Below are 57,671 nucleotides of genomic sequence, written 5' to 3'. Positions count from 1 at the left end.
TGTCGTGACGGCAAAAACGTGTTGGTAGCATTCGCGAGCCTGTTCGGCTGAATCCCATAGTGCAGGGCGGTAGTTGGAGTCGAAAAGTATTTCGACTCCATCTTTTGCCAGTTGGCCTAGTAGCTCGACCAGTTGCTGGCGGTCTTGCTGTGGCAAAATAGCAAGGCTTATTCCGCTTAGGTAAATCATGTCCATCTGGGCGAGTTGCTGGGCAACCTTGTTAAACTCTGGATGCTGCATGACATAGCGGGCTGCAGATTGGTTACGCCAGTACAAGAAAGTACGCTCGCCTTTGTCGTCTAACTGGATCAGGTACAACCCCGGTTGACGAGAGGCATCTCGTAATACTAACTCTGTGCCTACACCTTCATCTCTCCAGCGTTGAAGCATGCCTTCGCTTATTGCATCGCTACCAAGGGCAGAGACATACTCAATTTGCGCAGTTTGGCCTGCTGTGCGAGCCAGATAGACGGCGGTATTGAGCGAGTCGCCGCCGTATGTCTGGTGCATATCACCAAACGGTGCACCATTGAGTTCGATCATGCACTCACCGATAAGGGCTACGCGCTTCATGCTTGCTCTCCAGGTAGGGTGAAGTAGCGTTTGGCGTTGCTGAAGCAAATATCCTGCACCATCTTACCGAGCATGTTGATGTCGTTAGGTACCTCTCCGTTCTCCACCCATTGGCCAATCATGTTGCAAAGGATGCGGCGGAAATACTCATGGCGGGTATACGAAAGGAAGCTGCGTGAGTCGGTCAGCATGCCAACGAACTGGCTTAGTAGGCCAAGTTGCGATAATTGCTCCATTTGGCGTTGCATACCGTCTTTCTGGTCGTTGAACCACCAACCTGAACCGAACTGTACCTTGCCGGCGATGCCACCGCCCTGGAAGTTACCGATCATGGTTGCCATCATTTCATTGTCGCGCGGGTTCAGGCAGTAAATAATCGTTTTTGGTAGCTCGTTGCTAAAGTCCATGTCATCCAGCAGCGAAGCTAGCTGGAAAGCAAATGGGCGGTCACCAATGGAGTCAAAACCGGCATCAGCGCCTAGTAGTTTGAACATGCGGGTGCTGTTGTTACGCTGGGCTCCGATATGTAGTTGCATAACCCAACCGCGTTTGGCGTATTGTTTACCAAGCCAGACTTGTACCGCTGTACTGAACTGATCGACTTCTTCTTCGGTTAGCGCTTCACCGGCCAAGCGGCGAGTGAGCATAGTGTTCAGTGCCGATTCTGATGGAACTTTACCGTAGCGTACAATTTCGATGCCATGGTCAGCTGCACGACAACCGTGTGCCGCAAAGTGGTCAAGGCGGCGATCAAGGGCGGTGAGCAAATCAGCAAAAGAGGAAATTTCAATATCAGCAACCTCACCAAGAAGCTGCATGTATTCTGCAAAGCCGTCTAGCTCGATTTTAAAGGCGCGGTCAGGTCGCCAGCTTGGAGCAACTTCGATATCACAGCTTTCGTCTTCGGCAATGGCTTTATGGTGTTCTAGTGAATGGATAGGGTCATCGGTTGTGCCTGCCATGACCACATTCATCTGCTTCATGATCCCGCGGGCAGAAAATTCAGGGCTCGCGAGTTTTTCATTGCATTCGTGCCAGATGTCTTCTGCGGTATCAGGACCGAACAATTTACCCGTTATGCCAAATGGACGGCGAAGCTCAAGATGCGTCCAGTGGTAAAGCGGGTTGCCCAGTGTTTGAGGGACGGTTTTAGCCCACGCCATGTACTTATCAAAATCAGAGGTGTCTTTACCTGTGATAAGCGCTTCGGGAATACCGGCAGAACGCATGCCGCGCCACTTGTAGTGATCGCCCTCCAGCCACATTTGGCCGATATTATCGAAACGGCGGTTCTCAGCAACTTCTTGAGGGTTCAGGTGACAATGGTAGTCATAAATTGGCATGTCCTTGGCGTAATCATGATAGAGCACACGCGCAATTTCATTTGATAGGAGGAAGTCATCGCAAAGGAAGTTTTTCATTATTGGCTCCGAAGAAGCATTGGGCGAACATGTCGCCCAATATTGAAATAGTTATAGAGAAGCGACGGCGGCACGAGCACCTTTGGTAATGATCAGTTGGTAAGCTTTAGTCACAGCTTCAACAAAATCATTGTTTTGAATTAAATCTGTGCCGAATATTGCCTCGATACCTAACACTGCTTTGACGACCGAGGTATTAATGCCGTGTTCTTGGTAGATAGCTTTAAATCGGTCAACCATAGGGTCGCGAACATCAATAGGGTTGGCTTTTTCGTCTACACCACTGATGTAAGTCATCCAGCCTGCGATGCCCATTGCCAGCCACTTGTAATCGGTGCCTGCTGCTAGGTGGTGACGTAGTGAGCCGCCCATGCGCTGAGGAATTTTTTGGCTACCGTCCATCGCAATTTGCCATGTTTGGTGCTTTAGGCTTGGGTTGGTAAAACGCTCGATAAGCAGCTTGGCATAAGCTTCAAGATCTGTGCCTTCTGGCATGGTTAGGGTAGGAGCCTGTGCCTGCATCATCATGTCAAACGCCGCTTTACGGTAGCTTTCGTTGGTCATGGTGTCAGAAATGTGCTGGTAGCCACCAAGGTAGCCTAGGTAAGCAAGGAATGAATGGCTGCCGTTTAGCATACGCAGTTTCATTTCTTCAAAAGGCACAACATCAGCAACAAACTCTGCGCCAGCAACATCCCACTCCGGACGGCCATTAACGAAGTTATCTTCGATTACCCACTGGCGGAACGGTTCACAGGCAATACCACATGGGTCAGCCACACCAACGAGCTCGGTGATTTCGGCCAGTGTTTCAGCTGTGGCAGCCGGAACAATGCGGTCGACCATCGTACATGGGAAGGTGACATTGGCTTCGATCCAACCCGCCAATTCTTGGTCTACCAAATTGGCAAAGTCCAGTACAGCTGCACGGGCTACATGGCCATTTTCTTGTACGTTATCGCATGACATCACGGTAAATGGCTTAAGGCCAAGTTCACGACGGATACGCAATGCTTCCACGATGTAACCAATTGCAGAGTTTGGTTCACGAGGATTTTCCACATCGGCTTTGATCAGGCCATTATTCTTATCCAAGCGGCCAGTAGCTGGGTCGGCACAGTAGCCTTTTTCGGTAATCGTCATTGAAACGATGGCAACTTGCTCTTCTGCCATTTTTTCAAGTACCGCTCGCTGCCCTTCGAAATTTGGGTGCAATGACTCAGTGACCGAGCCGATCATTTTGACAACTGTTTCATTCGCTCCTTTTTCTGCCACGGTATACAGATGGTCTTGTTCACGGAGTTGAGTAATTAACTCTTCGCCGCCAAAGAGGTTAATTTCACAGATCCCCCAGTTGCTGCCGGTTTTCTCTAGCATTTCATTGGTAAATAATGCTTGGTGGGCTCGGTGGAAAGCACCAAAGCCAAGGTGAACGATGCGACTTTTCAGGGTTGAGCGGTCGTAGTTAGGGCGAATGACCTGTGTGTTTACGTTGCTGTTAGCGATATTGTCCATTGTCTTGTCCTTGATTCCGCCAGCGATGCTGACGGAATTTTAAATTAGGGAAGTGAGGTGCTTGATTAGTAACCTAAAACTAGACCTGGTAGGAACAGGCTCAGCTGAGGAATAAAGGTTACAGCCAGTAGCGCAACAATCAGTGCGGCGTAAAATGGCAGTAGCGGTTTGATAATCTTATCGATGGATACTTTAGCTACCGAGCAACCGATAAACAGTGCGCTACCTACCGGCGGTGTACAGATACCAATCGCTAAGTTAAAGGTCATCATGATACCGAAGTGAACCGGGTCGATACCTAGGTCTAGTGCGATCGGTAGGAAAATCGGCGTAAAGATAAGAACGGCTGGCGTCATATCCATGAAGATACCCACAATCAACAGGATCAGGTTGATGATTAGCAGGATAACAAGTGGATTTTCTGAAACCGCAAGCAGTGCATCAGCAATCATGTATGGGATATCGGCATTGGCCATCGCCCAAGACATCCCCATGGATGCACCTACCAACAGTAATACAATTGAGGTTGTTACCGCTGATTCAAGAATGATTTTCGGTAAATCTTTAAATTTCACTTCACGGTAAATCAATACAGCGAGTATGAAGGTATAGACAACGGCAATGGCAGAAGCTTCTGTTGCTGTGAAGATACCACCAATAATACCGCCCATAATAATGACAATAAGCATCAGTGAAGGCAGGGCTTTAATCAGTGTGTCCCACACTTCAGCCAAGGTCGGCTTAGGTGCTAGTGGGTAGCCACGACGCTTTGCGATGAAACCAGCGACACACATCAAGCTAAGGCCCATGATAATACCTGGAATATAGCCACCCAAGAACAAAGCCGCAATCGATGTGCCGCCAGAAACTAATGAGAATACAATTAACGTATTACTTGGCGGGATCAACAGACCCGTAGGGCAAGAGGTAATGTTGACCGCTGCCGAGAAATGCTCATCGTAACCGTCTTTCTTTTGTAGTGGTGACATGGTGCCACCAACCGCAGCGGCAGACGCTACAGCTGAGCCAGAAATAGAGCCAAACATCATGTTTGCCATCACGTTAACGTGAGCAAGAGAACCCGGTAGTCGGCCGCCTAATACTTTGGCAAAGTTAATCAGACGGATAGCGATACCGCCTTGGTTCATGATGTTACCAGCAAGAATGAAGAACGGGATAGCTAATAACGCAAAGTTGTCCAAGCCGGCGGCCATACGCTGTGCCACAACCGCAATGGCAGGCTCGAGCGGTAGGCTCATCATGATTGTTGCAAGCGATGATAAACCGATAGCGAAAGAAACAGGGATCCCCAGAGTGAGGAGAACTGCAAAGCTACCAAAAAGTGTAAGAATGACTTGCCATTCCATAGTGGTAATCCTTTATTTAATTAATTCTGTTGAGTTTCAGCAGCAGGTGCTTGATTCGAAAGCAATTGCTTGAATTTTTCTAAACCGAAAACGGCTGAGTAAAAAATCATAAGTGCGCCACTAATTGGTAAGCAGAAATAGATGTATCCCATTTCAATCCCTAAAGCTGGTGTTACCTGTCCTGTCGCCAGTGTTTTCAGCGCAAGGTTGGTGCCACCGTAGACCAGAACGATGAAGGCAAAAGCCGCAATTGCAAATTGAATGAAGATTTCGTTGATCAGTTTTCGTTTACCACTCAATTTCATCGTAAGTAGGTCGATAGCAAGGTGGCGTTTCTGGCCAGTGGTGTAGGCTGCGCCAATTAAGGCAACCCACATAAAGAGATAGCGAGCTAGTTCGTCAGTAATTGTGCTTGGTTTACCAATGACATAGCGTGAAATCACCTGCCAAATTACACAGAAAACCAAGAAAGAAGACAGCGATACAGTAAACATCGCCAACCCTCTATTTATATAACCAACCAGTTTATTCATCTTAAGTTCCTTTCAATGGGGATACGTGCCTTATGGTTTGGTTAACCAATGTAAGAGGGTATTAATAAACCCTTTATGCAGGCACGGTCATTTCTGGCTGAAATTATAGGGAAGGGTGATAAAAAGTCATGTGAGGAGCATCACACTTGTATTGGTTGACCAATTTTAGGGTGTTTATTGTGATTTGGGTCAACCAATTGGGGTTTTAGGTTTGACGGTTAGACTATTTGGCGACAATATTGGCCCCGTAAGCAAACATACCCTACACAAATGGATTACCAATCTCACGGAGATAACAATAATGATGACACGCAAGAATGTGTTAACAGCAGTAATTGGCGCAGCATTAACTTTCGGCGCAACAGCTTCTGCTTATGCAGCAACAACACTAAAGCTAAGCCATAACCACCCACGTGACCATGCGGTACACCAAGCAATGGACGCGATGGCAAAAGAAGTGCGTTCTCTTACAGATGGTGAGGTTCGCATTCGTATCTACCCTGATGCACAGCTTGGTACCCAGCGTGAGTCTATGGAGCTAATGCAAAATGGTGCTCTAGAAATGGTGAAGACTAATGCTGCTGAGCTAGAAGCATTCGCACCAGCATACGCCGCCTTTAACCTTCCATACCTTTTCCGTGATAAAACACACTATTACAATGTTAAGGAAGGTGAAGTTGGTGAAGAAATCCTTGCTTCTTCACGCGATAGCGGTTTTGTTGGTGTGACTTACTATGATGCCGGTGCACGTAGTTTTTATACTTCTAAGCCAATCAATACACCTGAAGATCTGAAAGGTTTGAAGATCCGTGTTCAGCCGAGCCCATCGGCAATTGCAATGGTGAATGCATTGGGTGGTAGCCCAACTCCACTAGCATACGGTGAACTATATACTGCATTGCAGCAGGGTGTTGTTGATGCAGCAGAAAACAACATTCCATCATTCAGCCTGAGCCGTCACGGTGAAGTATCTAAGTATTTCAGCCTAGATGAGCACACTATGGTTCCTGATGTGTTGGTTATTTCGACCAAAGCGTATGACGCTCTTTCTGAAGAGCACCGTGAAGCGTTGAAAACAGCGTCAATGAACTCAATGGAGCTAATGAAGAAGCTTTGGGCTGAATCAGAAGCTGAAGAGCGTGCAAATGCAGAAAAACTGGGCGTAACATTTGTTAAGCCGAATAAAGCTGCCTTCGTTGAGGCTGTACAGCCTATGTACGATGCACTAGAAACATCTAACCCAGAATTGAATGAAATCGTTGAGCGAATTCAAGCGGTTCAATAAGGGTAAAAAGTAAGCGAAAGAAAAGTAATAACAAGGTGTTGCCACACTTTTAGATATAGAGGTTGACCAATTTTATTTGGTCATTATGATGGCGTAATAGTGCAATGGAAAATAGTGACAATATCATCATGATGCCTTTTGAACCGAAAAGACCTTACCAAGAGTTAGGGTTGGTACTGAGACAAGAGTTAATTGACGGCCATTACCAGGTGGGTGATCGGCTACCTCCAGAACGTGATATAGCAGAAAGGCTTGATGTCAGCCGTACCGTGGTACGTGAAGCTATTATTATGCTCGAGCTGGAAAACTTAGTTGAAGTGAAGAAAGGTTCTGGGGTGTATGTTCTTAATATCCCTAATCTGGCTAATAGCCGAGAGAATGTAATTAGCGATGATGCGGGGCCATTTGAAATGCTACAGGCAAGGCAGTTGCTGGAAAGTAATATTGCTGAGTTTGCTGCTATTCAAGTGACGCCTAATGATATTGTAAAAATGCGCGCAGCACTCGAATTAGAACGCAATGAAATTGCAAGTGGTTCTGAAAACTGCACGGGTGATGAACAATTTCACTTATGCATAGCTGAAGCAACGCAAAATTCCGTGTTGGTCGATATGCTTAAGCATTCGTGGGAACGACGTGAACAAAGCCCTATGTGGAAAAAGCTCCATACTCATATTAATGATATGGCTTACCGCGAAGAGTGGCTCGAAGATCACGCACGTATCCTTGCAGCAATGCAGCGCAAAGATCCTATTGCAGCTAAAAACGCCATGTGGCAACACCTTGAAAATGTAAAACAACGCTTACTCGAACTTTCTGATATTGATGATCCGAATTTTGATGGCTACTTATTTAGCTCGAATCCGGTAGTTCTTCTTGGTGGTGAGAAATAATACCACTCTGGATAAGCAAGATTGATAAAGTGTTTATTTAGGTTGGTATCAACCGCCGAAAAATTAAATTAGGCCAATTAATTGTTGGCCTCTTTATAAGCAGTTATTTTACGTAATTGTATATTCTAAATTGTAAAGTACTTAACTCAGAGACTTTGAGCGGGTTAAGTGTGTCTATAAAAGGTGATTGTCATGGAACAAACCTGGCGCTGGTATGGCCCTAATGACCCTGTATCTCTTGATGATATTCGTCAAGCAGGAGCTACGGGAATTGTAAACGCATTGCATCATATTCCAAATGGTGAAGTGTGGACAAAAGAAGAAATCCTAAAGCGCAAAGCGATAATAGAAGAAAAAGGATTAACTTGGTCTGTTGTTGAAAGTGTGCCTGTTCATGAAGAAATAAAAACGCAAACAGGTAATTATCAGCTGTGGATCGATAATTATAAGCAAACTCTTCGCAATTTAGCAGAGTGCGGAATTGATACGGTTTGTTATAACTTTATGCCGGTATTAGATTGGACCCGTACCGATCTCGAGTTTGAAATGCCTGATGGCTCTAAAGCCTTGCGCTTTGATCAAATTGCCTTCGCTGCATTCGAACTTCATATTTTGAAACGACCTGGTGCTGAAAACGATTATTCAGACGAAGAGCAAAGCCAAGCCTATGATTACTTTAATGCTATGTCTGAGGCTGAAATTGCTAAATTGACCGCAAATATTATTGCGGGTCTGCCTGGGGCAGAAGAAGGCTATACGCTAGAAGAGTTCCAAGCTCAACTGGACCGTTATGCAGGTATTGATAAAGATAAACTACGCCAGCATATGAAGCATTTCCTGAGTGAGTTGATGCCGGTCTGTGATGCCAGTGGTCTTAAAATGGCTGTTCATCCCGATGATCCACCACGCCCAATTCTTGGTCTGCCACGTATTGTTTCGACGATTGAAGATATTGATTGGCTGACAGCTGAAGTACCGAGCAAAAATAACGGTATTACTATGTGTACTGGCTCTTACGGTGTGCGTGGCGATAATGATTTGGTAAATATGATCAAGCAGCATGGCAGTCGTGTTTACTTTACCCATTTGCGTTCGACTCAGCGAGAGGAGAACCAACTAAGCTTCCATGAAGCTGCCCACCTTGATGGTGATGTCGACATGTACAATGTCGTCATGGCAATTCTAGAAGAAGAGCAACGACGTGAAAAAGAGGGTGATACACGCTTAATTCCAATGCGTCCTGACCACGGCCACCAAATGCTGGACGACTTAAAGAAGAAGACAAATCCTGGCTACTCTGCGATTGGTCGTCTAAAAGGTCTAGCCGAGGTTCGTGGTTTGGAACTAGCGCTAAAGCGTGCTTTTTTCAAAAAATAACATAACCTAACCCGATTTAATTAAAGGCCCATCCAATGGGCCTTTTTTCGTGTTTCTCGATCACATCGACATTTATTTTGTGGCTCTCCATGTAAGGTGTTTCTTACCCATGTGCCATGGGTATATTTTTTTGTATTCAACACTTGCCACAACAGGGACAACATATGGCAAATAAACTATCGTTTAAAGTAAAAATTATTACCACTTTGATAGCTATATTAATAGCTACAGTGATTACCTCATTCTTTAGCGTCAATTATTATCTTAGCCGTTATATTTTTGACAGTGATGCTCAAAGTATCAATGCACAAATTAGCTTGGTGAAAGATAAGCTGTATGATGATATTAGAAATAAGGTGTTGATTTCTGAAAATATTAGTTTGGATATAACAAGTATCCAAGAAGTGACCGAGCGTGCTGGGTTTTACTCTGCGGCTAAGGTCATTGCCGATTTTGTTATCACAGATAAAGGGCGTATTGATGATGAAACAAAAGCAAGCCAATACATTGAGTTGGTGAAAAGGGCAAATGGCACAACAGTCAGTGATATTTTCTATCAAAATGATATTCCCTTAATATCAATTACCGTACCCAGTAGTAATGGTGGTGATATCTTCTATCTCGACTTGAGAAATACCCAACAATTACTTTCTCAGTCTTCAGTAGAAGGAAGTTACTTCGATCTAAAAGATAATAAGGGAACATTGCTATTCAGTAATCGGGTTGATGGCGATCTGATCCCCTACACAAACCAGTTTGCGGTAGGCAACAGTGAGTGGACGCTGACCGGTTATATCGATAGGGGATATATACAGCAAAACACCAATGCGCTGAGCGGCAACATAACCTTGGCCTTAGTGCTAGTGGCATTGATTTCAATCCCTTTGAGTATTCTGTTTATCAATACCATCTTCAAGCATCTGAGTGCGTTGAGAAGTATCATTGTCGGCTTGTCCCGGGGAGATGCCGACTTAACAAGGCGACTAGATGTGTACAGTAATGATGATCTAGGAAAGATTGCCTCGGGTATCAATCAATTTATTGAAAACTTGCAGAAAATGATGCTGGAAGTCTCGCAGTCGAGCCAAGAAATCCAGCATGAGGTAACAGCGTTAAAGGCGAAGGCTGATTCAAATAAGTCTCTTCTTATCCGCCATACCCAAGAAACGGAAAAGGTCGTTACCGCGATCAATGAAATGAGTGCAACAGCAGAATCTGTAGCCCATAGTGGTAAAAGTGCGGCTGAGTTTACCTATGAAACCAATGCCGAGGCAGAGAAATCAAAAGATGTCGTTAAAGTTGCCTCATCATCAGTTAATCAGCTATCGACTGAAGTTGAAAGTATGTCTGATTCTATTCAGACCATGAGTAAGGATTTTGAAAAAATTGATGCGGTATTGCACGTGATCGGCGAAATTGCAGAGCAAACCAATTTGCTTGCTTTGAATGCGGCGATTGAAGCCGCCCGAGCAGGCGAGCAGGGACGAGGCTTTGCCGTGGTAGCCGATGAGGTTAGAGCCCTAGCGGCAAGGACGCAGCAAAGTACGTCAGAAATTGACACCATGTTATCAGATCTACGCAAAGCGACATCCGTGGTTGTCCAGTCGATGGATGTGACCAGAGGAAGTTGCGCGCAAACTGTAGAGCACACGGCAAATGTCATGGCGTCATTGGAATCGATGACGGGATCAATCAGCCAAATCAACGATCTCACCACGCAAATTGCTACGTCGGCCAATGAACAGAGTGTGGTGACGGAAGAGGTGAACAAAAATATGATTGCCATCCACGATATGATCAACGAGCTGAATCGTAATGCTGATGATTCTGTTGTCAGTACCGAGCAATTAGCTGTTACTAATAGCCAGTTAAATGCCATGGTGGCAAACTTTAAGTTGAAGTAACTTAAATATTTAAGTGATAATAAGTACTATTATCACTTTATTTATGTGGAGAGTTACATGGCCCAGGCGATGAGTCCAAAGATGCTATCAGTTGAGGGAAAAGAGTATGTTACCCCCAATATGATCCGTTTGACGCTTGGCGGTGAAGGGAGCTACCACTTTTCTCAAGAGAGCATTGGGCAATATGTGAAGTTCCTTTTTACGGCTAACGGCAGTACTGACATCAGTGCGTTACCTGAAGGGCAGAGGCCGATGATGCGAACCTTTACGGTGTCGGGTTATCAGGCTGCAACCAGTACGATTACCATTGACATCGCCAAGCATGAACTAGCTGCGGTAGAGGGAGAGGTTACGCCTGATATTGGTGGTTATGCGTCTCGCTGGGCATTTGCGGCACAAGTAGGCGATAGTATCTCTGTCGTGGGCCCGCGCCCTATACAGGCAATGCCGGTTGATGCTGAGCGTTTCCTGCTGGTGGCAGATATGACCGCGCAAACCGCGTTACAAGCCAAATTAGTACTATTACCTGACTCTGCAACTGGTTATGTGGTGCTGGATGTGCCGAGCAAAGAAGACGTACAGCCACTGGAACTCCCTAATGGTATGGAGTTGGTTGTGAATATCAGCGGTGACACACCGCTATCGGACTGCATACAAGCCCTGCCTTGGAGTTGCAATGAAAGTATTGCGGTATGGTGTGCCTGTGAATTCAGTGAAATGCGTACGATTCGAAGCTATATCACCTGCGATAAAGGTATTGATCGGAAGATGTGTTATTTCAGTAGCTACTGGAAGCAGGGTGTGACTGAAGATGGCCATAAAGTACTGAAGCGTGAAGATAGTGCTGCGCTAGAGCAAGGCAAGTAGTAACCGTTTGTACTATTGAGAAAAAGAACCCCGCGGTATGCGAATACCGTGGGGTTCTTTTTTATCTTGTCAGCGATTTACTGGCTAAATAGCTGAGAAAGGGAATAGCTACTCTGTCCTTTTAAATGTGATAGTACGTACCGTTCCTTTTAACTCGATTACAAATAGGTGCTATTAAATATATGCCTTAAATGTATTTCTCGTAGCTAGTGAAAATTTAGACTTTAATTGAAGGTCGAATATTAAAGTATTTCAAAAATTACAACYAAGACGGAAAATAAAGTTTTATATAAAAATWTGAATGGTAAGTTAATGGTGATTTTAATTCTCACCTCTCATTGCTGTTAATAATTAAATCGTCTAAATACAGTGGCTTATAGTAATCTGTATTTAAGTGTAAATCTTTGTTGTTTCGCTGGATTTTTTATATTTTTGCATTTTAGGTTAAATTCTTTCCGATTAAGTCTATTTATAAAAACATAGCTTCTTAATTTGATATCGATCATTAATTTCTGACAATTGCCACTTTAGTATTGTGAAAAAACAAGATGTTTATGTTCTGAGCAAATAGTGCAATCTATGTCATCTCGATTGCATTTGTTTAGATCTATCTGTCACATTCATAATGGTCGCAATATGAAACATTGGATAAATGAAGCAATTCTCTCGCCGATCAAGCGCCGTACTTTCATTAAGTGGGGAACCGCTGTTGGAGGTGCAGCCGCAGCGGTGGGCACTGGCCTTCCACTGAAAGCCGTGGCAAAACCTGAAGATGAACAAGCAGGTGAGACAAACACTGTTTGGTCTGCTTGTATGGTTAACTGTGGTAGCCGTTGTGCACTTCGTGTCCACACCAAAGACGGTGTCATCACTCAGATTGAAACAGATAACCGAGGTGATGATAGTGAATTTGGTCAACACCAAATCCGTGCGTGCCTACGTGGTCGTTCAATTAAGCACCGTGTCTACAATCCTGATCGGTTGAAGTACCCGATGAAGCGTGTCGGTGAGCGTGGAGAAGGGCGTTTCGAGCGTATCAGCTGGGACGAAGCGCTGGATCTGATGGCTGACAAGCTGAAGTACACCATTAAAGAATACGGTAACGACTCCATATTTATTACCTATGGTACAGGAACGCAGGGCTACCGTACTGACGGTGTCGGTTGTTTCACGCGACTATTTAATATGATGGGGGGGTACCTTGAATATTACGGAAACTATAGCTGGGGCCAAATCCAGTTTGCGTTGCCGTTTACTTATGGTGACAAGAAGGCATCGGCATTCGGCTCATATACTTCTGAAATCGAAAGTGCTGAATTACTGGTGATGTTTGGCTACAACCCGGCAGAAACCCGTATGAGTGGCGGCGGCGAAATACATGAGCACATCGCTGCCCAGCGCAAGCGTAATGTTCGCACTATCATCATAGATCCGCGCTACACCGATACCATGTTGGGTAAAGAAGACGAGTGGTTAGCGATTCGACCGGGTACCGATGCCGCTTTGGTTGAAGGTATCGCCCATGTATTGATCACTGAGAAGCTCGTCGATCAAGCGTTCCTCGATAAATACTGCCAGGGTTTTGATGAGAAAACTCTCCCTGCAAGTGCACCTGCAAATGGCCATTACAAAGCTCACATTCTGGGCCAAGGCGCTGATGGTATCGAAAAGACACCAAAGTGGGCAGCTGAAATTACCGGCATTCCTGAAAAGAAGATCATTCAGTTAGCGCGTGAAATTGGTACGGCAAAGCCATGTTTTATCACTCAAGGTTCAGGTATCCAGCGTCAGGCTAATGGTGAGCAAGCGTCTCGTGCCATTGTTATGCTGCCAATCCTGACCGGTAACATTGGCCTGCCGGGGACGAATACCGGTGATATGCCTGCGAACTATGGCTATCCTGCACCCGTTATTCCTGTCGATCCAAACCCTGTGAAAGTGAAAGTGCCGTTCTTCAAGTGGAGTGATGCTATTTGGCGCCACGAGGAAATGACGGATAAAACGGATGGTATTCAAGGTGGCGAGCGTTTGCGTACGCCAATCAAGTTCATCCTTTCATACTCTGGCAACATGCTGATGAACCAGCATTCAGACCTTAATCGTCACGCTGAAATCATCAAAGATGAGTCATTAGCAGAGTTCATTGTTGTGTGTGATAACCACATGACGGCTTCTGCTCGCTATGCAGACCTACTGTTGCCTGATGTCACCACAATTGAAAACAACGAAGTAAGCTCAGACGGCTACGCATCAGGTTCGATGGCCGGTTTATGGCCATTGGTTCGGGCGATTGAACCATTGTATGAAACTCGCAGTGCCTACCAGATGTGTGCAGATCTTTCTAAGCGCTTTGGTCTATACGAGCAGTATACCGAAGGCCGTACTCGTGATGAGTGGCTGGAATACCTGTATGCGGAGCGCATGAAGCAAGACCCGAATATTCCTTCGCTGGAGCAGCTTCGTAAAGAAGGCCCATACACCATCGTTGCGCCAAAAGAAGGTCGTATTGCTCTGGAAGAGTTCCGTAATGATCCAGAAGCTAACCCTGTAGGCACACCATCTGGTCGAATTGAGATTTACTCAACCAAACTAGAGACGATTGCCAAAGAGTGGGATCTAAAAGACGGTGATGTGATCACACCGCTGCCTAAGTACGTGACGACATGGGAAAGCCATTTAGATCCGAAAACCAAAGAGTTCCCACTACAGCTATTTGGTTACCACACCAAAGGTCGTACGCACTCTACCTACCATAATATTCCGTGGCTACGTGAAGCAGTATTCGATGGTATTTGGATCAACCCAATGGATGCGGCGAAGCGCAACCTGAAGAGCGGTGACTTCGTTAAAGTGTGGAATGACCGTGGCGAAATCCGTGTCGCGATTAAAGTCACGCCTCGTATCATGCCGGGAGTAGCAGCCATGGGTCAAGGTGCATGGTATAGCCCAGACAAGAAAGGTGTTGACCAAGGTGGTTGTATCAACTCCCTAACCTCACCGCGTGCGACCCCGCTATCAAAAGGTAACGCGCAGCACACCATTCTAGTTGAAGTAGCCAAGGCCTAAGGAGAAGCGTAAATGACTCAATATGGTTTCCACGTTGATACCAGTAAGTGTACTGGCTGCAAAACGTGCCAAGTATCTTGTAAAGACAAAAGTGATTTACCGGTCGGCGTTAACTGGCGCCGTGTATACGAATATGCCGGTGGTGATTGGGTGCAGCATGAAGACGGCACCTTTACCAACGATGTGTTTGCTTACTATATGTCGATCAGTTGTAACCATTGCAGTAACCCTGCGTGTGCGAAAGCGTGCCCGACTGGCGCGATGCATAAGCGTAAAGAAGATGGCTTGGTTGTTGTAGACGAAGATGTCTGTGTTGGGTGTCGTTACTGTGAAATGGCGTGCCCATACGGTGCCCCACAGTACAACCCTGAAAAGAAAAATATGACCAAGTGTGACGGCTGCTACGAGCGCATCGGAACTGGCCAAATGCCAGTTTGCGTTGAATCATGTCCGCTACGGGCGTTAGATTTTGGTCCGATTCATGAGCTTCGTCAGAAGTATGGTGCCCGTGCGGATATTGCACCGTTACCGGATCCACGCTTGACCAGCCCGAACTTGATCGTCAGCACTTGCTCGAACACCAAACTAAGCGGCGACACCAAGGGTAGTATCCAGAACCCAACGGAGGTGGGCGCATGAGCCAGCTATCGTTAGTCTTCTTTACCGTACTGGCGCAAAGTGCCGTGGGTATGTTTATTGCGCTTGGCCTGATTGAAATGAGATTCAAGCCGAACGATAAAGTCATGACACGCAGCTTTATCGCTGTATTTGTATTGCTGGGGATAGGCGCGATTGCTTCTGTGACTCACCTTGGCCACCCGCTGCGTATGTTCAATGTGATGTTTGGTTTGGCTCACGGAAGTGCACTTAGCCTTGAAATTGTCGGTTTGAGCCTATTTGGTGGTGCTGGTGCGGCATACACTGGCTTAAGGTTATTCAACCTAAAGCCTGAAATCCGCCAGCGTTTACTACCGATCGCTATGGTATTGGGCGTAGTGTTTATTTTGGCTATTGCCAATGTCTACACCTTGGCGACAGTCCCAACATGGAATACGCCATTTACATCGTTTCAATTCCTAATGACAGCAGCCGTACTAGGACCGATAGCGGCAGCTGTGATGCTACGTGCACAATCTGCTGGGATGGGGGAGCTTGGCGCTAAAGCTGATCGAACACTGGCGCTGTCAGCAGCAGGCTTTGGCCTTGTGGCTCTGATGGGGTACGCGGCTTACTTGGTTTGGTTGGGACAGCTTAATCTTCAGGTTAATCCGTTTGAAGTGGTAGATTACTCATTCCGTTTAGCCATAATGCGTGTGGGTTTACTGCTTGCTGGTATCTTATTTTGGCTAGTAAGTGCAGTGAAGGGTAGCTGTGATGCTAAACATGCGGTTATAGCAAGCTTTATGTTGGTATTGGTATCAGAGTTTATGGGCCGCGCCTTCTTCTATGATGTCTATATCAGTGCCAGTGCTGGTATGTAAGTACCTAATCATTTAAGTACCTAATCGTTTAAGTACGTCGGTACTTTAGCATTGAAGCTACTTTACGATTTGATTAAGCAAGGAAGGCTGATTATTCAGCCTTCTTTTTTGGAAAAAATATGACTGAACAACAATTTCAAACTGTCGCAGGCTTGTCGTTAGTTAGCCGTTTTTTTTATCAAGCCTTCCATCAGGCACCATCGGCTGAGTTTATTGACGCCATTTACCAAGATGCCCTTATTGAGCAATGGCCACTTGATGCTGATAATGACTCACTGGAGCAAGGGTTGGCACTGCTTAAGCGAAAGCCTGATTTAAAAGGGTTATCGACTGATTTTCAGGATTTATTTATTGGCCCTGATGCCTTGAAAGCCGCGCCGTGGGCATCGGTCTATTTAACAGAAGAGCAAACGACGTTTGGTCAGCCAACCTTGGTGATCAAGGAGTTTTATGCCCAGTTTGGTGTTGAAATCGATACAGGCGAGCGTGAACCTGAAGATCACATTGGTTTGATTTTTACCTTCTTAGCGCACCTAACAGAAATGGCTTTACAGCAGGATATTGATGATGACAAACCATCACCTGTGCTTTGTGCGTTGGAAAAATTTCTGACTGAGCATGTGCTAACATGGGCTCCGCGTATGTTGCATATCATGCGTGAACAAGCCGAAACCGACTTCTACAAAGGGATCAGCTTGGCGGCAGTAGGTACATTGCGTCAGTTTGCCCAGTTGGTTAAAGCAGAATACCGAATCGTTCGTTTGTACCGATAAATACACCGGATGGGTAGGGTTAACAGGTAGAGCGGTATGGTAGAAAAAAGCGAAAATTATTACAAAGCGGTGCTTGAGCACAAGCAAGTGAGCCGCCGTGGTCTGTTCCGTGGGTTGTTGTCTGGGGCCAAGAAAACCCAACAAGCTGCAATTGCCGAGCCGTTTAGCCGTAAGGTGGCTCGCCCGCCGCAAGCGGTCGATGAAGATTTACTGGCGAAGCTTTGTGATGGTTGTGGCAAGTGTGAAAAAGCCTGCCCGCAGCAAGTGATCAGTATGATTGAAGGTAAGCCAGAACTTCATTTGGATTGTAACTACTGTACTGATTGCGGCGAATGCCAAAAAGCCTGCCCAACCCAAGCATTATCTAACAATATTGCTTCAACCGGTATGATCCCTGTTTTCAGTGGTGCATGCCGTCGGGTTCTCCACGGCTATTGTGATATGTGTGCTGAAGATTGTCCGAAGCAAGCTATTGATTTGAAAGATAAGCGCCCAGCCGTGATAAAAGAGAACTGCACGGGTTGCGGTCAGTGCCGGCTATCATGCCCGATGGGAGCGATCAGCTTCGAACTAACGGCTATTCAGCCCGTACCGGTTCAACCTTAGCGCTTTTTATCTGAATAAAAGTAAAAACGGCGAGTGAACAGTTTTGAAAACATGAACACTTGCCGCTTTTTTATTTGAAATCGATTGATACCTGATTAGCTACCGTAATACATACAGATCCGGCTGCCGTCGACTTCTTGGATCTTAAACGGGATATTATAGATATCTTCCATAATGGCCTGTTGGATAACCTCGCCGACTTTACCGCTTTTAATCACTTCCCCTTTTCTCATCGCGACAATGTTATCGGAATAGCAAGATGCGAAGTTGATATCGTGGATCACAATCACAACTGCTTTATTCATCTTATGGGCAAGCTGGCGGATAGTCTGCATGATCTCCACTGAGTGTTTGATATCAAGATTGTTCAGTGGCTCATCAAGGAAAATGTAGTCAGTATCTTGCGCTACAACCATGGCGATAAAGGCCATTTGACGTTGGCCACCACTGAGTTGGTCCAAGAACTTATCTTGAATATGGGTGATATCCAAATGTTCCAGCGCCTCATCAATAATACGGTTATCCTCGTTAGTCAGGCGGCCCTTGCTGTGTGGGAAGCGGCCAAACGCGACCAGCTCACGAATCGTAAATCGCATATTGATGTTGTTTGACTGGCGCAAGACGGCCAAGCGTTTTGACAGCTCTTGGGTGTCCCACTGCGATAAAGGCTTTCCTGCTATCAGTACTTCACCGGCATCACTTTCGGTAAGGCGGCTTGCCATTGAAAGCAGGGTACTTTTACCTGCGCCATTTGGGCCAATGATTGAGGTTACTTCTCCTAATGGGAACAAGGCGCTGGCCTGACTAACCACCAAGATATCGTTATATTTTTTTGAGAGTCCAGTTAATTTAATCATGATAAATCAAAACTTGTTACGCATTAGAAGGTATAGGAAGTAGCTACCACCAACAAAGTTGATGATGACACTGATAGTCGTATCGAAAGCAAAGACGTTTTCAATTAGCCATTGACCACCAACCAGAAGCACTACCGACATAGTGCTTGCTGCCAGCATAAGGAAAGTATGATGGTAGCTACGAAATAGCTGCCGGGTCAGGCTGACGACGATTAAGCCAAAGAACAAAACAGGGCCAACCAAGGCGGTTGAGATAGCCACCATCACGGTGATTACCATCATGACTTGCATTGTGACTTTGTGGGTATCGACACCCAAGCTTTTGGCGTTGTCAGTACCCAACCAGAAAACATCCAGTTTATGGGCTAGTGAATACAAGATCGCAATACAGATCCCCAGCGGAATGGCTGACCAGTACACCAATTCAGCATTTACGTTATTGAAACTGGCGAACATGGTGTTCTGCAGATTGGCAAACTCGTTCGGGTCGAGGATCATGGTAAAGAAGTTGGAAATACTGCTGAAGAGGCTGCCACACACGATACCTATAAGAAGCAGCGTGAACACGTTGCTGTTTGCCCGGCGGAAATACAGGCTGAACAGCACCATGGAGAACACGCTCATCGTCAGGGTCGTGATGAGAAAGTTAACTTTCGCATCGGCAAACCACACACTCATGCTACCGAACATCACGATGATAATGACCTGAATCATGACATAAAGTGAATCGAAGCCAAGGATAGAAGGCGTTAAGATCCGGTTGTTGGTAATGGTTTGGAATACCAATGACGAGGTTGAAATGGCAATAGCGGCCAAAACAATAGCCATGACCTTCGGTAGTCTTAGCGATAGAAAGAACTGGTAATTTTGGGCGTTGAGGCCCTGACCGATGAAGTAGACAGTAATGAGCAACCCCAATACTGCAAGCAGGGAGACTTTTACACTGTCACGCATTGGATTTGTCCTTCAGTACTAGAGCAATAAATACCGCACCGCCGAAGATGCTGATGATCATCGAAATTGGCATTTCATAAGGGAAGATGATTAAACGCCCTAAAATATCGCACGTTAACACCATGACAATGCCCCAGTAGGCCGTCCACGGCAGGTTACGGCGCATATTATCGCCCATAAAAATAGCAACGAGGTTAGGGATAATTAACCCAAGGAAAGGAATAACGCCGACGATCATCACAACGGTTGAAGCTAGGATGGCGACGATCAATACCCCGATGAAGACAATTTTCTGGAAGTCCAAACCAATGTTTTTGGCAAAGCTTTCACCGACACTGGCGGCACTAAACTGGCTGGCGTAGTAGTAGGCAATCATACAAGCCGGTAGGGCTAGGTAGAGGAATTCATAATTGCCCTGCAGTACCGAAGCAAAGTTGGCGACCGTCCAGGCCGACATGGTTTGAACCAAGTCATAACGGTAGGCAATAAAAGTGGTCATTGCTGAAATGACATTGCCGTACATAATACCAATCAATGGTACTAACACGGCATTCTTGAACTGCAGCCGTTGTAGGAATTGCACAAAGATCAATGTACCCACTAGCGCAAACATAAGGATAACCCCAAGGCTTATCCAGCGGTTGGCGCCAGCAAAAAACACGATCCCCATGACATAGCCAAGCATTGCACAATCAATCGTGCCGGTTGTTGAGGGGGCGGCGAATCGATTTTGGCAGACTTGCTGCATGATCAGACCTGCAACACTTAATCCTGCTCCGGCCAAACAGATGGCGAGTAGGCGAGGTAAGCGGCTACCAAAAAGAATGGAGAGGGTATGTTCATCGCCGGCTAGCAAGCTTTCAAAGCTGATATTGGCTACACCAATAAAAAGTGAAAAAGCCGCCAGGGGGAATAGGGCAATAACTGCCCAGAGTAATTTTTTATTATGCATGATGGGTATTTATGCCCGGATAAAGCCCGGCATAGGCCGGGCTGAAATGATGTTATAGAGTTGAAGTTATTGCTTTGCGGGCATCATCAATCATGATTTCCGTGGCATTTGCACCTGCGATAGTGAGGTACCATGCGCTTGGGTTAAGGAAAACAATACGGTTGTTCTTGTATGCTGGCGTGCTTTTAATCAGCGGGTTGTCAAACAACTGCTGGGCTTTGCCAGAGCTTTGGCCAATTGCACTTTCGCGGTCAAGGATGAAAAGCACATCTGGTGCAGCATCGGCAATGAACTCAAACGAAATCAGGTTGCCGTGAGGGTTTTGGGTGTCAGAAGTACGCGCAGGTTCGAAGCCAAACTCGTCAAATAGCACAGAGAAGCGGCTAACCTCGCCGAACATTGAGATGTTGTTACCGTTGTTCATCACAGCCAGTGTTTTTAGGCCTTCTTTCTGGACTTGTTCGCGAACTTCTGCCATTTGCGCTTCAGTTTCTTCAATCAACTGCTTAGCTTCTGCTTCCTTGTTGAAAACTTTGCCCAGCATACGCCAGTTCTTCTTGGTGTCTTCCCAGTAGTTGCCGTTCTCAACAACATGCATGACAGTGGGGGCGATTTGAGACAGGGTCGGGTAGGCATCAACCATACGGCTTTCGGCAATGATCACGTCAGGCTGTAGGGTGAAAATTTGTTCGAAGTTCGCTTCTTTCATGCTGCCGATAGAGGTGGCTTTCTCACTGTAGTCGGCTAAGTACTCAGGTAGCATTGTGGTTACTGCACCGACAGGCTCAATACCCAGACGGTTTAGTGTATCAAGGCTGCCGTGACCGCCTACCACCACAACGCGCTGTGGCGTTTGCTCTATGGTGGTGGTGCCTAGTGAGTGTTGAACCGTAACGGATTCTGCCAAAGCAGGCGCATTGATTGCTAGCGCACCCAGAATTAGTGCTGATTTTAATGCAGTGGTAAAGCGAGTCATAACGAACCTTGTAAATCTTAGAGCTGATTAAAAGCTGATAAGTGCAATCTAATCACAAATGAGAATTGTTTTTATTGATATTACTCATGAAAGGGGCATAAAGCCTAGTAATATTAATGTTTGCTTACACTCTATCGCTTGGAAAGCTATTTGTAGCACAGTTGAACCACATCACTGCATGCTTGATGTGGATAGTGATTATTTATATATTGAATATGATTATCATTTGTATGCGCGTTATGGGGCTCGTATTGGTCCTTCTTCTGCTAGCCATTGCAAAAAAACAGACAATTAAATTATGAATTTATGCCAAATTGATATTAGTCATCTTATCGTGCTCAAGCACCTCTTAGAGCGAAAGCATGTTTCGAATACCGCCCAGGCATTGAGTATCAGTCAGCCATCAGTGAGTCGGTCGTTGCAAAAATGCCGAGCCCTGTTTAAAGATGAACTATTGGTCAGATCAAGCCATGGCTATGAGTTGACGCCAAAAGCCGAGTCGGTTAAGACGGAAATCAGCTCCATGCTGGCCTCTTTGGAACGCTTGGTCCACGACCAAGAGTTTGATCCAAAGACATGTCAAAAATCCTTGAAGGTGTTTGGCTTGGTGCCGCAAGTCAATTGGCTGCTGCCAAAGGTGTTTCAGCACCTACGGAAATATGCTCCCTTGCTTACACTAGAGCTAGATACCGTACCTAAGCGCCACTTTGATGCTTTAATTGCTGGGGATGTGCATTTTGTCCTCTCAACTCAGCAACCACCGTCATCAGAGCAAAACATATACCGTAGCTTTATTGCATCGCGTGATTACAGATTACTGATGAGTGCAGATCATCCTTTAGCCGAGCAGGAGCTGACTCCCGAAAAGCTAGTGGAATGCCAATTTGGGCAAATTTCATTACATGGAGATAGAAATTTATCTATAGAGAAACGCTTCAGAGATCTCGGGCTGACTGATCGAAACAAACCGGTCTCCACCCCGTTGATGCTGACTAACTTCAATGTCGCTCCAGCCATGGCTGAGCACTCTGATGTGATTTTTCATCTGCCAACGCCTTTTGCTGAAGAAGCCTGTATCAATCGAAATCTGGTGGCTCGTCCTGTGCCTGAAGGGCTGCGTTCGCCTTATCAAGATGTCTACTTGTATTGGCACAAGCGATATCACAATGATGAGTTGTGTATGTGGTTTCGCGAAGTAATAAGGCAGTTATACATAAGCTGAATGTGAATTTCGGTACCTGCATTTATTCAAAACTCGAATAATCACAATTCAAAACCCGAATGGAACTTGTATTGCCATTTTATTGAATAAGATATCTAATGCGAATCATTCTCGTTATATTTGGCTTTGTAGTTCTAAAAGGACGTTTATGTATACCAGCACCCACTTCATTCGCAAGCCTTTAGCAATGGCTGTCGCTTCTGTGTTTATTTCCATGCCTGTTTATGCAGAGTTTGATCGACAAGACGATCAAACGGATGAGCAAATGGTGGTTACCGCAACACGTACCGAGACCACCTTAGCAAAGGCACCGGCATCTATCTCGGTGGTGACAGAAGAAGATATTCTTTCAGAGCCAAGCTTGGCATTGAATGACTTGGTGAAGAATATTGCTGGCGTAGAAAGCCAAATGGATGGTGGCCGTGCAGGGCGTGAAATGATCTCGATTCGCGGCTTGAGCCCAAAATTCACCATGATTTTGGTGAATGGCCGCAAGTTGAGTTCTTCAAATGCTATTTTCCGCGGCAATGATTTTGACCTGTCTGCAATTCCCAAAGAGAGCATTGAGCGGGTAGAAGTCATTCGCGGCCCGATGTCAGCACTGTACGGCTCTGAAGCTTTAGGTGGTGTAATCAACGTGATCACCAAGCAACCGACCAACGAGTGGAACTCACAAATTAGCGGTGACTACAGCTATCGTGATGATGACAATGGTGGCGAGTATTCAACAGGCTTCAATACTTCAGGCGCGTTGATTGACGATGAGCTGTATATGTCATTTGCAGTGAGCCAAACAGGCCGAGATGCGTACAGTGCTTTCTCTGGCACGGCACAAGATAACAAAGGAAACGATTATGACCGCTCGCAAGCCACGACGCTTGAAGAGCGTGACACGCTGGCTGTAAGCGGTAACATGCTTTGGTATATCAATGATATGCATGATCTGGCTTTTGACTTCTCATACACTGACGATGAACGTGACGGCATCATTGAGTCAACCGCTGGCCTTACCGATTCTGAGTCTCGTGTAAAACGCGATATGCAGGCGCTAACGTATAACGGCATGTTCGATTGGGGTGAGGCACAGCTTCGCTATAACCGTGATGCGGTATCCAGTGTCGATGCCGCTGAAATTGATAGCGGTGTATCTGATATCGACGAGACCAACCAACAGGTATATGGCCACGGTACTACCTATATAGGCAGTCACACCCTGACTTTTGGTGGTGAATGGAGCTACTCAGAGCTAGATAACCCTGAAAGCCTGACAAAAACAGGTAAAGCTGATGTTCATGAACAGGCACTGTTCGTGCAAGATCAGTGGGAGATCAATGACGACTATACATTGACATACGGTACTCGCCTCGATTTCCATGAAGCTTACGGTAGCCACTGGAGCCCACGCGCTTACTTGGTTAACACTGTGACGGATAAGCTAACGCTAAAAGGTGGTGTTGGCTCTGCGTTTAACGCACCAACACTGCTGCAAACGTCAGAAGAAAACGTCATAAACAGCTGTAAAGGCGATTGCCAGGTTGTCGGAAATCCAGACCTTGATCCTGAGACTAGTGTTAGCTACGAAATGTCAGCGATCTACAATGAGACGATATGGAGTGTCGAAGCAGGCCTGTTCCGTAACGACATCAAAAACCTGATTGCTCAAGACCGTGACAATGCGGTGGGCACTTCGCCTGATGGCCGTGATATTTTTACCTACAAGAATATCAATAAAGCGATGACGCAAGGTCTTGAGTTGACTGCTCATTACGATGTGACAGATTCGATTCAGTTAAATGGTGCATACACCTACCTAGATACAGAAGACAAATCGACCGGTAAAGCACTTGAAGATCGTCCAGATCATCAAGCCAATGTGCGTGTGACTTGGTATGCGACAGATTGGGTTGATACTTTCCTACGCGTTAATTATAGCGGTGAGGCCCTAATTGATAGCGGAAGTGATTTACATCGTCCAAGCTACACTACGGCAGATTTGGGTATGAACTACCTGATCAACAGCGATTGGCGCCTGCGTGCGGGTGTTCGCAATATCACTGATGAGCAGTTTGATGAATTTGATGTCACCCAGCGCGGTTATTCTATCGAGCCACGTAGCTGGTATTTGGGCATGACAGCGAACTTCTAAAAGAATCGTAAGTTCACTGAACAAAAAAAACGGGAGCCCTTATCTAAAAGGGCTCCCGTTTAGCTTTTACTCGCTTAGCGAAAAGAAATTAAATGCCTACAGTCATATGTAGGCCGTAGAAAATACCGCGACCAACCAGTTCAGAAAGTAGTACCAAACCGAAACTTACAACCATTACAGGTACGCCCGGACGGCTGTTCATCAGGTTAGGGATAAACCAAACCGCTAAAGCGCCAAGTAGCAGGCCAACACGGATGATCTGCAGCTGAGCCATGTTAGGGATCAGTTCCGTTGCGGTGGTGACCGAGGTTTGGATATCCCCAAGGCCAATAATCTGGCTAACTAATGCAGTCAGGCTGATTGCAACGGCAATTGAGCCAACAAACGGCAAAACACGATCAAGAGTTGCCATCTTGTGCTGTGCGCCAGTTAGCAGTAGATGACCAAAGATAAGGCCAGACGTCAGCATCGTCATCACAAAAGCAATCGGTGTGTAGACAGTATTCCATGTCGGTACGGTATCAAGTAGATACAGCCTGATCATTGAATACATAAAGGCGATACCCACAATCATCCCTGCGGCTAGCAGCAGTTTGCGAAGGGCTTCGTGGCCTTTGTCCAGCATTTCCAGCAACCAGTAACCACCGCCGAGCGCAAAGAACACGCTACCAGTGAAGATCTCATTGGATAGCCAAGAGCTGCCAACTTGGTTGAGCGCATTGAAAGCGCGCAGTGGGCTGCCAAGGTGCATGGTAGACGCCGCGAAACCCAGACCCATCAATACCCATAGGAAAAACATCGCTTGATGTAGGCGGTGGTTAACACCGACGCAGAGCTTGCCTTTTAAGATCACGCCACCAAGCAGTAGATACGCACCAACAGCGGTTTGTGCCAGCACGGTAAATAGGATCAGGGGCCATTCATGCCAAGCCATCTTATACCTCCTTAGGGTTTGCTAGGAAACCGCTGCGATCGCCGGTTGGGCGGGCATGACGATTTGGTTTAATGACAATGTTCGGTTTGGTTTTCAATGATGACGGTAGCGGCGCAACATCCGCATTGGTGCCGTATTTCTTGCGTAGATCATTGATAGGGCCAAACTCCAATGCACGCAACGGGCATGAGCCCACGCAGATAGGTTCAAGGCCTTGGCCGACACGCTCATAACAACCATCACACTTGGTCATATGGCCCTTATCAGCATTGTATTGTGGCGCGCCGTAAGGGCAGGCCATTGAGCAGTATTGGCAACCGATACAGACATCTTCATTGACGACGACCAAACCATCTTCTTTGCGCTTATGCATGGCTCCCGATGGACACACTTTGGCACACGCTGGCTCGTCACAGTGGTTGCAAGCAATAGAGAGGTAGTAGGAGAACACATCCTGACGGAAGGTTTCACCTTCTTTGACCCAGTTACCCCCCGTGTATTCATAGACGCGACGGTAGTTGACACCAACATCCAGATTTTTGTTGTCTTTGCACGATAGCTGACAGGTTTTACAGCCGGTGCATTTGCTTGAATCAATATAAAAACCGTATTGTTTCATGGTTTAAACCTTATGCCTTATTCACCAGTTGTACTTCCACCAGATTGGTGTGCTGCGGGTTACCTTTTGCCAATGGGCTAGGGCGCTGGGTTGTCAGTACATTGATACTGCCACCGTGGTCAATCTTTTGGCCGTCCGGTGCGTACCAAGCGCCTTCACCCAGAGCAACAACACCAGGCATCATGCGAGGGGTGACCTTGGCATTGATATGGACTTCACCGCGATCGTTGAAAATACGAATAAGATCACCATTTTTAATGCCCCGTTGCTCGGCATCGAGAGGGTTAATCCACATTTCCTGTGGGGCCGCTTCTTTAATGATATCGACATTGCCATAGGTTGAGTGGCAACGCGCTTTGTAATGGAAACCTGTTAACTGCAGCGGGAATTTACTGCGGTTAGGATCATCCCAACCTTCGGCTGTTGAAACATGGACAGGTAGTGGGTGAATGACGTCGCCTTCTGGTAGTTCCCATTCTTTGGCTAGATTGGCCAAGCGCTCAGAATAGATTTCTACTTTACCCGATGGGGTCGATAGTGGGTTCTGCTCTGGGTTATCCCTAAACGCCTTGTAAGCAACGAAGTGGCCGTTAGGATCGCGGCGCTTAACAATACCTTGTTTTTTCACGGTCTCGAAATCAGGCAGGGAAGGATCGTTTTCTCTGGTTAGCTTATAAAGATGACGCAGCCAACCTTCCTGATCACGGCCTTCGGTAAAGGCTTTTTCAACACCTAGGCGTTTGGCAAGCTCGGTACACATGTCATAGATGCCGCGTGCCTCGAACTGTGGCTCAATAGCTTTATCGGCATAGATGAAGTACGGCATATTGGCTGCCTTGGTGTCCATACAGAAATCGGCTTGCTCGGATGTGGTCAAGTCAGGGAGTAAGATGTCGGCATATTTGGCCGAAGAGGTCATGTGGTTATCAATCACCACGATCATCTCACAGGCCTTGTCATCTTGCAGGATCTCATGGGTTCGATTGATATCTGAGTGTTGGTTGATCAGACAGTTACCCGCGTAGTTCCAAATGAACTTGATTGGCACGTCGAGTTTATCTTTACCGCGAACACCGTCACGGGTTGCCGTCATCTCCGGCCCGCGAACAATTGCGTCGGTCCATAGGAACATTGAGATAGCCGTTTTAACTGGATTCTCCGGGATTGGGAAGCGAACAAATGGGATATTGTAGTCAGATTCGCGTGCACCTGAACCACCACCGTTGATCCCTAGGTTACCTGTCAGGAGTGCCAGCATAGCGATAGCACGGGATGCGATTTCACCGTTGGCGGTACGCTGTAATCCCCAGCCCTGGAAGATGGCACATGGTTTAGCTTGGCCAATCTCTCGTGCCAGTTTCACGATGATGTCGACCGGAATACCTGTGATAGGCGACGCCCACTCTGGTGACTTCTCTACGCCGTCTTCGCCATGACCAAGAATGTATGACTTGTAGTCTGAATTGGCTGGGGCTGAAGCTGGTAACGTCTTTTCATCGTAGCCGACACAGTATTTGTCGAGGAACGGCTGATCGACCATATTTTCGGTGATCATGACATGAGCAATTGCAGCTACCAGCGCAGTATCAGTACCCGGGCGGATAGGGATCCACTGATCTTCGCGACCGCCAGCGGTGTCATTGTAGCGAGGATCAATCATGATCATCTTGGCGTTGGAACGGGCTTTGCTTTCCATCAAGTGGTGGATCAAGCCACCGCCTGACATGCGTGTTTCTGCCGGGTTATTACCAAACTGGACGATAAGCTTGGTATTTTCCAGATCGGAGAAACTATTGTTGCTTGCCCAACCACCGTAGGTGTAGTTAAGGCCTGCGGCGATCTGTGCTGTGGAGTAATCACCGTAGTGGTTTAGGTAACCACCGGTTAGGTTCATCAGGCGGGCAATTAAGCTACCGCCCGGTGGCCAAGACTTGGTGACAGTGCCACCTAGCGTACCGGTACCATAGTTCAGATAGACCGCTTCACTACCGTACTCTTTGCGAATGCGGGTAAGGTTGTTGGCGACTTCATCAAATGCTTCTTCCCAGCTGATGCGCTTGAATTTCCCTTCACCCCGTTTGCCTACACGTTTCATCGGATATTTTAGGCGGTCAGGGTTGTATACCCGGCGGCGCATAGAACGACCACGCAAGCAGGCACGAATTTGATGGCTGCCATATTCATCATCACCGGTGTTGTCGGTTTCAACCCATTTAATTTCGCCATCAGCAACATGCATACGCAGAGGGCAGCGGCTACCACAGTTAACCGTACAGGCGCTCCAGACGACTTTTTCTTCTGCATCGGTCGTTGCTGCAGCAACAGGGGATGATCTAAAAGGTAGGGAAATACTACCGGCAACGGCTGCAAGCCCGCCTACTGCAGACGTGGATTTCATGAAATCACGACGGCTGAATGTAGGAGAGAGGAGCTGTTTGAGCTTTTTTTTCATAGCACGACATTCTCTTTATTTTTTGTTATCCACACTACTCTTTGTAGGTAGAGGTCTATCGTGATATTCGACTGAGTGTGTTGCAGTAGCTTTGTTTTCTATCAATAAAGGGCGGATATAAATGCAATGAAAGCATAAAATGTATAAGAGTGTGATATTCATCATACAAATTTTTTGGGTGATTTGTGCTTTACATAACAGCGGATTGAAAATTACCACATTGAAACAATTCTCATTCACAATCAAAAGCTTAAAGAATGGATTGTTGTCTTGAAACATGTTTTTCGTGGTAGTTATCGGCTATTGTTCCTGATGGAAGTGTTAATAGATAACTTTATGTAATTACTCGCTCTATTGGCATAATTTGAACTTATCGAACGACATTATATTTTCTGGAGGCAAATGTGACCATGGAGCACATTTCAACAATCGCTCGTATTTTGGGTAGCTTTTTTTATTATCCACTTACCCATGAGACAAACCGACAAGTCTGTCAGATGATTGCGGATAGTGATGAACAAGAAGGTTCACCGTTTGCAGAGCTGCTCCAAGCTATTGAGGTGGATGGGGCAGAAGAGCTTGCTATGGACTTCCAGCTTTTATTCGAAGGCTGTGAAGTGATGCCAGCACCGCCATGGGGGTCAGTATACCTTGACCGTGAGCAAGTTATTTTTGGTGAGACTACCGTTGATTACCGCCGCTTTTTAGCGAATAAGGAAATGAGCCTTGATACAGGTATGCGTGAGCCTGAAGATCAGTTCGGTTTGATGTTAATGGCAATGTCAAAATTTGCGGAAGCCAATGATAACGAGGCAATCAAGGTAATGTTATCTGTCCACTTGCTACCCTGGGCACCGCGATATCTTGAATTGATGCAGAGCAATGCTAAAACTCAGTCTTACCAGCTGCTTGGTGCAATGGCGCAACAGTGGTTGACGTTTATATCTGAGGAGTTGGCTATTTCGGTAGTGGAAAAAAAGGTTTATTTCTAATGAGTGAACGGGACGAACGTTATTACAAAGCTTGCATGGAGCATTACACGGTAAGCCGACGCGGCTTGTTTCGTGGATTATTCTCCGGGGCAAACCGCGTAAAGAAAGAGGCGTTAGCGCCGACGGTCGTTCGCACGGTTCCCCGTCCGCCTGGAGCGATTGATGAAGCCTTGTTTCTTGAAGTTTGCCAGTCATGTGATATGTGTGAAAAAGCCTGTCCCCAGCAAGTGATTGAGCGACCGGAAGGCTTCCCTCAGTTAAACCTTGAATATAATGATTGCAGCCAATGTGGTGAATGCCAGAAAGCCTGTCCGACTCAAGCCCTTTCATTGGCCATAACTGATATTGGTGTCCGCCCTGAATTCTCTACTCGTTGCGCCAATAGACTCTCTGGATACTGTGAATTGTGCGCCGAGCCGTGTCCGCATCAGGCTATAGAAATAAGAACGAACCAAATGCCTGTGGTTAACGATGCGTTATGTGATGGTTGTGGCCAATGTCGAACGGCTTGCTACAGTGGCGCTATTACCATGGCGTTTCCCAAAGACTAATGTGCGCTTGTTAAAATAGACAGTTTGATCGGCTTGCGTGTAAGGTAGTGGTTATATCGCTATGGCCTTGCAGGGAAGGAAGCCGATGTCCATCAAGCTACACCAAATTACACTTCAAAATATTCAACCGGATTCCAATAAGCCAGCTAACCGTTTATTTATTCCTCATTTAGAGATACATCCAGATCAGCACTGGGCTTTCTTTTGTGCCAAAGGCGATGCCGGTTCGGTGTTCGCCCAACTGTTAATTAATAAGAAAGTGCTTGATGGAACAAAGTTTGGCGAAGAAATGACCTTTGCTGGCGAGCTGTCAGGCATTCCTGGGAAGGTCAGCCTGGTGTCGCTTGCTCAGCAACAAGTTCTGTTAGAAGAAGAGCTTGCCAAGGATGATACTGATTTTCTTGATAAGCTTGATTCGGGAACAACCGTTGAGGCTTTAGTCGTTGCAAGCAGTGACAGCATGGAACATGCCGAGCAGCTACTCATTCTTTTGGATCTCCAAGGTCTTCGAAATAGCGGTTTTCGGAATTTGTCTACCGGCGAAACCCGTCGCGTGATGTTAGCCAGAGCGCTGGCTGAACAGCCTGAGCTATTGATCCTGGATGATCCTCTTGCGGGTTTGGACAGTGCCCATCAAACACAACTGATTAGCCTTATCGATCAATTGCATCAATCATTGCAGGTTATTCTGATCACGTCGCGCGAACATGCTTTACCGGACAGCATTACCCATGTCGGTATTTTCGAGGAAGAGAAGCTAGCGGGTACCTACTCTCGCAAAGAGTGGGAGTCTCTACCTTTGCTGGCACATTTACGGGCACAATCGAGTGAACGCAGTAAAGCTATACTGGTTTTAATCCAGCAATACCGTCATCAGACCGACATGCCTGATCCTCTTATTGCTATTCATAACGGTAAGGTTGAATACACTGACAGGTTGATTTTTGATGGGGTCAATTGGCAAATCAATAACCATGAACACTGGCAGATCAGGGGGCCAAATGGATGTGGCAAGAGTACATTGCTCGGCCTGATTTTTGGCGATCACCCACAGTGCTACAGCAATGATATTGAGATTTTTGGTATTAAGCGGGGGAGTGGGGAAACGATTTGGGATATCAAGCAGCATATCGGTATGGTGTCTTCAGCCCTGCATTTACAGTACCGTGTTTCTTGCTCGGCCTTAGATACCATACTGTCAGGGTTTTATGATTCCATAGGTTTGTATCAGCAGCCAAGCATTGATGAAATCAAACAGGCTAGAGGTTGGCTTAAGCTTTTGCATATGGAGCATTTGGCGTCGATGTCATTTAAGCAGCTTGAGTATGGCCAGCAACGGTTATTGCTGGTGGCGCGCGCATTGATCAAGCGACCTAAACTACTTATTTTGGATGAGCCCTATCAAGGCTTGGATTTTCTCAATCGGCAGTTGGTGAAAAATGCCTTGGAGATGATCGCCAAAAACCAACTTAGTCAGCTTCTCTATGTATCCCATCATCCGGAGGATGCGTTAGAAAGTATCACTAACTACGTTGATTTTGTTGGCTCTGCAGAGGCGGGTTATAAAACCATGATTACCCATCACAAACCTTAAAGCTTATGGGTAAGCGCGTCAGACCGCAGCATTGATTTTATAGTTGTTGCGGTACTGACGTGGTGTTATCTGTTTGTAGTCTTTAAATTGGCGGTTAAAGTTGACTTGATTGCGATAGCCGACGCTTTCGGCAATCAGGCCAATAGGCTGGCTGGTGGTTTGTAGCAATTCTGCCGCATGGTTTAAGCGCAGCTTTTTTAAGTACTGGCTAAAGCTTTCCTTGAAATGGACAGAAAATAGCCTGTGGATGCTACTTTCACTGGTATTCATATACGTTGCAAGATCAGCCAAAGTGACGGGTTGGCTGAAATGATCTTCAAGGTATTGGCAAACCTTTTCTATCTTTTCTTGGCTGACTTTCTCCGCGTTGTGCTCTTTTTGCGGGGAATAGGAAAGCTTTTGTGGTGCATAAGAGAGTAGGGTACGACTGTTTTTGTCGCCCACTAGCGTGCTGAGTACTTGGAGCAGAATACCAAGCTGCCCCATTGGTGGGTGGGAGGTGATAGTCTCAAGTAAACGAATAACTTGCAGGCATGCTTCTTCAGAAAACTCGACCCCTTTTTCTGCTCGTTTCAATAACGTTTCGATTTTTCTTATCTCTACGCAACTGAACATCATATTGGCGATCCATTCTTTCTTGAACCAAATAATATGGGTTTCACAAAGTTGCTCTGCCTCAGTGCCTGTTGCGATAAATCGATGCGGCAGGTTAGGACCAATTAACACCATATTATTATTGCCGAAAGATCCCTCGTAGTGACCTATACAGGCTTTGCCTTGAAAGTGGCGATGGATAACCAACTCATACTCTTGATGGAAGTGCCATTCATAGCGTTTGAGTGGCTCTTCAATCTTTCGATATCGCCATGAGTAGCCTTGACGCTGCATGACTTTTTCGATAGTCGCTTGGTGCATAGGAAATGGATCCAGAATAAAGGAAAAGTACCAGTCTTTATCAATATAGTACTGAAATTAGAGCTGAAGTGAATGCCTTGATGGAATAGTACTTATAGTTGATAAATTTGGATAATTCAGCCAGCCCCCAAGGCGTATTGTTGAGGCAAGCCATACGAGGAGCCAATACAATGAATAAACTTAAAGCTATGATTAATAAACTCATTATTGAAACCCGTCGAGACTGTCTGGCAAGGGTTGTTTGCGGATACCAAGCGGGTTATTCGTGGCAAGTTCTGGGGTATAAATCCAAGAAGGAGTTTGATAAGGATTTGGCCCTGAGCCTATACCGCCAGCGGGCCAAACGCCATCATACGTTATAGGCCCAATACCTTGTTGCAGATGTAATTGCCAATAGGCATTGCTGAGGTTGCCGCCGGGGAGGGAGCATTGCATACATGTAGGCTGCGTGGGCTTTCTGCAAACAGAAAGTCATGAACAAGGGTGCCATCGTTTAATACAGCCTGAGCCCGGATCCCTGCGGGATAGGGCTGTAAATCAGCGGCTGTTAATTGCGGGCAGTACTTGTTGACCAGCTTCAGGTAGCCCGGTTTCCACCATGAGTTTTTGGTTTCAGCTAACCCCGCCTTGAGGTTGTTGGCAGTAACCTTCCAGAACCCTTTAAATGTGAGCATTTCGCTTGTGTCTTTAACACTGAAATTAATACGGCTGTATCCTTCTCGTTTCCATCCCTGCACAGCGTTAGGGCCGACAGTAACGGTACCGTCAATCATCCGGGTGAGGTGGACGCCGAGGAACGGTAGATCAGGATCAGGGATCGGGTAGATCAAATGATTTACGATCTGATTGTGTTGCGGTGCTAAGCGATAATACTCTCCACGGTAGGGAATGATCTGAAAATCGGTGTCGATATTCATCATTTGAGTAAGGCGATCAGCCATTAACCCGGCACAACAAACCAAGAACTTTCCTTGTAATTGGAATGGCTGGCCGTCACTTTGGCAGTTAACGGTGACCCTCTCTTTTTCTTCGTGAAGAGCCGTAACTTCTGTACGTTTGGCTATTTCTCCGCCTAGTTGAAGCAGCAACTCAGCCATTTTGTTGGTGATTTGTTTGTAATCCACAATTCCTGTGCTATTAACCAAAATCGCACCAAGTCCCGTGATATTGGGCTCTTGCTGCTGTAGTTGAGCCTGACTAAGCAGTGACACCTCAATACCATTTTCAAGGCAGCGTTCATAAAGCGCCTGCATCCGCTCTAGTTCGGCGGTATTGGTGGCAACCAGCAGTTTTCCGCATTGTTCAAAAGGAATTTGGTGCTCGGTGCAAAAAGATTTGGTCGCTTTCTCGCCAGCTTTGCACAGGGTGGCTTTTAGGCTTCCCGGCGCATAGTAGACTCCTGCATGGATAACACCACTGTTATGGCCAGTTTGGTGAGAGGCAAGCGTATTTTCTTTCTCTACAACAATGATCGATGCATCGGGTCTTCGTTGCTTTAGCTGCCAAGCTGTTGATATACCGACGATACCACCACCGACAATGATGTAATCGTATACCTTATCCATTTGAGTTCCTTTTGTATAAATATGCTAGAGCTTGAGCCGCTATCCTATTGATGAGTATAGGTAAACAAGGAGGTGAAAGCTGCGAGCCTGACCACAGAGCTCGAAATGTAAGAGCACCCATTTAATACTATGTGTATTGGTGAGTATTTGTTCGATTTTGTATCTGGAGGGTACCTGTCACTGCAAACTTAACTAATTGGATATAAAGTATTTTATACCCAAGTTACCTCAAGGTAGAGGCAAAACCGGCAGGACGCACCATACTTGTAACGTACTCCAAGTAACGCTGTTTCATGAGGTTGCTTGGATATAGCAATAGGAGCGATCAGTGATGCTTAGGAAAGTCAGTGAGGTCGATTTTTACAAGTTGTTCACCGTGATCGGTGGCTATTTTCTTTTCTTCTTTGGTACCTTTCATTTATTGCGGTGGATGAATAGTACCAATCTATTAATCTATGCGTTTGTTGTTCTTTCTGTTGTCGTCAGTGCGTTGCTGATTTTAACTTTGTATAAGTTAAGGAAGAGACGAAATTATCGAAGTTGAAATTACAGCAGGACGTTTAGAAAGATACCCAAGCTTTTTGCAAAGCTTGGGTAGACGTCGAATGTTTCTGGCCTATTGCTTTAGGGAGAAATCAACAAGCTCGATTAGATATGCCTCTTTTTTAGAGTCATTTTTCTCGATACCTTTAACAATGCCTAGAGCAGGGTTCACCCACACTTCAATGCCGACTGGATCGTGGTTTCTAATCTCTGATAGATAAGTCGTTTGTCCATTTTCTTCAGTACATTGACCAGTAATTCGATCGCGAATATAGAACTTTATTGTCTCGATTTTCTTCGAGTTTACTGTAATCACCTCTTTTGAAGCGCGTGTAAAATCGAATGTTCTTGAGATATTAAAATCATCACAACGGGAAATGCCCTGATGGCCCTCTGCGACACCGTGATCTTCAAGAATATATTGAATGGCATCTTTAGATAAACCAGACAGCTCTGATTCAAATGTCGCTTGATATTTGCCTAGCTGGGCAAGCGCGAAGTCACCGTTGGCAAAAAAGTCCGGCAGCCCCCAAGGTTGCTGATCTTTGCTGGTGCCCTCATCGATATAGGTAACAAAGTGCTTGTTAGCCATCTTACCTGCAAAAGAGGAATCTTTATCTTTTGGCTGGGTTAGCCCAGCATCCTGGTATTCAGTGGTATTGACTGCATAGAAACCTTCTAATCCTTCTTCGTTAGCTAGAACGTTGAGGATATCGTATTTGGCAATATCGCTATCTTCAATTGCCTGATATGTGCTCTTTTCATAATTGGTGTCGACTAAAGCAGCCTCTTCCATGAATGATGAGTTGTATTCTTTGATTGATAGTGTCGTGCTGCTGAGCTTAGCGGCATCAAAAGTTGCTCCTTTCAAAGGGAAATCAACTTTTGGCGCTGGTTTCTTGTCGTCTGGCGTTGAGCTGCCGCCACCGCCTCCACCACAACCGGCAAGAAGACTGATGATTGAAAGGCTGATAATCGTTTTTTTCATTAGGAGACCGCTTAAAATGAGTTTTTATAAAAAGTTGAAATAACTGTCCATGTAATGATTCGGTGGGATTATATGATTAGGCGGCTTCGGCATGTGTCACGCTTTGTATTTGCTGTGTATGGCGGTGGCTAAGAGTAATTAGTAGTGTGAATGGTAAGGGTTGTGATGCTGAAATAATGGCTTTGGTTCGGATAGATAAGGACTGGAAACAAAATTTACAATTGTAATGGTGTGTCTGGTCTGAACAGTCAGACAATAGTGCGGCCAGTAATACGCCCTAGTGATTAAGGATATTTTCACTTGTGCCCAAAGACTAAAAAAGCCAGCTTAGCTGGCTTTTTGCATGCGATTTAACTCACAGGCTTTTTATTTGCCCAGGTATGCATAACCTGTCATGAATGCCGCTTCTTGGAACTGACGAAGGCCAGTCGCGCGGAACTCGATAGCAAGTGGGTTGCGCTTAAGCTTTTGCTTGATTTCTTGACTGGTCATGAAGTCTACTTCAATGCCTTCAATCAATTGAATCGCGGCTTCAAGTTTGAAGCCAACTGCGCTGCCTGCGAATTTACCACGAGTCTCACGAGTACGGATCACAACACGATCGATCTGGTAGTCATCCAGTAGCTTTTTGAATGTCTGCTGGAATTTACTCATCTGCTCATTGTCCATTGAGTCTTGCATGATGAACTTTTGAGAACGGCACTCAGGAAGATCAAACAGACCGTTATTCTGGGAAAGAAGGCAAATTACGGCCTCGTTGCTACGAAGCTCAACAGCACAAATTTTCATGTAAACACCTAATAATGTAGTTAGCAGGGTATTTTAGGCAAAAGTGCGATAATTGCCAGAAATTAAATGATCCAGATAGCTAGTTTTATACCCAAATGACTTAGCTGTATAGCGGACCGTCGATCTCAAGCTGGGTTAACATCAGACGGGCATCCAGCTCTAACTGGTGGTAGTCAGGCTCCATATGGCAGCATAACTGGTAAAATGCCTTGTTGTGCTCTTTTTCCCGGCTATGGGCAAGCTCATGTACCACTATCATTGATAGCAGAGGAAGAGGGGCTTGTTTGAAAATAGTTGATACCCGGATTTCATTCTTTGCCTTCAGCTTCTTGCCGTGGATGCGAGAGACAAAGCTGTGCATCCCCAATGCGTGGTTGACCATATGTATCTTGCTGTCGTAAGCCACTTTACTGATTGGAGTCGATTTTTTCAGGTACTGATTTTTCAATCCGATGACAAACTCATAGAGTGCTTTTTCAGATTGGATCGTATGTTGCTCTGGGTATTTTTTTAGCAGGTATCGCTTGAGGTTACCTTGCTCAACCAGTTGGCTGACTTGGTCAATGAGTTGGTCAGGATAGCCTTGTAGGTATTTTAGTTCTTTCATATGAAAAATCAGACGCAGAGTGAAAGCGTGATTCTAAACATTTTGTGAAAGGTGAGCAATATTAGGTCCTAAACTGGAAGAGAATAGCGAGAAAGGAAAGGAGATAAAGATGGAGTTACGTTTGCCACCCCCGCTGATAGTCATCATTACATTCGGCTGTATGTATGGTCTTGCTCAATACTGGCCACTTTATACCTTTACGTTTGTTCTTCAGCCTTATCTGGTACTGCTTTTTTGTCTCATTGGCACCTTTCTAGGCCTTTCTGCTGTTTGGTCATTTGCCAAGGCCAGAACAACAATTGATCCCCGCTTTCCCAATAAAACATCCAGGCTTGTGACTACTGGAATTTATCATCATTCACGTAATCCGATGTACTTAGGATTATTTTGCTTCTTATGTGCAGCATTTGTTTACCTATCGGCACTTAGCCCTTTACTCATGATAGGGCTGTTTGTGTTCTATATGAATCACTTTCAGATTGCGCCTGAGGAGGCCGTGTTACAAGCAATGTTTGGCGAGCAATTTGATCTGTACTGTCAACAAGTTAGGCGTTGGTGTTAAGGATGATAGAAGTTATGGCTCTTCATTAAATTGGCTGTTTAATATAAGTGCTGGGGGTCGCTCCCGTTTGTTTGCGAAAAAAGCTGATAAATGCGCTATCGCTTGAAAAGTCGAGTTCAAACGCGACGGTTGAGACTGATTTATGCTCAGACAGTAGTTCAATGGCTTTCATCAAGCGCCATTGCTGGCGCCAAGCTTGGTAGGGCATACCTGTTTCGCGTGAAAAAATGCGAGAAATGGTTTTCTCACTTGCCCCAATAGACTGCGCCGCTTCATTCAAAGGAGACGGCGCGTTCCCTTCATTCTTGAGTTTTGTTAGCCAAGTTCTCAGTCTGGTATCCGATGGTAGCGGTAAGAGCAAGGTCTCATCGGGCGCTACAGCAAGTTCTTGCCAAAATAAATTCACAAGCGCTTCTTGTTCAGAAAAAGGCATCTGCCAAGGCCAAAAAGCCATTCTTTCTATAAGCTCTCGAAGCAAAGGGTTTACCCCAATGATTTTAAGTTTGTCTATTTCTTCCTCTTTATGCTGCGTGTCGAAATAGATTGAACGATAGGCAACGACATTCGTCATGACCGCGCAGTGATTGACACCAGCAGGGATCCAAGCGGCTCGGGTTGGGGGCAAAATACACTGCTGATTGTCCAATGTAATACTCATGCATCCAGACGGGGCGTAAAGCAGTTGCGCTTTACGGTGGCAGTGCATACCAGAATCATGGCGTCCGACATTGGCCGCGATGCCAACAATTTGGCTGGGAATTGTGTCTGGGTTGAATGGGGTTTGCTCGGTGATAAGTGCCATGTCAAAAAGGTAACTGTTGGGCTTGTGATAAATAATAGCGAGATCACGAAGTTAAGTATATGCAGAGATACCCTGATGACTTCAATCTGCTACTTGATGTCACTTGGGTATAAACTATTGAGATAGCCGGATTCAAAGAGGAACGAACATGAGTTATGTCCATGGTATCCACCTTGAGGTCGAGCAGTTAGATGATCTGGTGTTTATGGAGCTGATGGCCGTTGGTACTTTGACCCATGCCGATTACGAGAAAATTACGCCGTTAATTGAAGAGGCGCTTGAGGGGATCGAAAACCCAATAGTTAATGTGTATTTTGACGGCACCGAGTTTGAAGGGTGGGACCTTCATGCTGCATGGGATGATCTTAAGTTAGGGCTGCGGTTTGGTCGTAAATTCAATAAAGTTGCGATTTATGGAAACCAACATTGGCAAGAGGTAATGAGCAAGGTGGGGAGTTGGTTTGTGAGTGGTGAAGTTCGCTATTTCGAAGACTCACTAGAGGCTATTAGCTGGTTGCGGGAAGAATAAGTTGGCTAGTATTGAAGCTGTGTATACATTAAAATATTGATAGTTTTGGGGAAAGATAAGCAGACCCTAAGTTAGAATGATAAATTTCGCTACAGGTATGGTGAAAATGAAAAGGAATGTAATTGCGTCTGGGGTTCTGTTGTCATTGTTTTCAATGCATGCATGGTGTGATGAAGGTGCGGCAGCGCAGGCGGAGCTTGAGCCGATGGTTCAAGCGCCTGGTTTTCAGTATTTTGTTGGACTGCGCGGTGGGGCAAATTTGATTGGTAGTGATAACACAGCCTCAGCTACCACGGGCAATATCGACTCTGATGATGACGACTTTGGCTCTTTTGGCGCACTGGATTTTGGTGTGTACATGCCAAACCAGCAGGGGCGCGTGTACTATAGCTTTGAATACCATACATCGACCACTAAGTTTGACGGCCAGGATGCGTATGACACTAATGTTGGACTTCACCTGCTAAGTGCAGATCACTTTTTCCGTCCACAAGCATCAATAAAACCTTTTGTTGGCCTCCATATCGGTTATGCATTTGCCGAAACAGACTCTGATTTTTCTGACAGTTATGAGGAGAGTGGTATTGTCTTTGGTTTTCAAGCCGGTTTAGGTTGGGAAGTTATCGATGACTTGGGGTTTGAGGTCGGTTTACGCCATACTGTACTGCCTTCGGAGCGTCGTTCATGGCAAGCTGAAAACAGTGCTGGCGATTCAGTAACGGTTGAAACTCAGCTTAAAGGGGTAACATCTGCGTATCTTGGCGCCACCTATCGCTTTTAGTGGGTTCGAGGTTTGCTTGAGCGGTTTACTCAGGAATATAGCTGCGTATAATGCCATGCCGCAACCAGAATCAGTAAGGACTTCAGTTTGAAGCTATTTGTTAGAGATCTTACCGTCATCGATTCCTCTTACCTTTGCCAGCATCGAGGTATGGTAGGCGAGAGTTGGATCCTCGATGTGGTAATGTCGGGCGAGTTGAATGAAATGAGCATGGTGCTTGATTTCAGCCGGGTAAAAAAACAAATCAAACAGATTGTTGATGAATACGTTGATCACCGATTGATTGTCCCGAGCCAAAGCGACGCAATTCGTATAGCCGCAACCACACCAGGCTATGCCACTGTTGATTTGTTGCGTGGAGACAAAAGCCTTCATCTGCACTGCCCTGAGCAGGCTTATTGCTTGATCGAAGACAGTGAAGTCACTATCGAGTCTGTCACCCGCCATATCTACAAAGTGTTAGAAGGTAAGTTACCTGAGAATGTTCAGGGGTTGGAGATAACACTTCGCCATGAGCCGATCTCGGGACCTTTCTATCACTATAGCCATGGTTTGAAAAAGCATGACGGCAATTGTCAGCGAATTGCACATGGCCACCGCTCTCCGGTTGAGCTACTGATCGACGGGCAGCGTAATCTGGCGCTAGAGCAACAGTGGGCGCAGCGCTGGCAAGATATTTACCTTGGCAGTACAGAGGATGAATGTACGTTGGCAGAGCTTAATCTGAGCCCGTTTGCCGCAGAGGTGAATGAGCAGAGTCATCATGCATTTCGCTATACAGCACCTCAGGGTGAGTTTGAGCTAGCGATTGCTAGAAATGATGTTGAGATGATTGAAACCGATACAACGGTAGAGCTACTTGCGCAGTACATTGCTGAGCAAGTGAGCGAGTCTGTTGAAGTTGGCTCAAATGTTGACGTTATTGCCTATGAAGGTGTTGGTAAAGGCGCAATTGCATCAGCGACTGGTCGAATGAACGCATAGCGGTCAACTTTCTTTAGTAAAAAGCCCCATTAACCTAAGTGTTGATGGGGCTTTTTCATTTATAGTTGATTTTCTATCGGCAATATTCCAGCAAACCAAGCTGAGAACCGTAACCAAATGCTGGCATCAGGTTCCGAACGGGTAATGGCTCCGCTAAGGTCATTATGCCACTCCAGCTCCTCGTTTTCGTTTAATGCTAGCCGATATGTATTTTTGCGCAGATTGCGATCGAATTCTTGATAAACGAGTTCGCCAAATTCTTCCGACTCGATCAAAATGCCCATTTCCGTATTAAGAAAGGCTGAACGAGGATCAAAGTTAAATGAACCGACAAAGAGATCTTTACGGTCGATTATGAAGGTTTTCGCGTGCAAACTGGTTCGTGAGCTACCTAACCATGAGCGCTTCTTTTTCAAACTAGGATCAACTTTTACCTCATATAACTTTACCCCTCCGGCGAGGAGCGGTTCTCTGTATTTTGCATACCAACCATGAACGGCAAAGACATCATTTGATGCAAGGGAGTTGGTAATAATTGTCACATCAATACCCTCTTCCACAGCTTTAATTAATGAGTTCGCGCCTTGTTCGGTAGGTACGAAATAAGGGGAAATGAGCAGTAATTCATCATTGGTTTGCGCAAGAATCGCACCGAGCTGGTGGAGCATAAGGTCGGTATTTTCTGGTGAGTAAATCTTTGACGGCAAATCATAATGTACTTCAGCCTTGCCCCAGAAAAAATCTAACGATTCATCCTTTATGTGCTGGGTCAGGGGGAGCTCAGCAAATGATTTGATGTATTTTGAGTTTTTGAAGTCTCGTTTAAGGTCATTTTCCCACTTTTCAATGTCAGCATCGGTTGGTTTGCTTGCTTGGCGGACGAGTGATTCGATGGGGGTCGACGGTTTACTGTTCCAATACAGGTCAAATTGTTCGGAGACTTTTGGGACGGTATCGCCAAGCATTAGGATATCAAAATCACCAAAATCAACAGAGCCGTTAGCGGCAAAGTACTCATCGCCAATATTTCGCCCCCCAGTAATGACGAAGGCATTATCAGCAATTAGCGCTTTATTGTGCATTCTGCGATTCATGCGGTCAAAATCACTGACAAAATCAAATACACGAGCAACTCGATTTTCAAATGGGTTGAATAGGCGAATCTTGATGTTTGGGTGGCTTGTAAGTTGTGCCATTGATTTATCATTGCGTGACTGCATATCGTCGAGCAATATTCGTACACGCACCCCACGCTCAGCGGCTTGGTAGAGAGCATAAGTCATCAATGAGCTGGTACTATCATCCCGATAGATGTAGTACTGCAGGTCAATACTGTGTTCAGCACCATAGATAAGCGCTAAGCGTGCCAAAAATGCTTCCTGCCCATCGCCTAGCGGATAAAAGCCAGTCAATGCAGAGTGTTTGTTGATATAGGGAAGCGCTTGGCCTGCAAGCTGTGTCTGTGAGTCAAAAGGGATCGTATAACTGGGAACTTTCTCTGCCGTGGGCGTGGAAGAGCAACCAATAAAAGAAAAAAAGCTAACTAAGAGAGCTAGGTAACGAAAAAAAACAAACAAGTAAGCCATGGGGGGTAGGGCTGATTCCTTTCTACATGATGTGTGAAATTTTAATTGGCGTGGCTTATGTTGACAATTAAAAATTACTCATTTGGGCTATTTGTCGGTATTTAGCTAACGAAGCTTACAAATAATGCGCGAGCATGGGGTTAGGAAACATACGAGATGGTAGACGTATGCTTGCCGGTTCAATAGATTAAGTAAGGCCACCAAAACGTTAAGTGTTGACGGCCTTTGGTTAGTGATCTATTCAGACTCAAAATCGTATTCTGGATAACGTTTGTTTAGCTCACTTCTTAACATACCGTTATGGCCAACAGTGACATGACATGAAACACACTGAATAGGGTCGCCTTGCTCTAACTGGGCTTTATAATGTGCGTGTGTTTGTAAGGACTTTGGATTCTTAGCGTCTGTTTTGTCGAGTAATTTCTGGTGACACTCCAAGCAGCCACTATCAAAAACAAACCTTTCCCGCTCGTGACGACGAGCTATCCAGTCAATTTTATCTGTATCGGTAAAGTTTTCGACAAGCACGTCATTTATGCCGTGTTTGGTCTTATCTAGCATGTAAGCAAATACCGAATCTTGAGGTAAGTGGCAGTCGACACATTGGGCAACAAAACCATGTTCGTTCTGGCCACCATGCACATCGAGTTCGAAGGTTTTGGCCATCGGTTTCATTGAGTGGCAAGCCCCGCAGAACTCAGCACCTGCTGTACTGTGCGTAATTTCAGCGGTAATAAGGCTAGCACCGGTACCAAGTGTTCCACCAATGACGAGTAAAAGTACAATAAACCATTTTTTATTCATAAAAACTCCTATGGTACCTTACCCATCCATGATGTGGTTTTGTGGCAGTCAGAACATAAGTTTGTTGACGGTTCGTGTTCTGAGTGGCACTCATAGCAATCAAGAGAGTATCCGTCATGAAATGAGTTATGCGGGTTGGTGTGGTTCTTATCCATAAACTGAAGCCTATCCGCCACCTTTTTCGCGCTACCGTGACAAGATAGGCAATTTTCGGTTTCTAGTGGCTCGTATTCCTCAGGGTCATTCCCTTGATGGCACATCACGCACTCAAACTTTAACGCTTTGTGGTGAGGTTTTAAGGTGTATTCATCGGCTAATGACGTCCAGTCTGGCTCGTCGCTGGCGTATAATCCCGGTACAACTGACATCAGTAATAGCGTCAATATAGAAAGTAATACGTATTTCATAAGCAAGAATTCTTGTCTAAATGAAGGGTGGTTCGCACCACCCGGAATAGGATTTATACCCAAGGTGTTGCTTTTGCAGCGTTTTCACCTGCGACCATACCGAATGTTCCACAATCAATCGTTGAACAAGCAGTCAGGCGGATATAGCCATATGTACCTGCGGATGCTTCACCACAAACAAATGCGCCTTCAATGGGGTCACCTGTAACGACATCGACAGCTTCAGCATTCGGGGTGATCATTGCTCCGCCCTGCGCATAGTTATAACGAGGGTTTAACTGCATGGCGTAATATGGCGCCTGCGAGATTGAGGTTGCACCTTTCAGAACACTTTTGGGCTTATGAAATTCGTCCTGATCTTGTTCCATATTTGCATTATATTTATCGATATTTGCCTGCAACAGATTGATATCCATTTTGAAGTTGTCGGCAAGTGCTTGCAGAGACTCGAACTTCCAAATCGTACCGTTAATGCCGTTTTTACCATCCATAGACAGGTGTAAACGCTGCTGGTCGTGATAATGTTCGGCCCCTTTTTGGTCGTAAATCAGTACAGTATGTTCGCCGTCAATATGGCGTCGCTCCTCCAGAATAGCCATACCAATGGCTTGGCGATCATTGTTGTTGTACTCATCAACAAACCTTTCACCAGTACGTGGGTTAACGAGAATACCCCAGCGAATATCTTCAGTTGGAATTGGGAATGCAAAGCGGAATAGCGTCATATGAATGGGTTTAAAGCCCGCGTTGACCATGGCTTTAATTGCGCCTGCAGTTGCACCTGGCTGTGTTGTTGAGGCGGCGTTGTACATGGCACCCACTTCGTCGCCACGAAATTTGCGGTCTTGGTTATAGCCACCCGTTGCCATGACTAAGCCGCGTTTCACCTTGTAGTATTTCACCTTACCTGATTTGTTAATCGCAGGGTTGTCGTTATCGCCGAGATCATCATGCTTACGGCTGAAGCGATATTTTTCGCGGACCTTTACTCCAATCACACGTCCTTCGTCGTTACGTAGGATTTCGTCAAGCTGAATCTTTTTGCGAATCTCTACATTGGCTAGGTTAGTTGCGCAGTAGTTCTGCAATTTTCTGATCACTTCAGTACCGCCGCCTTTAGGCCAAACACAGCGAGGTTTAGAGTGACCGCCAAGTTTTTTAACGCCAGTACCATCACCTATCGACATGTCATATTCAACGCCATGATCTTTAAGGAAGTTATATAGCTTTAGTGTTCCTTTAGCCGCTACTTCAGTGAGTTCTCTATGGTTATAGCCTTTGGCCTCGCGTTCGATGTCTTTGAGTAGTAATTGCCATGAATCATCGGTTACGCCAGTATTTTTTTGTAAGTCAGAACCGACGACGGCCATATTGAGGCCAGAGATCAGTGATGAGCCACCTAGGCGTGACATTTTGTCGGCGACAACAACTTTCGCGTCTGGGGTGGTTTCAGCGGCTCGAATAGCGGCAATCATCCCAGCCATTCCTGAACCGACAACCAATACATCCATTTCCTCATCCCACTGAATATCATTAGGGTTGGTTGCGGCATAAGCTGCGGATGAAAGCCCAAGGGCTGAAACGGGGGCTATTGCTGCGGCACCTAACCCCATTTTCAAGAACTGACGGCGTGAATTATTTTCAGACATACTTGTTGCTCCCTATATACAAATGTGTTTCATATTCTCAATTTCCTTGTTGGACATTTTCTAAGGGAACAGGCTATTACCTCTATAGTGGTAAACCGCAGTTTTCCGCTATGATTGATCTGAGACAAAAAAGCTATTTATCAATATGAGACGCTAGACACAGATTTGACATGTGTCGTAGTAGGGCGAATTCATTGAAAATAAAGCACCTGATTTTTTTGTTGAGTTTACTGGCTAGTTTCTCGAGCTTGGCAGAGCAGAAGTTAGTGAGGATCGGTGTGCTTGCGTTCAATGGGCCGGCTTATACATTGGCGCGTTGGCAGCCCACGATTGACTATCTCAATGCGGCTTTATCTGAGTACCATTTTGTTATTGTACCCGCAGACATTCCGACTTTAGATAGCTTGGTGGAAGGTGGTCTTGTCGATTTCACGCTTACCAATGGGGTTCACTTTTTAATCTATAAATACAACAACCAAGCAGTGAAAATGCTTAACCTCAACCCTTTCCATGGTGAAGCTAAGCATGCGATCGGTTCTGCATTAATTGGGCGGGTCGATGAGCCAGATATATTAAGTCTAAAGCAACTTAGAGGCCGTTCTATTATTTCAGTTAGTGATAAAGCCTTTGGTGGTTTTAGGGTTATGCTGAGAGAGTTCATGGAGGAGGGGATTGGGAAGGGTGACCTCAAAAAGCTGACATTTATTGGCTATCCACAGCAGAAATTACTAACAAAAGTTCTGAACAAAGAGGCTGATTTTGCAATCGCTCCCACTTGTTTGTTAGAAAGGAAAATTAGAGATGGAACCATACCCGCTAATAGTCTGAAAGTCATTCGCAAGCAGGTGCCGGAGTCTAATTTCGCTTGCCAAACGTCGAGTAAACTTTATCCGAACTGGACACTGGCACGGATGAAGCATGTTCCAGCAGATTATGCCAACCATATAGCCAGAATCTTGTTAACCATACCTCCTGCCAGTGAAATTGCGGTAGCGGGTCGTTACGGTGGGTGGTCGGTCCCCATTGATGACAGTGCAATTTACCAATTAATGGATGACATTAGGGTGAGTATTCAGCCGTCATACCTTACAAGGTTGTGGGTGCAGTATCGTGGCTGGGTATTAATATCAATTGGTTTATTACTGCTGTTTTTTGGCTATCATTTTAGAGTTAACTATTTGGTTCATATCCGCTCAGCTCAACTTCGTAATGAGATTGAACAGCATGAGCGAACTGCACAGCTGCTTGAAAAAGAAACGGATCAACTCTACAAAGCACAACGCATTTTATTAGGAGGGGAATTAGCATCGGGTGTTGCGCATGAACTTAACCAACCTTTGATGGCTATTGGTTCTTATGTATCAGGCTGTAAAAAAAGATTAGCTCGTTCTGAGTTGGGCCAGCAACAGCTTATTGAAGTGTTGGATAAAATTGAACAGCAAACACGAAATGCTAGCCAAATCATTCAGCGGATGCGTAACTTTATGAAAGTGCATAATAACGAAATCGAATGTTATTCAATTAAAACATTACTTAGCAAAACAATACTCATTTTCCAACATACATTTAAGCAGCATAAGATTAAATTGGAGATGAATGATAAAGATACCTCTGTTTATATCGATCCGGTACTTATTCAGCAGGTATTTGTTAATTTAATTCAAAATAGTATTGATGCCCTAAAAGATAACCCAATTGACGAGAGAGTGATATCGATTATTACTGATCACGATGAAAGCCATTTAACAATAGCATTTTCTGATAACGGTTGTGGTATTTCAGATGAGCAACTAAAACAGCTATATATGCCTTTTCATAGTAGTAAAGATGCAGGCTTAGGGCTTGGAATGGTGATATGTAAACGAATCATTGAGGCACATAATGGTTCAATTGAAGCCAAACAGCAAACACGAGGTACCCATTTTTTGATTACTTTACCTAGAAACTTAGCAAAGGATTGATTATGCAATGCACTATATACTTAGTTGATGACGATGCGGCTATCTTGGATTCTGTATGTTGGCTGCTGGAAGGAGAGGGCTTTGATGTTAAAACCTATAATAGTGCAGAGAACTTTTTAGGCAGCGTAGATATCGAGCAGCCAGGTGTGATTTTGTTGGATATAAACATGCCGGGTATTGATGGGTTAGAGCTGCAAAAAAGACTCGCTGAGAAAGAGAGTAATTTTGTTATTGTTTTTTTGACAGGCCATGCAAGCGTTGAAATTACCAAAACCGCCTTTAAGAGAGGGGCAAATGACTTATTACAAAAGCCGGTCAATGGAGAAGAGTTGTGCTGTGCGATTGCTCAAGCGCAGGACCTGGCTATCAGCCTCTCTTCATCAAAGCAAGCGACTGCCGATTTAGAAGCGCGAGTTGCTTTGTTAACTGAAAGAGAAAAGGAGTTAGTGCCTCTTATTATCCAAGGAAAGCCAAATAAAGTGATTGCTGATGAGCTTTGCATTGCGTTGCGTACCGTTGAGATCCATCGACATAATCTGTTTAAGAAGATGGGGGTCACATCAGGAATTCAACTGGCTTTTGAAGGACAAGGAATACTTGGTTTACTCAATTAAGCCATAAAATTGGTTAATTGATCGTACTCTTTCGATTAGATTTATGCTTCGTTATCGTTGATGGTTTTGCGGGTTACATCACAGATTGTTGCTTTGTATAAAGCTCTGAAACCATATCAATTTTTTATCCTATTGGTCAGGTTGGGGTCTGCATGTGTGGGTTTATTCTGCAATCTGTTATTAATTCGTGATAAGTATCTGTCGCGGGCGGTAGGTCTTGGATTGAAAACGAGTAAAGAGTATTTCATTGCATATTAATTTACGTATATTGGAGTTAAGTCCATTAATCACAAAAGATTAACAAGTGTTGAAGGACGATGACTTAGACCGTGGTATGTAATTTTTAAATGGAGTTAATGTTATGGCTAAACGTGTATCAAACAAACGTATTAAAGAAATTTTAGATAATGCAAAAGCGAAAAAATAATCCTTAATAGCCTCCTTCACGGAGGCTTTTTCTATTCTGCATACCGTTACAATACCTGAAACAATGATGCGAGTAGCAACCCCGCCATTCCATAATTAAACCATTTCATTTTTTCTGGCTGTTGGATAATTGATTGCAGCTGTTTGCCTGCAAAGGTCCAAATACTGACTGACGGTACGTTGACAATAGCAAAGACAATGGCGATAAGTGCAATGCCTGTCCAATCTGCGGAAGTGTTGTAGATACTGACTGTTGAGATCGCCATTGTCCACCCTTTGGGGTTTACCCACTGAAAGCAGGCCGCAGAAAAGAATGACATAGGTTGGTAATCATTTTGCTCTGAATTGGCCGGTTTACTACGTGCGATCAAAAAGGCAAGGTAGACAAGATAACCGATGCTGATAACTTGTAATACTTGGTGCAATATCGGATAGCTTTGAAAAATGCCGACTAAACCTATTCCAATTAAAATCACCATAAAGCTAAACCCAAAGATAATGCCCATCATGTGCGGAATCGTACGCCAAAAACCTACGTTGGCCCCAGACGTCATTAACATAATGTTGTTTGGTCCGGGTGTAACAGTAGAGACAAAGGCGAATGCCACAAGGGCGGCGAAGTGGTGGTAATCCATAATATTTTCCGGTGGTCTGTTTTCGATTAATCTGTATATTAATGAAAGAACGGGGGCATTTTGTGCCTATCTTTGCTTATAGATTTAATTAATCACAATGAAGTTGCGCTATGGATAAGTTTGACGAAAGAATATTGCAGGAGCTTAAGCGTGATGGTCGGTTGACCAATGTTGAGCTGTCTCAACGGGTAGGCCTGTCTGCTTCCGCCACACTCAGGCGGGTTCAGGAGCTTGAACGAAAGAAAATCATTTCAGGGTATAAAGCGATATTGAACCACACAAAAATGGGTGTTGGGTTTATCGCTTATGTGAGTGTTGGACTGTCCAATCACAGCAAGAAATCACAATTGGATTTCGAGTCTCATATCGAGCTAGCGAAGGACGTTGTGGAGTGTCATAACATAACAGGCGCGAGCGAGTATTTATTACGAGTTGAAACCGCGGACTTAAATGCTTATAAGCGGTTTCATGCGGATGTATTAGGTGAGATCCCGCAAGTGAACGCCATTACCACCATGGTGGTGATGGATACACCGAAAGATGAAAGAGGCTAAGAAAAAGGGCACTGAGAGTGCCCTTAAGCATGGATGTGGTTGTTATTCGTCGCCACCGAAATCGTCACCACCGCCAAAGAAGCTATCATCGCTGCCAAAGCCATTGTTGGCTAGTGTGTCATCGAAGCCTGTATTTTCAAAACCATTGCTTTCAAAGCCGTCACTGCCAAAACCAGCATCACCAAAGCCGCTATCATCTAAACCGCCGCCTAGGCCATCGGTACCAAAGCCACCAGTACTGTCCGTATAGTCTGACGCAAAGCTCGAAGAGTCATCTAAGAAACCACCGCTGCTTTCCTCTGCACCAGAGTTGGCTAGTGCGTCTTCTGATGGCATTTCATCTGTTGTCGCATTTTCTGCCGCGGGATCAGTTGCCGCCATGGCATCTGCTGCTGGGTCGTCGTTATTGAACAGCATATTACTGATCATATTACCCGCAACCATCCCGACGGCAACACTAGCGGCAGTCTGCATAAAGCTACCAAACGCACTTGGTTGATGGCTTGGTTGAGGTGGTTGAGGGGCTGGACGGTTGCCGCCCATCATTTTGCTTAATGTGCCGCGGTTAGCTTCTGTTTTGTGGTGATCGACACATTTTTCAAGGTATTCATTCTTTTGCTTGAGCTCTTTCAGCGCCATTTCTTGCACAAGAACAGCTTGGGTAAGCTTGTAGATAGCATCATCCTGAGAGCCAATCTCGTTGTTGATCAAGCTTTCTGCGTCTGAGTCCTTAGATTTATTTGGGCTCTGCTTCAGCTTATTGGCGACATTTTGGATCAGCTCTTTTTCTTGTGGTGTCATGATTTACCTTCTCATTGAGTAGCACATTATTATGCTTTGTTTTTATGACCTTCATCCTAGCCTATGGTTCCTGTTTCAATCTGTAACCATGGGTAAATATTATTGTTGATTGATTGATATTCATACAAAAAATCCGGCGGGGAGCCGGATTTTGCAATTAACTGACACTCAATATTATTGGCGAACGCCTTCAACATGCAGTTCGATATCTGCGTAGCTCGATGAGCCCATGACCTGGATACCAAAATCAGCTAATTCAATGCGCGTTTTTCCCGTAAAGCCAGCACGGTAGCCACCCCATGGATCGTCACCTTCACCGATGAACTTAGCATCAATCGCTAATGGTTTCGTTTGGCCGTGTAGGGTCAAATCACCAAAAATCGTCATTTCACCGTTGCCTTTTGGTTCGACTTTGGTTGAGGTAAAAGTTGCGGTAGAAAACTTACCGGCGTCAATGAAGTCATCGCTACGTAGGTGCTTGTCACGTTCTGCATGGTTAGTGTCAAGGCTGGTAGTATCTACATTAACTGCTACTTTAGAAGCAGACAAATTTTTAGGATCGTAGCTAAAAGTACCGTCAAAGGTATTGAAGCGCCCTTTAATAAAGCTGTAGCCAAGGTGTTCGACTTTAAAGTTGATTGATGCATGGGCACCTTTAGTGTCGATGGCGTAGTCTGCTGCTTGTGCAATTCCAGAAACTGAAGCCGCAGCCATAAGTCCCATGGCGATGATGTGCTTTTTCATTTACTTTACTCCCAACATTTTTTTTAGGGTGTTGTCTTTATTTATAAAGTGGTGCTTGAGTGCCGCCAAGGCATGCAAGCTCGCAAGTCCTATTAGGACGAAGGCGAGGTAGTAATGAACCTCTCCTGCAATATCTGCTTGATTAGGGAATAGCTCTCCCACTGAAGGCACTGCAAACCAGTCAAATACTTCGATGGCACGACCGTCAGCGGTAGAGATCAGATAACCTGAAATAAAAAGGCCGATCAGTAAGATATAAATCAGACTATGGGCCATTTTAGCCGCCGCAATTTCCCAGGCATCTCCTTCAATGGAAGGCTGCTTTTTTATGTGTTTCCACACCAGTCTAAAGAGAGTCAAAGCAGCCAAGCAGATACCGACCGACTTATGCCAGTGGGGGACAGGCTTGTACCACTGAGAATAATAGTTAAGATCAACCATCCATAGCCCTACCGCGAACAAGCCGATGACGGTGATTGCTGTTAGCCAGTGGATGATGATGGATAAACCATCATATGTTTTTCTTTCCTTGCTCATCTTTCTCTACCCTATGTCACTTATAGGAATATTGTAGACATCACTGTCAGGAACATAAGTACTAACAGTTGAACAACAACATCAATTTATTTGAATAACATGCGAGAGTGGAGAGTCTTGTATAGGGAAAGAGTATGAGGGGGAGTCATCAGATAGAGATTAAAGCCATTGTTAATAAATAAGACAATGGCTTCAAAAGGAATAAATCAGCGAAGAATGTTATTATCGTGACGCCAGTCCATAATGGTCCATTCGTTCATCTGCGCATGCAATGCCAGAGCGGGATCAGGGTTTACAGCAAAGGGGCGATCGACGGCATCAAGCAAAGGCAAGTCGTTGATTGAGTCGCTGTATCCATAGCTGCCTTTGAAGGCGGTATCTTGCTGGTCAAGCCAAGCTTTCATCCTGATCACCTTTCCGTATTGATAACTGAGCGTACCTGTCGTCTTTCCAGTGAACTTACCATCGATCTGTTCAAGATTTATTGCAATGGCATCATCGGCACCTAGCAGGTGGGCAATAGGTTTTACTAGGTGCTCACCTGTTGCGGAAATAATCAAAATCTTATCGCCTCGGCGTTTGTGCCACTGAATTCGGTCAACGGCATCTTGGTAAAGGGCTGGTTTGATGTGGCACTCAATAAATTCATCCACCAACTCTGTAATCGTCGAGCCATCCAACCCTATCATGGGCTTCAACGTTGCCTGCATATAGGCATTCATATCCATCTGACCTTTGGCATACGCTTCCATCATTTCTTTCTCATCAACCAGAAGAGTCGAGGGGGCTACACCTTTATCAACAAGATAGGCGCTCCACAGGCTGGCTGAATCAGCAGCAATCAATGTTTCATCAAGATCGAAAATAGCAAGGTAAGGCGTGACATTACTTGTGTGGGTATGGCTTGCAAGTCGATTGGTTTCAGGGTTATTGGTTGTCAAACTTCTTTCCTATTATCATTATTTGTTTAAATCATTATCTACTGGCGTTCGCTCAGTTTCGATAGAGACTATGCAAGGGTTATGACAGCTAGTTTTCAACTCTGTGTACTTTTTAAGTCAGGCTTTGCATGTATCTCACATGAAATCCTTTCCGGGTGAATGGGGCTGAGTACAACAAGTTCCCAAGGGGCGAGTTTACTTGGCCGCTATGTGGTGTTAGCGTTTTTTGTTTTAGCGTAACTAGATCTGCAAATCGCTGCCTGCCTATCAACCAAGTAATTCTCGCTGAATTAAGCATCTTGAAGTTACTTGGGTTACATCTATTGGCTAACTAAGGTATAACAATGCCATGAAAATACCGAAGAGAATACAGCCTTTAGTTGACGATGGTTTGGTCGACGAGGTGAAAAGCCAATTAATGAGTGGCAAAGAAGCCTCAGTGTACATAGTACGCTGTGGCGATACGATCCGTTGCGCTAAGGTGTACAAAGAGACAACGCAACGCAGCTTCAAGAAAGCAGCGGCCTATCGAGAAGGTCGCAAGGTGCGCAATAGTCGCCGCGCACGTGCTATGGAGAAAGGTTCTGGCTTTGGTCGTGAGCAGCAGGAAAAAGTGTGGCAAAGCGCAGAGGTAGACGCTTTGTATAAGCTAGCTGCTGCTGGAGTCAGGGTACCCGAACCTTTTGGCTGTTTTGACGGTGTACTGTTAATGGAATTGGTCACCGATGAAGAAGGCTATGTGGCTCCAAGGCTGAACGATGTGGTTATGTCAGCTGAGCAAGCGCGTGAAGATCATCAAACTATGATGACCTACGTGGTAAAAATGCTGTGCGTTGGTCTAATTCATGGTGATCTGTCTGAGTTTAATGTGCTGGTTGATGAAAAAGGCCCTGTAATTATCGATTTACCGCAAGCCGTAGACGCCTCCGCCAATAACAATGCTGAGTGGATGTTGGCACGCGATATCAACAATATACGCGATTATTACAGCCAGTTTGCCCCCGAGTTGCTAAGCACTGAGTACGCCAAGGAAATTTGGGCCTTGTTTGAGAAAGGTGACTTAACCCCTGAGAGTGAATTAACGGGTAACTTTGAACAAAATGATACTGAGGCTGATATTGCAATCATAATGCAAGAAATTGATGCCGCCCGTGACGAAGAGCGATATAGAAGGGAACGAATTAGAGAAGCAAAAGAAGGTGTAGACGAAAGCAAATTTAACTGGGCTGAGAGCTAACAAGGTTCGGTGTTGCTTTTGCCTCAACGTTTAGTCGGTCGCACTTTTGAAACCCAACGCGAATATTCGCACGTTAAATTATGTTGAAAGGCAGTTTGAAAGCTGCCTAACAAACAGTCAGATGTTATCTTCGTCACTGTTAATTACGAGGGTCCTGATCTTAAGTTGAAGTAAACCCAGACATATACTGGGTGTACTTACATTATGAATGGCTAGTTAAAAGATACGTTACTTAAGTCAACAATATCACTATTCCATGTTCGGCAAGGTCTTCCTTGTGTATCCACTCCAGCATGTTCAAATTCAAATATTAGATTATTGCCTTCATCTATACCTTGGATAACAGTTCTGGTTGGGTTGTCATTGAGCCTATCCACTGCAGCATAGGTAATCAGATAACTAGAGCCTTCTTTGTATACGCTAGAGCAAATGTCACTTTGAAGGCCAGCATCATAGCTCCATTCTAGATTGGCTAATAATTGTGGCTCATCAATGGAGTAAGCCATCGTTAAACTGGTTGGCAGAGTATCACCAACAGGAGCGCCATCCGGTTGATTAAAACTACGTTGACCGTTATTAAAAAACATTAAATTACCGCCTACAATAGATAGAGAATGTTGACCAATAGGCTTTGTGCCATTTGCAGATATAGAGAGTGGTTGAAGTGAAGGAAAGCTAACATACCAATGCTTAGTTTCATCCCCAAAAAGCCATTTTATTTCTTTGGTATCATAATCGACTTTGATGATGAAATTCTCACGGCTGGATGCAATAATACTATTATCTCGTTCATCATAAATAGCTGAGTTCATGTGAAACCAGTCGATTTCAGTTATGACGAATGTACTGGGATCATCCCCCTCCGATAACATGTGGTTTCTGACAATTTCTTCAAAATCCCATTCACTTATGATGTTACCATCTCTATCCACTTCAATAACAATTGCTTCTATAACTCTGGATCCGTTTTTATCAGCATCGATGTTTAATAAATAACCAGATTTTCCAAAAGTGGTTTCATGGTGCGGGGTGATATTTGAAAGACTATTTGAAACTATATTTGTTTCAGTTATCGTCCCGTCTAGAGAAAGAAACACTAAGCCATTATTATCTTGAATTATGAACTTATTGTGTTCGAATACTGCTGCTCGATAGTTACCGGTCGGTGTATTGGCTACCCAGCGGACATTGCCATCGATGTCTATAATGACAGGCCCCTGGTTAGTACTTGACTCTAGGTGAATGTAGTTATAGGAAGGTTTTTGACTGGCTACACGTTGGTTAACTTTTATATCGTCGTAAATCGAATTTTCATCTATGTAACCCTCTGCGCGAATTGTTTTTGATATTTTCGCTATAGAATCATCTGAGAAAACAATATTTAATTGAACTTCGTTATCATAATTGTTATAGAGACCAAAAACAGGGAATTCAGTATTTTCAGCTGATGTAGTAATGCTATTTCCGGTAAAAGAGGCCTTGATTGGTTCTGAAAAAGTGTTTGGTTTAGGCTCAATTTCAAAAGAAATGCTGCTGATTAGATCACGGTGTGCAGGGATCGAAAGGTTAGTGATAAAAACGGATTGATTTTGATCGTTTTCAACAATGTCATCTGCAGTGAGGCTTAGGTCTGCAGCGATATTAGGTGGTTCTACTGTATCAATTTCGGATATTGATGTGTCATCATCATCATGACAACCCAATAGAATAAATGTAAATAGTAAGTGAGTTGTTTTTTTCATATGCGATCACCTTATTGTAAGTTCTTGGAAGGTATGCAATATAAAAAGAATAGCATTTCAGAATTGATTTATTTTTAATTTTATTGCTTTTGTTATTAGTATTATTTTGTTTTTATTTAAGCGGTAGTTAATGTTGTTTTTTATATGGAAAATTTATTTATCATTGATATTTTGCTTTTAATATGATTTTTTATTATAAGTCCATTWGTCTTTAATGATTATTTTATCCTGATTTAGTTGGATAGTTGATAAAGTACCAAAAGTCATTAAGTTATAAAAGAGTAGCAATTAATGGTCGACCGTTAGCCTGGGCGAGAAAGGATGATTCAAGCATTAACGACATGCCATGTTTAAAAAGGCGCTAAATTGATTCGAAGTGGGCATATAAAGATCACCATTAGCGCAAGTACCAATGGTGACTAATGAGTACTTTGACCGGGTTAATCGATCTGTGACATTTCGTTTAAGATAAATTGCTCTATGCAGCCTTCGGTTGCTGCCATGTAGTCGGCAAGGTGTTGATTTCCCATATGTTGCTGCCATAGCTCGCGAGATATCCAGTTTTCAAAGAACAGAAAGTGTGCCGGGTTTTCGTTGTCTTGATGAAGGTCGTAGTTGATACAACCTTCTTCGGCACGTGTGGTATCAATAAGCTTCACTAATTCTGCTTTTACAAGGTCAATTTTGTCTTCTTTAGCAATGATGTTGGCTACGATGGTTAGCTTGCTCATGCGTCTTCCTCTGTTCAAAACGGTGTCTGGATTGTTGATGTAGTGAATAGTAGATGGTGTTTATGTATCTTAAAACGGGTCTGTCTTTGAATTATTTTCAAACATTATTTGATAATGAGCACTGGTTTTATCGTAACGACTCACTGTGCTGAGCGATAAAAGATGGAGAACAGTGGTATTTTGGATGATGAGTCTACTTGAATGAGATAGAGCATAGTTGCGAGGAGGTTAGCAATAAAGCGCTTAAGCGAGCAGTGTCAGCGAAGAATAATCTACCATTAACCTATGCTAATGGGATACAGGAGTGCGCCGCGATGACCGGTGATAATTATAAAATACAGGTAATGTCAAAGCTGGACTTAGCACGGGCTATCGACTGGGCCGCTGCAGAAGGTTGGAATCCAGGGCTGCATGATATTGAGTCCTTTTATGCCGCAGACCCGAGTGGTTTCTTAGTGGGTTACCTCGGTGACGACCCCATAGCATCAATTTCTGTCGTGAAGTATGACGATAGCTACGGCTTTCTGGGTTTCTATATTGTCAAACCAGAGTATCGAGGAAAGGGCTATGGCTTTGAATTATGGAAGGCCGGTTTAGCCTATCTAGATGGCTGTAATGTGGGTTTGGACGGTGTCGTCGAGCAGCAAGACAACTATAAGCAATCTGGATTTAAACTTGCTTATGGCAATATTCGTTTTGAAGGGTTTGGCGGTGGGGTCGAGCCCGAGGGCATTGGCTTGGTTGATTTAGCCGGATTGCCACTGAGTGAAGTGCTTGAGTATGATAGTACGTTTTTCCCTGCGGACAGGCAGCGTTTTTTGCAACAATGGATTAAACAAACCGATTCATCCGCACTGGGTATTATGCAAGCGGGTCGGCTGGTGGGATATGGTGTAATTCGACCATGTCGCAATGGGTTCAAAATTGGGCCACTGTTTGCGGATGATGCGTTACTTGCAGAAGAGTTATTTCTCGCCTTGAGAGCAAAAGTAGCACCGAGTGATAATATTTACCTCGACGTACCGGAAATCAACTTGCCAGGTGTTGTCTTGGCTGAAAAATATAATATGGAACCCGTCTTTACCACTGCGCGTATGTACACAGGTGATATCCCTGCTATTTCGGTCAGCCGCACTTATGGTGTAACAACCTTCGAGCTTGGATAGATGCTGCAAAAGGTCTATTTGCCCAACTTGTAAGGTATTTCAAAACTGGGCAAATAGGTCTATTACATCCACTAGATATTTTAGTTAGCTATTGATTTCATCGCTTGTTCAATGGCAACAGCGACCGCAACAGTGGCTCCTACCATAGGGTTGTTCCCCAT

At 45.0% G+C, this 57,671-nt stretch carries 55 protein-coding genes (2 of these 55 only partly in view); 25 read left to right on the top strand and 30 right to left on the bottom strand.

Features of this window, described 5'->3' with window-relative positions:
- From L4D79_RS05400 to L4D79_RS05380, 5 genes are all read right to left on the bottom strand, one after another.
- A protein-coding gene (locus L4D79_RS05400) for a sugar kinase (RefSeq protein ID WP_428648400.1) crosses the window boundary here: on the bottom strand, nt 1-573 show its 5' portion. It extends 390 nt beyond the left edge of the window; 573 of the gene's 963 nt are visible here — the first part of the coding sequence; the start codon lies at nt 571-573; its stop codon lies off the left edge, out of view.
- Entirely contained in the window at nt 570-1,994 is a 1,425-nt protein-coding gene (uxaC, locus tag L4D79_RS05395; RefSeq protein ID WP_428648397.1) for a glucuronate isomerase, read from the bottom strand. The genes L4D79_RS05400 and uxaC overlap by 4 nt, the downstream gene beginning before the upstream one ends.
- Before the next feature lie 51 nt (nt 1,995-2,045).
- On the bottom strand, nt 2,046-3,509 hold the full coding sequence (locus L4D79_RS05390; protein ID WP_428648394.1) for a fructuronate reductase: 1,464 nt from the start codon (nt 3,507-3,509) through the stop codon (nt 2,046-2,048).
- Nucleotides 3,510-3,574: 65 nt separating this feature from the next.
- A complete protein-coding gene (locus tag L4D79_RS05385; protein WP_107347196.1) occupies nt 3,575-4,876 on the bottom strand; it encodes a TRAP transporter large permease in 1,302 nt (433 codons plus the stop codon).
- A gap of 20 nt (nt 4,877-4,896) precedes the next feature.
- Nucleotides 4,897-5,409, bottom strand: coding sequence for a TRAP transporter small permease (locus L4D79_RS05380; RefSeq protein ID WP_428648389.1), 513 nt, complete (start codon nt 5,407-5,409; stop codon nt 4,897-4,899).
- Nucleotides 5,410-5,710: 301 nt separating this feature from the next.
- Here L4D79_RS05380 and L4D79_RS05375 point away from each other — a divergent pair, with 301 nt between their 5' ends.
- The 10 genes from L4D79_RS05375 (at nt 5,711) to L4D79_RS05330 (ending at nt 17,661) form a co-directional block, all read left to right on the top strand.
- Entirely contained in the window at nt 5,711-6,694 is a 984-nt protein-coding gene (locus tag L4D79_RS05375) for a TRAP transporter substrate-binding protein (RefSeq protein WP_428648386.1), read from the top strand.
- A gap of 104 nt (nt 6,695-6,798) precedes the next feature.
- Nucleotides 6,799-7,587 carry an FCD domain-containing protein gene (locus tag L4D79_RS05370; protein WP_428648383.1) on the top strand — a complete coding sequence of 263 codons (789 nt, stop codon included), beginning with the start codon at nt 6,799-6,801 and terminating at the stop codon, nt 7,585-7,587.
- 192 nt (nt 7,588-7,779) lie between these two features.
- Entirely contained in the window at nt 7,780-8,964 is a 1,185-nt protein-coding gene (gene uxuA, locus L4D79_RS05365) for a mannonate dehydratase (protein WP_428648381.1), read from the top strand.
- A 164-nt stretch (nt 8,965-9,128) separates the two neighbouring features.
- Nucleotides 9,129-10,868, top strand: coding sequence for a methyl-accepting chemotaxis protein (locus L4D79_RS05360; RefSeq protein ID WP_428648379.1), 1,740 nt, complete (start codon nt 9,129-9,131; stop codon nt 10,866-10,868).
- 57 nt (nt 10,869-10,925) lie between these two features.
- The gene (locus tag L4D79_RS05355; protein ID WP_428648376.1) at nt 10,926-11,735 is read left to right on the top strand and encodes a siderophore-interacting protein; all 810 of its coding nucleotides are present in this window, start codon (nt 10,926-10,928) and stop codon (nt 11,733-11,735) included.
- 636 nt (nt 11,736-12,371) lie between these two features.
- Nucleotides 12,372-14,801 carry a DMSO/selenate family reductase complex A subunit gene (locus L4D79_RS05350; RefSeq protein WP_428648373.1) on the top strand — a complete coding sequence of 810 codons (2,430 nt, stop codon included), beginning with the start codon at nt 12,372-12,374 and terminating at the stop codon, nt 14,799-14,801.
- Between the two features lie 12 nt (nt 14,802-14,813).
- Complete coding sequence (locus L4D79_RS05345) at nt 14,814-15,440, top strand: DMSO/selenate family reductase complex B subunit (protein WP_428648370.1); 627 nt, start codon at nt 14,814-14,816, stop codon at nt 15,438-15,440.
- Entirely contained in the window at nt 15,437-16,282 is an 846-nt protein-coding gene (locus tag L4D79_RS05340) for a dimethyl sulfoxide reductase anchor subunit family protein (RefSeq protein ID WP_428648367.1), read from the top strand. The genes L4D79_RS05345 and L4D79_RS05340 overlap by 4 nt, the downstream gene beginning before the upstream one ends.
- 119 nt (nt 16,283-16,401) lie before the next feature.
- Nucleotides 16,402-17,055, top strand: coding sequence for a TorD/DmsD family molecular chaperone (locus L4D79_RS05335; protein WP_428648364.1), 654 nt, complete (start codon nt 16,402-16,404; stop codon nt 17,053-17,055).
- Nucleotides 17,056-17,091: 36 nt separating this feature from the next.
- Complete coding sequence (locus tag L4D79_RS05330) at nt 17,092-17,661, top strand: 4Fe-4S binding protein (protein ID WP_428648362.1); 570 nt, start codon at nt 17,092-17,094, stop codon at nt 17,659-17,661.
- A 95-nt stretch (nt 17,662-17,756) separates the two neighbouring features.
- Here L4D79_RS05330 and L4D79_RS05325 read toward each other — a convergent pair whose 3' ends face one another.
- From L4D79_RS05325 to L4D79_RS05310, 4 genes are read right to left on the bottom strand one after another with little or no spacing between them, the layout of a single operon-like run.
- Nucleotides 17,757-18,518, bottom strand: coding sequence for an iron ABC transporter ATP-binding protein (locus L4D79_RS05325; RefSeq protein ID WP_428648359.1), 762 nt, complete (start codon nt 18,516-18,518; stop codon nt 17,757-17,759).
- A 6-nt stretch (nt 18,519-18,524) separates the two neighbouring features.
- Nucleotides 18,525-19,472, bottom strand: a complete 948-nt coding sequence (locus L4D79_RS05320; protein WP_428648356.1) for an iron chelate uptake ABC transporter family permease subunit — start codon at nt 19,470-19,472, stop codon at nt 18,525-18,527.
- Nucleotides 19,465-20,424 (bottom strand): ABC transporter permease, encoded by a 960-nt coding sequence (locus L4D79_RS05315; RefSeq protein ID WP_428648353.1) that lies wholly within the window; start codon nt 20,422-20,424, stop codon nt 19,465-19,467. Before L4D79_RS05315 ends, L4D79_RS05320 begins: the two co-directional genes overlap by 8 nt.
- 52 nt (nt 20,425-20,476) lie before the next feature.
- Entirely contained in the window at nt 20,477-21,400 is a 924-nt protein-coding gene (locus tag L4D79_RS05310) for a siderophore ABC transporter substrate-binding protein (protein WP_428648350.1), read from the bottom strand.
- 298 nt (nt 21,401-21,698) lie between these two features.
- Here L4D79_RS05310 and L4D79_RS05305 point away from each other — a divergent pair, with 298 nt between their 5' ends.
- The gene (locus tag L4D79_RS05305) at nt 21,699-22,622 is read left to right on the top strand and encodes a LysR family transcriptional regulator (protein WP_428648347.1); all 924 of its coding nucleotides are present in this window, start codon (nt 21,699-21,701) and stop codon (nt 22,620-22,622) included.
- 148 nt (nt 22,623-22,770) lie between these two features.
- Nucleotides 22,771-24,768: a TonB-dependent receptor domain-containing protein gene (locus L4D79_RS05300; RefSeq protein ID WP_428648345.1), complete on the top strand. Its 1,998-nt coding sequence runs from the start codon at nt 22,771-22,773 to the stop codon at nt 24,766-24,768.
- A gap of 88 nt (nt 24,769-24,856) precedes the next feature.
- Here L4D79_RS05300 and L4D79_RS05295 read toward each other — a convergent pair whose 3' ends face one another.
- The 3 genes from L4D79_RS05295 to L4D79_RS05285 are packed head-to-tail and all read right to left on the bottom strand — an operon-like array spanning nt 24,857 to nt 28,773.
- Nucleotides 24,857-25,702: a DmsC/YnfH family molybdoenzyme membrane anchor subunit gene (locus L4D79_RS05295; RefSeq protein ID WP_428648342.1), complete on the bottom strand. Its 846-nt coding sequence runs from the start codon at nt 25,700-25,702 to the stop codon at nt 24,857-24,859.
- 1 nt (nt 25,703) lies between these two features.
- A complete protein-coding gene (locus tag L4D79_RS05290; RefSeq protein ID WP_428648339.1) occupies nt 25,704-26,321 on the bottom strand; it encodes a DMSO/selenate family reductase complex B subunit in 618 nt (205 codons plus the stop codon).
- A 10-nt stretch (nt 26,322-26,331) separates the two neighbouring features.
- Nucleotides 26,332-28,773 carry a DmsA/YnfE/YnfF family dimethyl sulfoxide reductase gene (locus L4D79_RS05285; protein WP_428648336.1) on the bottom strand — a complete coding sequence of 814 codons (2,442 nt, stop codon included), beginning with the start codon at nt 28,771-28,773 and terminating at the stop codon, nt 26,332-26,334.
- Between the two features lie 410 nt (nt 28,774-29,183).
- Between L4D79_RS05285 and L4D79_RS05280 the strand changes: the two genes are divergently transcribed.
- From L4D79_RS05280 to L4D79_RS05270, 3 genes are all read left to right on the top strand, one after another.
- On the top strand, nt 29,184-29,765 hold the full coding sequence (locus tag L4D79_RS05280) for a molecular chaperone TorD family protein (RefSeq protein ID WP_428651712.1): 582 nt from the start codon (nt 29,184-29,186) through the stop codon (nt 29,763-29,765).
- Nucleotides 29,765-30,316: a ferredoxin-type protein NapF gene (locus L4D79_RS05275; RefSeq protein ID WP_428648333.1), complete on the top strand. Its 552-nt coding sequence runs from the start codon at nt 29,765-29,767 to the stop codon at nt 30,314-30,316. Before L4D79_RS05280 ends, L4D79_RS05275 begins: the two co-directional genes overlap by 1 nt.
- Before the next feature lie 85 nt (nt 30,317-30,401).
- Complete coding sequence (locus tag L4D79_RS05270) at nt 30,402-31,910, top strand: ATP-binding cassette domain-containing protein (protein WP_428648330.1); 1,509 nt, start codon at nt 30,402-30,404, stop codon at nt 31,908-31,910.
- 18 nt (nt 31,911-31,928) lie between these two features.
- Here L4D79_RS05270 and L4D79_RS05265 read toward each other — a convergent pair whose 3' ends face one another.
- Nucleotides 31,929-32,825: a helix-turn-helix domain-containing protein gene (locus L4D79_RS05265; protein WP_428648327.1), complete on the bottom strand. Its 897-nt coding sequence runs from the start codon at nt 32,823-32,825 to the stop codon at nt 31,929-31,931.
- Between the two features lie 170 nt (nt 32,826-32,995).
- On the opposite strand from L4D79_RS05265, the gene L4D79_RS05260 reads away from it, so the two are divergent.
- Nucleotides 32,996-33,187 (top strand): hypothetical protein, encoded by a 192-nt coding sequence (locus tag L4D79_RS05260; protein ID WP_428648324.1) that lies wholly within the window; start codon nt 32,996-32,998, stop codon nt 33,185-33,187.
- Here the strand turns inward: L4D79_RS05260 and lhgO are convergent.
- From lhgO to L4D79_RS05240, 4 genes are all read right to left on the bottom strand, one after another.
- Nucleotides 33,182-34,390: an L-2-hydroxyglutarate oxidase gene (gene lhgO, locus L4D79_RS05255; RefSeq protein WP_428648321.1), complete on the bottom strand. Its 1,209-nt coding sequence runs from the start codon at nt 34,388-34,390 to the stop codon at nt 33,182-33,184. The genes L4D79_RS05260 and lhgO overlap by 6 nt on opposite strands.
- A 616-nt stretch (nt 34,391-35,006) precedes the next feature.
- Nucleotides 35,007-35,921: a hypothetical protein gene (locus tag L4D79_RS05250; RefSeq protein WP_428648319.1), complete on the bottom strand. Its 915-nt coding sequence runs from the start codon at nt 35,919-35,921 to the stop codon at nt 35,007-35,009.
- Between the two features lie 366 nt (nt 35,922-36,287).
- Nucleotides 36,288-36,710 (bottom strand): DUF3010 family protein, encoded by a 423-nt coding sequence (locus L4D79_RS05245; protein ID WP_428648317.1) that lies wholly within the window; start codon nt 36,708-36,710, stop codon nt 36,288-36,290.
- Nucleotides 36,711-36,810: 100 nt separating this feature from the next.
- Entirely contained in the window at nt 36,811-37,317 is a 507-nt protein-coding gene (locus tag L4D79_RS05240) for a YgjP-like metallopeptidase domain-containing protein (protein WP_428648315.1), read from the bottom strand.
- Nucleotides 37,318-37,426: 109 nt separating this feature from the next.
- Here L4D79_RS05240 and L4D79_RS05235 point away from each other — a divergent pair, with 109 nt between their 5' ends.
- On the top strand, nt 37,427-37,879 hold the full coding sequence (locus tag L4D79_RS05235) for a methyltransferase family protein (RefSeq protein ID WP_428648313.1): 453 nt from the start codon (nt 37,427-37,429) through the stop codon (nt 37,877-37,879).
- 25 nt (nt 37,880-37,904) lie between these two features.
- Here the strand turns inward: L4D79_RS05235 and L4D79_RS05230 are convergent, their stop codons facing one another.
- Complete coding sequence (locus L4D79_RS05230) at nt 37,905-38,681, bottom strand: AraC family transcriptional regulator (protein ID WP_428648311.1); 777 nt, start codon at nt 38,679-38,681, stop codon at nt 37,905-37,907.
- Nucleotides 38,682-38,829: 148 nt separating this feature from the next.
- On the opposite strand from L4D79_RS05230, the gene L4D79_RS05225 reads away from it, so the two are divergent.
- The 3 genes from L4D79_RS05225 (at nt 38,830) to L4D79_RS05215 (ending at nt 40,975) form a co-directional block, all read left to right on the top strand.
- On the top strand, nt 38,830-39,210 hold the full coding sequence (locus L4D79_RS05225; protein ID WP_428648308.1) for a SpoIIAA family protein: 381 nt from the start codon (nt 38,830-38,832) through the stop codon (nt 39,208-39,210).
- 106 nt (nt 39,211-39,316) lie between these two features.
- Nucleotides 39,317-39,991 carry a hypothetical protein gene (locus tag L4D79_RS05220; protein WP_428648306.1) on the top strand — a complete coding sequence of 225 codons (675 nt, stop codon included), beginning with the start codon at nt 39,317-39,319 and terminating at the stop codon, nt 39,989-39,991.
- 87 nt (nt 39,992-40,078) lie between these two features.
- A complete protein-coding gene (locus L4D79_RS05215) occupies nt 40,079-40,975 on the top strand; it encodes a 6-pyruvoyl trahydropterin synthase family protein (RefSeq protein WP_428648304.1) in 897 nt (298 codons plus the stop codon).
- Between the two features lie 59 nt (nt 40,976-41,034).
- Here the strand turns inward: L4D79_RS05215 and L4D79_RS05210 are convergent, their stop codons facing one another.
- The 4 genes from L4D79_RS05210 to L4D79_RS05195 all read right to left on the bottom strand — a co-directional run bounded on the left by L4D79_RS05210 (nt 41,035) and on the right by L4D79_RS05195 (nt 45,421).
- Nucleotides 41,035-42,561 (bottom strand): phospholipase D family protein, encoded by a 1,527-nt coding sequence (locus L4D79_RS05210; RefSeq protein ID WP_428648303.1) that lies wholly within the window; start codon nt 42,559-42,561, stop codon nt 41,035-41,037.
- Nucleotides 42,562-42,798: 237 nt separating this feature from the next.
- Complete coding sequence (locus L4D79_RS05205) at nt 42,799-43,365, bottom strand: cytochrome c3 family protein (RefSeq protein WP_428648301.1); 567 nt, start codon at nt 43,363-43,365, stop codon at nt 42,799-42,801.
- Nucleotides 43,366-43,373: 8 nt separating this feature from the next.
- The gene (locus L4D79_RS05200; RefSeq protein WP_428648299.1) at nt 43,374-43,772 is read right to left on the bottom strand and encodes a cytochrome c3 family protein; all 399 of its coding nucleotides are present in this window, start codon (nt 43,770-43,772) and stop codon (nt 43,374-43,376) included.
- Nucleotides 43,773-43,825: 53 nt separating this feature from the next.
- On the bottom strand, nt 43,826-45,421 hold the full coding sequence (locus L4D79_RS05195) for an FAD-dependent oxidoreductase (protein ID WP_428648298.1): 1,596 nt from the start codon (nt 45,419-45,421) through the stop codon (nt 43,826-43,828).
- Nucleotides 45,422-45,615: 194 nt separating this feature from the next.
- On the opposite strand from L4D79_RS05195, the gene L4D79_RS05190 reads away from it, so the two are divergent.
- Both L4D79_RS05190 and L4D79_RS05185 read left to right on the top strand, forming a co-directional pair.
- Nucleotides 45,616-47,382 (top strand): sensor histidine kinase, encoded by a 1,767-nt coding sequence (locus L4D79_RS05190; protein ID WP_428648295.1) that lies wholly within the window; start codon nt 45,616-45,618, stop codon nt 47,380-47,382.
- A gap of 2 nt (nt 47,383-47,384) precedes the next feature.
- Nucleotides 47,385-47,996 carry a response regulator transcription factor gene (locus L4D79_RS05185; protein WP_428648292.1) on the top strand — a complete coding sequence of 204 codons (612 nt, stop codon included), beginning with the start codon at nt 47,385-47,387 and terminating at the stop codon, nt 47,994-47,996.
- 473 nt (nt 47,997-48,469) lie between these two features.
- On the opposite strand, the gene L4D79_RS05180 is transcribed toward L4D79_RS05185, so the two are convergent.
- Complete coding sequence (locus L4D79_RS05180) at nt 48,470-49,057, bottom strand: LysE family translocator (protein ID WP_428648289.1); 588 nt, start codon at nt 49,055-49,057, stop codon at nt 48,470-48,472.
- 110 nt (nt 49,058-49,167) lie between these two features.
- Between L4D79_RS05180 and L4D79_RS05175 the strand changes: the two genes are divergently transcribed.
- Nucleotides 49,168-49,611 (top strand): Lrp/AsnC family transcriptional regulator, encoded by a 444-nt coding sequence (locus L4D79_RS05175; RefSeq protein WP_428648286.1) that lies wholly within the window; start codon nt 49,168-49,170, stop codon nt 49,609-49,611.
- 42 nt (nt 49,612-49,653) lie between these two features.
- Here the strand turns inward: L4D79_RS05175 and L4D79_RS05170 are convergent, their stop codons facing one another.
- The 4 genes from L4D79_RS05170 to L4D79_RS05155 all read right to left on the bottom strand — a co-directional run bounded on the left by L4D79_RS05170 (nt 49,654) and on the right by L4D79_RS05155 (nt 52,634).
- Nucleotides 49,654-50,412: a DUF2076 domain-containing protein gene (locus L4D79_RS05170; RefSeq protein WP_428648284.1), complete on the bottom strand. Its 759-nt coding sequence runs from the start codon at nt 50,410-50,412 to the stop codon at nt 49,654-49,656.
- Between the two features lie 174 nt (nt 50,413-50,586).
- Entirely contained in the window at nt 50,587-51,156 is a 570-nt protein-coding gene (locus L4D79_RS05165; protein WP_428648281.1) for a YceI family protein, read from the bottom strand.
- A complete protein-coding gene (locus L4D79_RS05160) occupies nt 51,157-51,693 on the bottom strand; it encodes a cytochrome b (RefSeq protein WP_428648278.1) in 537 nt (178 codons plus the stop codon).
- A gap of 206 nt (nt 51,694-51,899) precedes the next feature.
- Nucleotides 51,900-52,634: an HAD family hydrolase gene (locus tag L4D79_RS05155; protein ID WP_428648276.1), complete on the bottom strand. Its 735-nt coding sequence runs from the start codon at nt 52,632-52,634 to the stop codon at nt 51,900-51,902.
- A gap of 349 nt (nt 52,635-52,983) precedes the next feature.
- On the opposite strand from L4D79_RS05155, the gene L4D79_RS05150 reads away from it, so the two are divergent.
- On the top strand, nt 52,984-53,871 hold the full coding sequence (locus L4D79_RS05150) for a PA4780 family RIO1-like protein kinase (protein WP_428648273.1): 888 nt from the start codon (nt 52,984-52,986) through the stop codon (nt 53,869-53,871).
- A gap of 212 nt (nt 53,872-54,083) precedes the next feature.
- Here L4D79_RS05150 and L4D79_RS05145 read toward each other — a convergent pair whose 3' ends face one another.
- Both L4D79_RS05145 and L4D79_RS05140 read right to left on the bottom strand, forming a co-directional pair.
- Nucleotides 54,084-55,613 (bottom strand): aryl-sulfate sulfotransferase, encoded by a 1,530-nt coding sequence (locus tag L4D79_RS05145; protein WP_428648270.1) that lies wholly within the window; start codon nt 55,611-55,613, stop codon nt 54,084-54,086.
- Between the two features lie 440 nt (nt 55,614-56,053).
- Nucleotides 56,054-56,344, bottom strand: coding sequence for a putative quinol monooxygenase (locus L4D79_RS05140; protein ID WP_428648268.1), 291 nt, complete (start codon nt 56,342-56,344; stop codon nt 56,054-56,056).
- Nucleotides 56,345-56,658: 314 nt separating this feature from the next.
- On the opposite strand from L4D79_RS05140, the gene L4D79_RS05135 reads away from it, so the two are divergent.
- A complete protein-coding gene (locus tag L4D79_RS05135; protein ID WP_428648265.1) occupies nt 56,659-57,510 on the top strand; it encodes a GNAT family N-acetyltransferase in 852 nt (283 codons plus the stop codon).
- An 80-nt stretch (nt 57,511-57,590) separates the two neighbouring features.
- Here the strand turns inward: L4D79_RS05135 and L4D79_RS05130 are convergent, their stop codons facing one another.
- Nucleotides 57,591-57,671 carry the 3' portion of a GGGtGRT protein gene (locus L4D79_RS05130; RefSeq protein WP_428648262.1) on the bottom strand. Its footprint extends 933 nt past the window's final position, so only the last 81 of its 1,014 coding nucleotides appear in the window; its start codon lies beyond the right edge, outside the window — the gene reads right to left on this strand; its stop codon occupies nt 57,591-57,593.

This window comes from Photobacterium satsumensis (genome assembly GCF_050336935.1).
In the GTDB taxonomy this organism is placed as follows: Bacteria; Pseudomonadota; Gammaproteobacteria; order Enterobacterales; family Vibrionaceae; genus Photobacterium; species Photobacterium satsumensis.
This window is presented reverse-complemented; position numbering and strand designations above follow the sequence as displayed.

What these genes read in the sequence shown, in the direction of transcription:
- L4D79_RS05315 (WP_428648353.1), bottom strand. Translation starts at nt 20,424, where the DNA reads ATGCATAATAAAAAATTACTCTGGGCAGTTATTGCCCTATTCCCCCTG.
- L4D79_RS05305 (WP_428648347.1), top strand. Translation starts at nt 21,699, where the DNA reads ATGAATTTATGCCAAATTGATATTAGTCATCTTATCGTGCTCAAGCAC.
- L4D79_RS05145 (WP_428648270.1), bottom strand. Translation starts at nt 55,613, where the DNA reads ATGAAAAAAACAACTCACTTACTATTTACATTTATTCTATTGGGTTGT.
- uxuA (WP_428648381.1), top strand. Translation starts at nt 7,780, where the DNA reads ATGGAACAAACCTGGCGCTGGTATGGCCCTAATGACCCTGTATCTCTT.
- L4D79_RS05275 (WP_428648333.1), top strand. Translation starts at nt 29,765, where the DNA reads ATGAGTGAACGGGACGAACGTTATTACAAAGCTTGCATGGAGCATTAC.
- L4D79_RS05330 (WP_428648362.1), top strand. Translation starts at nt 17,092, where the DNA reads ATGGTAGAAAAAAGCGAAAATTATTACAAAGCGGTGCTTGAGCACAAG.
- L4D79_RS05175 (WP_428648286.1), top strand. Translation starts at nt 49,168, where the DNA reads ATGGATAAGTTTGACGAAAGAATATTGCAGGAGCTTAAGCGTGATGGT.
- L4D79_RS05270 (WP_428648330.1), top strand. Translation starts at nt 30,402, where the DNA reads ATGTCCATCAAGCTACACCAAATTACACTTCAAAATATTCAACCGGAT.
- L4D79_RS05320 (WP_428648356.1), bottom strand. Translation starts at nt 19,472, where the DNA reads ATGCGTGACAGTGTAAAAGTCTCCCTGCTTGCAGTATTGGGGTTGCTC.
- L4D79_RS05290 (WP_428648339.1), bottom strand. Translation starts at nt 26,321, where the DNA reads ATGAAACAATACGGTTTTTATATTGATTCAAGCAAATGCACCGGCTGT.
- L4D79_RS05375 (WP_428648386.1), top strand. Translation starts at nt 5,711, where the DNA reads ATGATGACACGCAAGAATGTGTTAACAGCAGTAATTGGCGCAGCATTA.
- L4D79_RS05195 (WP_428648298.1), bottom strand. Translation starts at nt 45,421, where the DNA reads ATGTCTGAAAATAATTCACGCCGTCAGTTCTTGAAAATGGGGTTAGGT.
- L4D79_RS05310 (WP_428648350.1), bottom strand. Translation starts at nt 21,400, where the DNA reads ATGACTCGCTTTACCACTGCATTAAAATCAGCACTAATTCTGGGTGCG.
- L4D79_RS05210 (WP_428648303.1), bottom strand. Translation starts at nt 42,561, where the DNA reads ATGGCTTACTTGTTTGTTTTTTTTCGTTACCTAGCTCTCTTAGTTAGC.
- L4D79_RS05360 (WP_428648379.1), top strand. Translation starts at nt 9,129, where the DNA reads ATGGCAAATAAACTATCGTTTAAAGTAAAAATTATTACCACTTTGATA.
- L4D79_RS05150 (WP_428648273.1), top strand. Translation starts at nt 52,984, where the DNA reads ATGAAAATACCGAAGAGAATACAGCCTTTAGTTGACGATGGTTTGGTC.
- L4D79_RS05340 (WP_428648367.1), top strand. Translation starts at nt 15,437, where the DNA reads ATGAGCCAGCTATCGTTAGTCTTCTTTACCGTACTGGCGCAAAGTGCC.
- L4D79_RS05260 (WP_428648324.1), top strand. Translation starts at nt 32,996, where the DNA reads ATGAATAAACTTAAAGCTATGATTAATAAACTCATTATTGAAACCCGT.
- L4D79_RS05325 (WP_428648359.1), bottom strand. Translation starts at nt 18,518, where the DNA reads ATGATTAAATTAACTGGACTCTCAAAAAAATATAACGATATCTTGGTG.
- L4D79_RS05170 (WP_428648284.1), bottom strand. Translation starts at nt 50,412, where the DNA reads ATGACACCACAAGAAAAAGAGCTGATCCAAAATGTCGCCAATAAGCTG.
- L4D79_RS05230 (WP_428648311.1), bottom strand. Translation starts at nt 38,681, where the DNA reads ATGGCACTTATCACCGAGCAAACCCCATTCAACCCAGACACAATTCCC.
- L4D79_RS05390 (WP_428648394.1), bottom strand. Translation starts at nt 3,509, where the DNA reads ATGGACAATATCGCTAACAGCAACGTAAACACACAGGTCATTCGCCCT.
- L4D79_RS05335 (WP_428648364.1), top strand. Translation starts at nt 16,402, where the DNA reads ATGACTGAACAACAATTTCAAACTGTCGCAGGCTTGTCGTTAGTTAGC.
- L4D79_RS05200 (WP_428648299.1), bottom strand. Translation starts at nt 43,772, where the DNA reads ATGAAATACGTATTACTTTCTATATTGACGCTATTACTGATGTCAGTT.
- L4D79_RS05135 (WP_428648265.1), top strand. Translation starts at nt 56,659, where the DNA reads ATGACCGGTGATAATTATAAAATACAGGTAATGTCAAAGCTGGACTTA.
- L4D79_RS05250 (WP_428648319.1), bottom strand. Translation starts at nt 35,921, where the DNA reads ATGAAAAAAACGATTATCAGCCTTTCAATCATCAGTCTTCTTGCCGGT.
- L4D79_RS05385 (WP_107347196.1), bottom strand. Translation starts at nt 4,876, where the DNA reads ATGGAATGGCAAGTCATTCTTACACTTTTTGGTAGCTTTGCAGTTCTC.
- L4D79_RS05240 (WP_428648315.1), bottom strand. Translation starts at nt 37,317, where the DNA reads ATGAAAGAACTAAAATACCTACAAGGCTATCCTGACCAACTCATTGAC.
- L4D79_RS05205 (WP_428648301.1), bottom strand. Translation starts at nt 43,365, where the DNA reads ATGAATAAAAAATGGTTTATTGTACTTTTACTCGTCATTGGTGGAACA.
- L4D79_RS05265 (WP_428648327.1), bottom strand. Translation starts at nt 32,825, where the DNA reads ATGCACCAAGCGACTATCGAAAAAGTCATGCAGCGTCAAGGCTACTCA.
- L4D79_RS05380 (WP_428648389.1), bottom strand. Translation starts at nt 5,409, where the DNA reads ATGAATAAACTGGTTGGTTATATAAATAGAGGGTTGGCGATGTTTACT.
- L4D79_RS05235 (WP_428648313.1), top strand. Translation starts at nt 37,427, where the DNA reads ATGGAGTTACGTTTGCCACCCCCGCTGATAGTCATCATTACATTCGGC.
- L4D79_RS05220 (WP_428648306.1), top strand. Translation starts at nt 39,317, where the DNA reads ATGAAAAGGAATGTAATTGCGTCTGGGGTTCTGTTGTCATTGTTTTCA.
- L4D79_RS05245 (WP_428648317.1), bottom strand. Translation starts at nt 36,710, where the DNA reads ATGAAAATTTGTGCTGTTGAGCTTCGTAGCAACGAGGCCGTAATTTGC.
- lhgO (WP_428648321.1), bottom strand. Translation starts at nt 34,390, where the DNA reads ATGGATAAGGTATACGATTACATCATTGTCGGTGGTGGTATCGTCGGT.
- L4D79_RS05345 (WP_428648370.1), top strand. Translation starts at nt 14,814, where the DNA reads ATGACTCAATATGGTTTCCACGTTGATACCAGTAAGTGTACTGGCTGC.
- L4D79_RS05185 (WP_428648292.1), top strand. Translation starts at nt 47,385, where the DNA reads ATGCAATGCACTATATACTTAGTTGATGACGATGCGGCTATCTTGGAT.
- uxaC (WP_428648397.1), bottom strand. Translation starts at nt 1,994, where the DNA reads ATGAAAAACTTCCTTTGCGATGACTTCCTCCTATCAAATGAAATTGCG.
- L4D79_RS05165 (WP_428648281.1), bottom strand. Translation starts at nt 51,156, where the DNA reads ATGAAAAAGCACATCATCGCCATGGGACTTATGGCTGCGGCTTCAGTT.
- L4D79_RS05350 (WP_428648373.1), top strand. Translation starts at nt 12,372, where the DNA reads ATGAAACATTGGATAAATGAAGCAATTCTCTCGCCGATCAAGCGCCGT.
- L4D79_RS05355 (WP_428648376.1), top strand. Translation starts at nt 10,926, where the DNA reads ATGGCCCAGGCGATGAGTCCAAAGATGCTATCAGTTGAGGGAAAAGAG.
- L4D79_RS05285 (WP_428648336.1), bottom strand. Translation starts at nt 28,773, where the DNA reads ATGAAAAAAAAGCTCAAACAGCTCCTCTCTCCTACATTCAGCCGTCGT.
- L4D79_RS05225 (WP_428648308.1), top strand. Translation starts at nt 38,830, where the DNA reads ATGAGTTATGTCCATGGTATCCACCTTGAGGTCGAGCAGTTAGATGAT.
- L4D79_RS05300 (WP_428648345.1), top strand. Translation starts at nt 22,771, where the DNA reads ATGTATACCAGCACCCACTTCATTCGCAAGCCTTTAGCAATGGCTGTC.
- L4D79_RS05295 (WP_428648342.1), bottom strand. Translation starts at nt 25,702, where the DNA reads ATGGCTTGGCATGAATGGCCCCTGATCCTATTTACCGTGCTGGCACAA.
- L4D79_RS05180 (WP_428648289.1), bottom strand. Translation starts at nt 49,057, where the DNA reads ATGGATTACCACCACTTCGCCGCCCTTGTGGCATTCGCCTTTGTCTCT.
- L4D79_RS05280 (WP_428651712.1), top strand. Translation starts at nt 29,184, where the DNA reads ATGGAGCACATTTCAACAATCGCTCGTATTTTGGGTAGCTTTTTTTAT.
- L4D79_RS05370 (WP_428648383.1), top strand. Translation starts at nt 6,799, where the DNA reads ATGGAAAATAGTGACAATATCATCATGATGCCTTTTGAACCGAAAAGA.
- L4D79_RS05140 (WP_428648268.1), bottom strand. Translation starts at nt 56,344, where the DNA reads ATGAGCAAGCTAACCATCGTAGCCAACATCATTGCTAAAGAAGACAAA.
- L4D79_RS05160 (WP_428648278.1), bottom strand. Translation starts at nt 51,693, where the DNA reads ATGAGCAAGGAAAGAAAAACATATGATGGTTTATCCATCATCATCCAC.